General features: G+C 32.7%; 43 protein-coding genes and 1 pseudogene (2 of these 44 cut by a window edge). 14 read left to right on the top strand and 30 right to left on the bottom strand.

Features of this window, described 5'->3' with window-relative positions:
• The 6 genes and pseudogenes from SLH33_RS01700 to SLH33_RS01675 form a co-directional block, all read right to left on the bottom strand.
• A pseudogene (locus SLH33_RS01700) lies at positions 1–260 on the bottom strand (DUF4251 domain-containing protein) (its annotated part extends 109 nt beyond the left edge of the window); the annotation flags it as partial.
• Between the two features lie 344 nt (positions 261–604).
• Complete coding sequence (locus SLH33_RS01695) at positions 605–1,051, bottom strand: cold shock domain-containing protein (RefSeq protein ID WP_320417328.1); 447 nt, start codon at positions 1,049–1,051, stop codon at positions 605–607.
• A 255-nt stretch (positions 1,052–1,306) separates the two neighbouring features.
• Positions 1,307–2,374: a CoA transferase gene (locus SLH33_RS01690; protein WP_320417327.1), complete on the bottom strand. Its 1,068-nt coding sequence runs from the start codon at positions 2,372–2,374 to the stop codon at positions 1,307–1,309.
• A gap of 50 nt (positions 2,375–2,424) precedes the next feature.
• Positions 2,425–3,630, bottom strand: a complete 1,206-nt coding sequence (locus tag SLH33_RS01685; protein WP_320417326.1) for an acyl-CoA dehydrogenase family protein — start codon at positions 3,628–3,630, stop codon at positions 2,425–2,427.
• A 25-nt stretch (positions 3,631–3,655) separates the two neighbouring features.
• Positions 3,656–5,797 carry a 3-hydroxyacyl-CoA dehydrogenase NAD-binding domain-containing protein gene (locus tag SLH33_RS01680; protein WP_320417325.1) on the bottom strand — a complete coding sequence of 714 codons (2,142 nt, stop codon included), beginning with the start codon at positions 5,795–5,797 and terminating at the stop codon, positions 3,656–3,658.
• A 24-nt stretch (positions 5,798–5,821) separates the two neighbouring features.
• Complete coding sequence (locus SLH33_RS01675; RefSeq protein ID WP_320417324.1) at positions 5,822–7,021, bottom strand: acetyl-CoA C-acetyltransferase; 1,200 nt, start codon at positions 7,019–7,021, stop codon at positions 5,822–5,824.
• A 147-nt stretch (positions 7,022–7,168) separates the two neighbouring features.
• Between SLH33_RS01675 and SLH33_RS01670 the strand changes: the two genes are divergently transcribed.
• The 4 genes from SLH33_RS01670 to SLH33_RS01655 all read left to right on the top strand — a co-directional run bounded on the left by SLH33_RS01670 (position 7,169) and on the right by SLH33_RS01655 (position 11,447).
• Positions 7,169–7,825, top strand: coding sequence for a transglutaminase-like domain-containing protein (locus SLH33_RS01670; protein WP_320417323.1), 657 nt, complete (start codon positions 7,169–7,171; stop codon positions 7,823–7,825).
• Positions 7,825–8,397: a TetR/AcrR family transcriptional regulator gene (locus tag SLH33_RS01665; protein ID WP_320417322.1), complete on the top strand. Its 573-nt coding sequence runs from the start codon at positions 7,825–7,827 to the stop codon at positions 8,395–8,397. Before SLH33_RS01670 ends, SLH33_RS01665 begins: the two co-directional genes overlap by 1 nt.
• Positions 8,398–8,518: 121 nt before the next feature.
• Positions 8,519–9,130, top strand: a complete 612-nt coding sequence (locus SLH33_RS01660) for a hypothetical protein (RefSeq protein ID WP_320417321.1) — start codon at positions 8,519–8,521, stop codon at positions 9,128–9,130.
• Positions 9,131–9,158: 28 nt separating this feature from the next.
• Positions 9,159–11,447 (top strand): CAP domain-containing protein, encoded by a 2,289-nt coding sequence (locus tag SLH33_RS01655; RefSeq protein WP_320417320.1) that lies wholly within the window; start codon positions 9,159–9,161, stop codon positions 11,445–11,447.
• 107 nt (positions 11,448–11,554) lie between these two features.
• On the opposite strand, the gene SLH33_RS01650 is transcribed toward SLH33_RS01655, so the two are convergent.
• The 11 genes from SLH33_RS01650 to SLH33_RS01600 form a co-directional block, all read right to left on the bottom strand.
• Positions 11,555–11,893 carry a carboxymuconolactone decarboxylase family protein gene (locus SLH33_RS01650; RefSeq protein WP_320417319.1) on the bottom strand — a complete coding sequence of 113 codons (339 nt, stop codon included), beginning with the start codon at positions 11,891–11,893 and terminating at the stop codon, positions 11,555–11,557.
• A 10-nt stretch (positions 11,894–11,903) separates the two neighbouring features.
• Entirely contained in the window at positions 11,904–12,392 is a 489-nt protein-coding gene (locus SLH33_RS01645) for a hypothetical protein (protein WP_320417318.1), read from the bottom strand.
• A gap of 1,227 nt (positions 12,393–13,619) precedes the next feature.
• Entirely contained in the window at positions 13,620–15,041 is a 1,422-nt protein-coding gene (locus tag SLH33_RS01640; protein ID WP_320417317.1) for an alpha-amylase family glycosyl hydrolase, read from the bottom strand.
• Positions 15,042–15,051: 10 nt separating this feature from the next.
• On the bottom strand, positions 15,052–17,172 hold the full coding sequence (locus tag SLH33_RS01635; RefSeq protein WP_320417316.1) for a glycoside hydrolase family 97 protein: 2,121 nt from the start codon (positions 17,170–17,172) through the stop codon (positions 15,052–15,054).
• Positions 17,173–17,175: 3 nt separating this feature from the next.
• The gene (locus SLH33_RS01630; protein ID WP_320417315.1) at positions 17,176–18,831 is read right to left on the bottom strand and encodes an alpha-amylase family glycosyl hydrolase; all 1,656 of its coding nucleotides are present in this window, start codon (positions 18,829–18,831) and stop codon (positions 17,176–17,178) included.
• A 3-nt stretch (positions 18,832–18,834) separates the two neighbouring features.
• Positions 18,835–22,308, bottom strand: a complete 3,474-nt coding sequence (locus SLH33_RS01625; RefSeq protein WP_320417314.1) for a TIM-barrel domain-containing protein — start codon at positions 22,306–22,308, stop codon at positions 18,835–18,837.
• A 1-nt stretch (position 22,309) separates the two neighbouring features.
• Positions 22,310–24,241 carry a glycoside hydrolase family 13 protein gene (locus tag SLH33_RS01620; RefSeq protein WP_320417313.1) on the bottom strand — a complete coding sequence of 644 codons (1,932 nt, stop codon included), beginning with the start codon at positions 24,239–24,241 and terminating at the stop codon, positions 22,310–22,312.
• 4 nt (positions 24,242–24,245) lie between these two features.
• A complete protein-coding gene (locus SLH33_RS01615; protein WP_320417312.1) occupies positions 24,246–26,552 on the bottom strand; it encodes a glycoside hydrolase family 65 protein in 2,307 nt (768 codons plus the stop codon).
• 83 nt (positions 26,553–26,635) lie between these two features.
• Positions 26,636–27,292, bottom strand: a complete 657-nt coding sequence (gene pgmB, locus SLH33_RS01610) for a beta-phosphoglucomutase (protein WP_320417311.1) — start codon at positions 27,290–27,292, stop codon at positions 26,636–26,638.
• On the bottom strand, positions 27,292–28,668 hold the full coding sequence (locus tag SLH33_RS01605; RefSeq protein ID WP_320417310.1) for an MFS transporter: 1,377 nt from the start codon (positions 28,666–28,668) through the stop codon (positions 27,292–27,294). The genes pgmB and SLH33_RS01605 overlap by 1 nt, the downstream gene beginning before the upstream one ends.
• A 140-nt stretch (positions 28,669–28,808) precedes the next feature.
• Positions 28,809–29,831: a LacI family DNA-binding transcriptional regulator gene (locus SLH33_RS01600; RefSeq protein ID WP_320417309.1), complete on the bottom strand. Its 1,023-nt coding sequence runs from the start codon at positions 29,829–29,831 to the stop codon at positions 28,809–28,811.
• Between the two features lie 199 nt (positions 29,832–30,030).
• Between SLH33_RS01600 and SLH33_RS01595 the strand changes: the two genes are divergently transcribed.
• From SLH33_RS01595 to SLH33_RS01570, 6 genes are all read left to right on the top strand, one after another.
• Positions 30,031–33,117: a TonB-dependent receptor gene (locus tag SLH33_RS01595; RefSeq protein ID WP_320417308.1), complete on the top strand. Its 3,087-nt coding sequence runs from the start codon at positions 30,031–30,033 to the stop codon at positions 33,115–33,117.
• Between the two features lie 11 nt (positions 33,118–33,128).
• Positions 33,129–34,712, top strand: coding sequence for a RagB/SusD family nutrient uptake outer membrane protein (locus SLH33_RS01590; protein WP_320417307.1), 1,584 nt, complete (start codon positions 33,129–33,131; stop codon positions 34,710–34,712).
• A gap of 16 nt (positions 34,713–34,728) precedes the next feature.
• Positions 34,729–36,084, top strand: a complete 1,356-nt coding sequence (locus SLH33_RS01585; RefSeq protein ID WP_320417306.1) for a SusE domain-containing protein — start codon at positions 34,729–34,731, stop codon at positions 36,082–36,084.
• 63 nt (positions 36,085–36,147) lie between these two features.
• Positions 36,148–38,925: an alpha-amylase family glycosyl hydrolase gene (locus SLH33_RS01580; RefSeq protein ID WP_320417305.1), complete on the top strand. Its 2,778-nt coding sequence runs from the start codon at positions 36,148–36,150 to the stop codon at positions 38,923–38,925.
• Between the two features lie 47 nt (positions 38,926–38,972).
• Positions 38,973–40,172 (top strand): multidrug effflux MFS transporter, encoded by a 1,200-nt coding sequence (locus tag SLH33_RS01575; RefSeq protein ID WP_320417304.1) that lies wholly within the window; start codon positions 38,973–38,975, stop codon positions 40,170–40,172.
• Positions 40,173–40,240: 68 nt separating this feature from the next.
• Positions 40,241–40,936 carry a pseudouridine synthase gene (locus SLH33_RS01570; RefSeq protein ID WP_320417303.1) on the top strand — a complete coding sequence of 232 codons (696 nt, stop codon included), beginning with the start codon at positions 40,241–40,243 and terminating at the stop codon, positions 40,934–40,936.
• 56 nt (positions 40,937–40,992) lie between these two features.
• Here the strand turns inward: SLH33_RS01570 and SLH33_RS01565 are convergent, their stop codons facing one another.
• From SLH33_RS01565 to rpsA, 6 genes are all read right to left on the bottom strand, one after another.
• Positions 40,993–41,472 (bottom strand): Lrp/AsnC family transcriptional regulator, encoded by a 480-nt coding sequence (locus SLH33_RS01565; protein ID WP_320417302.1) that lies wholly within the window; start codon positions 41,470–41,472, stop codon positions 40,993–40,995.
• A 75-nt stretch (positions 41,473–41,547) separates the two neighbouring features.
• Positions 41,548–42,615, bottom strand: coding sequence for a M14 family zinc carboxypeptidase (locus tag SLH33_RS01560; RefSeq protein WP_320417301.1), 1,068 nt, complete (start codon positions 42,613–42,615; stop codon positions 41,548–41,550).
• A gap of 21 nt (positions 42,616–42,636) precedes the next feature.
• Positions 42,637–44,103 (bottom strand): aminotransferase class V-fold PLP-dependent enzyme, encoded by a 1,467-nt coding sequence (locus SLH33_RS01555; protein WP_320417300.1) that lies wholly within the window; start codon positions 44,101–44,103, stop codon positions 42,637–42,639.
• A gap of 139 nt (positions 44,104–44,242) precedes the next feature.
• A complete protein-coding gene (locus SLH33_RS01550) occupies positions 44,243–45,064 on the bottom strand; it encodes a hypothetical protein (protein WP_413818250.1) in 822 nt (273 codons plus the stop codon).
• Positions 45,065–45,085: 21 nt separating this feature from the next.
• Positions 45,086–46,477 carry a phosphoglucosamine mutase gene (gene glmM, locus SLH33_RS01545; RefSeq protein WP_320417299.1) on the bottom strand — a complete coding sequence of 464 codons (1,392 nt, stop codon included), beginning with the start codon at positions 46,475–46,477 and terminating at the stop codon, positions 45,086–45,088.
• A 105-nt stretch (positions 46,478–46,582) separates the two neighbouring features.
• On the bottom strand, positions 46,583–48,337 hold the full coding sequence (gene rpsA, locus SLH33_RS01540; RefSeq protein ID WP_320417298.1) for a 30S ribosomal protein S1: 1,755 nt from the start codon (positions 48,335–48,337) through the stop codon (positions 46,583–46,585).
• Between the two features lie 287 nt (positions 48,338–48,624).
• Here rpsA and cysM point away from each other — a divergent pair, with 287 nt between their 5' ends.
• Positions 48,625–49,503 carry a cysteine synthase CysM gene (cysM, locus tag SLH33_RS01535; protein WP_320417297.1) on the top strand — a complete coding sequence of 293 codons (879 nt, stop codon included), beginning with the start codon at positions 48,625–48,627 and terminating at the stop codon, positions 49,501–49,503.
• Position 49,504: 1 nt separating this feature from the next.
• Here cysM and SLH33_RS01530 read toward each other — a convergent pair whose 3' ends face one another.
• The 6 genes from SLH33_RS01530 to SLH33_RS01505 form a co-directional block, all read right to left on the bottom strand.
• Positions 49,505–49,879: a hypothetical protein gene (locus SLH33_RS01530; RefSeq protein ID WP_320417296.1), complete on the bottom strand. Its 375-nt coding sequence runs from the start codon at positions 49,877–49,879 to the stop codon at positions 49,505–49,507.
• Between the two features lie 66 nt (positions 49,880–49,945).
• Positions 49,946–50,854, bottom strand: coding sequence for an alpha/beta hydrolase family protein (locus SLH33_RS01525; protein WP_320417295.1), 909 nt, complete (start codon positions 50,852–50,854; stop codon positions 49,946–49,948).
• A gap of 67 nt (positions 50,855–50,921) precedes the next feature.
• The gene (locus SLH33_RS01520; protein ID WP_320417294.1) at positions 50,922–51,536 is read right to left on the bottom strand and encodes a YigZ family protein; all 615 of its coding nucleotides are present in this window, start codon (positions 51,534–51,536) and stop codon (positions 50,922–50,924) included.
• Positions 51,536–52,399, bottom strand: a complete 864-nt coding sequence (locus SLH33_RS01515; RefSeq protein WP_320417293.1) for an EamA family transporter — start codon at positions 52,397–52,399, stop codon at positions 51,536–51,538. The genes SLH33_RS01520 and SLH33_RS01515 overlap by 1 nt, the downstream gene beginning before the upstream one ends.
• Positions 52,399–53,475, bottom strand: a complete 1,077-nt coding sequence (ribD, locus tag SLH33_RS01510) for a bifunctional diaminohydroxyphosphoribosylaminopyrimidine deaminase/5-amino-6-(5-phosphoribosylamino)uracil reductase RibD (RefSeq protein ID WP_320417292.1) — start codon at positions 53,473–53,475, stop codon at positions 52,399–52,401. Before ribD ends, SLH33_RS01515 begins: the two co-directional genes overlap by 1 nt.
• Positions 53,476–53,482: 7 nt before the next feature.
• Positions 53,483–53,947, bottom strand: a complete 465-nt coding sequence (locus SLH33_RS01505) for an LEA type 2 family protein (RefSeq protein WP_320417291.1) — start codon at positions 53,945–53,947, stop codon at positions 53,483–53,485.
• A gap of 54 nt (positions 53,948–54,001) precedes the next feature.
• On the opposite strand from SLH33_RS01505, the gene prmC reads away from it, so the two are divergent.
• Together prmC and SLH33_RS01495 are read left to right on the top strand one after the other, a co-directional pair.
• Positions 54,002–54,862: a peptide chain release factor N(5)-glutamine methyltransferase gene (gene prmC, locus SLH33_RS01500; protein ID WP_320417290.1), complete on the top strand. Its 861-nt coding sequence runs from the start codon at positions 54,002–54,004 to the stop codon at positions 54,860–54,862.
• An 18-nt stretch (positions 54,863–54,880) separates the two neighbouring features.
• On the top strand, positions 54,881–55,846 hold the full coding sequence (locus tag SLH33_RS01495; protein WP_320417289.1) for a pentapeptide repeat-containing protein: 966 nt from the start codon (positions 54,881–54,883) through the stop codon (positions 55,844–55,846).
• 46 nt (positions 55,847–55,892) lie between these two features.
• On the opposite strand, the gene SLH33_RS01490 is transcribed toward SLH33_RS01495, so the two are convergent.
• The gene (locus SLH33_RS01490; protein WP_320417288.1) at positions 55,893–56,681 is read right to left on the bottom strand and encodes an outer membrane beta-barrel protein; all 789 of its coding nucleotides are present in this window, start codon (positions 56,679–56,681) and stop codon (positions 55,893–55,895) included.
• Between the two features lie 91 nt (positions 56,682–56,772).
• Between SLH33_RS01490 and SLH33_RS01485 the strand changes: the two genes are divergently transcribed.
• Positions 56,773–57,671, top strand: partial view of a class I SAM-dependent methyltransferase gene (locus tag SLH33_RS01485; protein ID WP_320417287.1) — the 5' portion only. It continues 277 nt past the right edge of the window; 899 of the gene's 1,176 nt are visible here — the first part of the coding sequence; the start codon lies at positions 56,773–56,775; the stop codon falls past the right edge of the window.

The raw sequence follows: 57,671 nt of genomic DNA, 5'->3' as shown, positions 1-57,671 counted from the left end.
TAATCTTTTGGTTGCCCATTAAACTCAATTCCTATTTTATTGCTATTGGAATACCCTCCCATTTGTCGTTCTCCAAAATATGGTAGGTAGCCTGAAACGGAATCGTTTTTAATAATTAAATAGTTGGTATTACCGGTTATATCTATCATACCCGCTGTACTTCCTAAAGGAAATAACCGTGCATTTTGTAAACTCATTAAAGCATTACTGGCTCTTGGGTATGCCCAACTTGATTCAATTTTATAAGATTTACTGTTCATTATATTATCAAAGGCTGCTTGTTGTTGCGGCGTTATTTCTTTTTTTGAAGCACAGCTTGTTACCACAACAATAAAAAATAGAAAGACTATATTTTTCATCTCTTAAATACTTATACATTAGGCTTAAATTTACATTTTTTTAAGCTAACCTAATGATTTTTAACACTTTTTAGTTATCACTATTTGCTCTATCTTTCTTTGTGTATATAATTATGAAACTTACTGAACTAATAGTACCAGATTAAAAATGTGTTGTAAGAATGAATATCAACACCCTAAAAATTTAAACAAAAAAAATGCTTGTTTAACACAAGCATTTTCTTATCGGAAATAATGACTATGAATTATATTTTTTGAACTTTAACCGCGTTCATTCCTTTTAGGCCTTTTTCTAATTCAAAAGATACTTTATCATTCTCAGCAATTTCATCTATAATGCCGCTAACATGGGTAAAGTATTTTTCTTGGTTTTCGGCATCTATAATAAACCCAAAACCTTTAGAGGCATCAAAGAAAGATACCTTCCCTTTTCGTACCGCATCCTCTTCCTCTACGTCTTCTTTTTTTGGAATACCAATTACAATGCTTTCTGCATCTACTTTAACTTTCATTGTTGGATCTGGCGGAGTATCAGTTAAATTTCCATTATGATCTACATAGGCAAACTGAATACCTTGCCCTGGAATTTTCTCTGCTTTTTGAGCTTCTTTTTTCTTTCTTTTTTCTTCACGTTTTTTTAAACGCTTTTTTTCTTTTTCACTTTTATTAAATGTTTGTTGTGATTTTGCCATTCATTTGTTTTAATAGAATTATACTTGGTGGTCTGTAAGAAGAATGTTGAAAGAAGTATTAAACGGTTGGTTATGAAAAGATAAATGAATATTTATCTGAAAATTTGCCAGAGCGATTATATAAGTCAATGCTCTTCTTTTTAAACGATTACAAATATACTGTTAATATTTTGATTTTAAACTATTAAATGATTTTCAATTATTAATAACCATACTAAATCACTATACTACAAACTTAATAAGAGTAAAACGTTGTTAATCCTCATCTGAATAAACTTTAAAAGGATTTGAGAATGTTTGTATTGTTTCATTACCCACAGAAATGCTCTTAAAAACCTCTCTATCAGTAACATGTTGGTATTGTAAAACTTCTCTTTGAGATAACACCGGAGATAAGCATATATCATAGTTTTGAGCCATTGCTACCCATTCATCTCTTGTTTTTTGACCAAAAAGTTGCTCTAAATCTTCTTTTTTACAAACGCCTTGTATCAATTCGACTTCATTAGTAGCCTTCCACTCAGGTTTCTGAACCATATCACAGAAATTATTCCAAAATTTAGGTTCTAAAGGCGCAAAAACAATCCATTGTGAATCTTTGCATTCATACACGTTGTAATTCATTAATCCGCCACTTAATATGGGTAATTCTTTATACGAAATACCTCCTTGCTCAATTCCGTGAGGGACTGTACCTAACGGAATAACAGCGTCTAACAACGATAGATCAATATACTGCGCTTTTTGTTCTCGTTGCTGCGCTAACAAGCCGCTTGTGCAAGCTGCTAACAACATATAAGATCCACCGGCAATGTCAGCGATTTGAAATCCTGGTATTACCGGTTTCCCTCTTTCGTCTTTATTCAAATCTAACAAGCCCGAAAGCGCTACATAATTTAAATCATGTCCTGCTTTGTCTTTGAGCGCTCCGGTTTGTCCATATCCTGTGATGGAAATGTATACGATCTTCGGATTAATCTTTTTAACATCCTCAAAAGAGAGACCAAAACTTGCCATTGCACCGGGTCTGAATTGTTCTATTAAAACATCGGTCTCTTTAATTTTTTGATGCATCAATTTTTTTCCTTCGGAAGATTCGTAATCGATGAGTAAAGATTCTTTAGTACTATTCATTACATGAAACAAAACCGAATTCTCACCCATTTTAGGTTGATAAAAACGCGTAGAATCTAATCGTTTCGGACTTTCAACCTTGGTTACTTCGGCGCCCATTTCGCTTAAAAAATGCGTTCCTAAGGGTCCTGGAAGTAATCGCGTAAAATCTAAAACCTTTACTTCTTTTAAAATTTTTATTTGTTTCATTTACAATATATTAAATACTATTACCTAATATTTAACTTTAATATGTGTTTTTATTGTTTTTTAGCTTTTCTCATGGCTTTCATTTGCTGAAATAATTCTTTAAACATTCCACGAGCAATTAACAATTTCATGATTTCATTTGATCCTGCATAAATTCTTGCTACACGGTTATCAGCATACATTTTTGCAATTGGATATTCCCACATATACCCATACCCACCAAATAATTGTAAGCACTCATCCACTACTTTTCCGCACATATCCGTTGCTGAAAATTTAGCCATAGAAGCACTTTCTGCTGTTAATTTATGTTCTGCTAATAACAATGAACAACGATCTACAAAGGTTTGATGAATTTGCAATTGAGTAGCGCATTCAGCTAATTTAAACTGTGTGTTTTGGAAACCGGCAATCGGTTGTTTAAATGCGGTTCTTGTAGAAGTATAAGCAATGGTTTCTTCAATAGCTCCTTCTGCTATAGCAATACCACTAATGGCCACAGACAAACGCTCTCTAGCTAATTCGGTCATCATAATTTTAAACCCTTCTCCTTCGTTGCCTAACGAGTTCTCTTTTGGCACTTTTACATTATCAAAGAATAACTCACAGGTATCTTGTGCTTTCATCCCTATTTTCTTAAAAGGAACTCCTTTTTCAAATCCATCTAAAGCACTTTCCATAATTAAAAGAGAAATCCCTTGTTTTTCTGTACCTGGATTGGTTTTAACGGCTACAATGGCCATGTCTGACATGTATCCGTTGGTAATAAACGTTTTTTGTCCGTTTACTAAGTAATGATCGCCTTTATCTACCGCTGTAGTTCGTAAGGCTTGTAAATCACTACCACAGTTAGGTTCTGTCATACCAATAGCGGTAATCATTTTACCTGAAGCCATTTGTGGTAAATACTTTTGTTTCTGGGCTTCTGTACCGTATTTTAAAAGATACGGAGCTACAATATCTGAGTGTAATGAAAACCCCGGACCGCTAATACCTTTTTTGGAAAACTCTTCAATTAATAAGGCATTAAAAGTAAAGTCTAAACCACTACCTCCATACTCAACCGGCATATCTAAACATAACAACCCTAACTCTCCTGCTCTTTCCCAAATTTCACGACTTACCATACCGTTTTTTTCCCATTTTTCAGTTTGTGGTAACACTTCATTGTTAATGAAATCTTGAATCATTTGTTGCATCATCTTATGCTCTTCTGATGCGTAAATTTCTCTTTCTAGTAAAACGTTTTGTAACATGTTTCTTTATTTTTTATTTGTTTGTTTAATTTTTGTAGAATACTCTATTGTTTTCTGCTTTTTCTATCAATTCTTTAAGGCTCTTTGGTAATTGGAAACGCTCGCCATATTGGCTCGCTAGTTTTTCACTGTACGCAGCAAATTCAGAAGCGCCTATATAATCGATATAAGACATGACCCCTCCTGTGTGAATTGGAAACCCTAAACCTAAAATAGAACCCACATCGGCATCTTTTGGTTCTCTTAAAACCCCTGAATCAATACACTTATAGGCATCTATAACCATAGCAAAAAGTAATCTTCTTCCTACTTCTTCTTCATCATAATCTTCTTTTACAGGGAATATGTTACTCCATTCTGACCACAGATATTTTTTAGCTCCATCAGGATATTCATAAAAACCTGCGCCTTCTTTCTTTCCTTTTCTTCCGTGAACTTCAACGATATTAGCGATGATTTTTTCTAACTGCTTTTCGTGCTCAGTAAGCGTAGGATCTTCACCCATAATGTCTAACATCAGCTTTAAATTCACCTCGTCTGAAATGGCTAAGGGACCTACAGGCATACCAATTTTCTTAGCCACATTTTCAATGACTGCCGGTGGAATTCCTTCGGAAAGCATTGAAATTCCTTCGTTTACGAATTTTCCGAAAACTCGAGAAGTGAAGAATCCGCGTCCGTCATTAACCACAATAGGCACTTTTTTAATTCTGATCACATAATCTATAGCCGCAGCTAAGGTTTCTTCAGAAGTTTCTTTTCCTACAATTACTTCTACTAATGGCATTTTATCTACCGGAGAGAAAAAGTGTAACCCAATGTATTTATCTGGCTTAGACGAAGCTTTTGCCAATGTGGTAATTGGAATACTTGATGTATTGGAAGCATAGATAACTTCGTCTTTAATTACCGCTTCCGTTTCTTTAGTTACGGTATTTTTAAGTTTTTCATTCTCAAAAACAGCTTCAATAATTAAATCGCAATCTTTTAAATCGTTAACATCATCTGACGGATGAATATTCTCTAAAAGAACATCTATCTTTTCTTGAGTAGTATACCCTTTTTCTAGTTTCTTGTTTTCAACGATTTGAGAATAGTTCTTCCCTTTTTCAGCGCCTTCCTTAGTTACATCTTTTAAAACAACCTCTAATCCGGCTTTTGCGCTTACATAAGCAATTCCTGCACCCATCATACCCGCACCTAAAACGCCAATTTTGTTATAAGTAGCTTTTTCAAATCCTTTAGGTTTTGCTTTTCCTTTAGCAGCATCTCCAATAAAAATAAATGAAGAACGGATGATGTTTTTACTCTCTTTAGTGAACAAAGTATCTGTAAAATATCTTGCCTCTATTTCTAACGCATTGTCAATTCCACAAGAAGCTCCGTAATAAATAGCGCTTAAAACGTTTTTTATATGAGGCATGTTCCCATGCGTATTTTTGAAAGCCATGGCGTTAGACACACTGAAGAATTCTGTTATACCAGATAATTGTCCGACACCCACAGGAGTTCCCGGTACTTGGAATCGTTTGTTATCCCAAGGTTGTTGTGTCTTTTCATTGGCCAAGATCCATTCTTTAGCCTTCGCATTGATATCTTCTTCTGGAGTACAAAGTTCACTTACAATTCCTTCTTTTAAAGCCTGTGCTGCATTAAATTTTTTAGATTGTGTAATGTACTGAATTGTTTTTTGCGGACCTAACATTCTTAAGTAACGTTGTGTTCCTCCCGCTCCCGGGAATAATCCCACAGAACATTCCACCAATCCTGTTTTATTTTTTGGATGCGTAGTCATAATCCTATGATTACACGCCAAGGCAAGCTCTAATCCGCCACCCAGCGCTAATCCGTTCATAGCAGCAACAATAGGTTTTTCACTCAACTCCATTCTACGCATAGCTCTATGCGTTTCTAAAAGCATATTATAGCAATCTTCTTTAGATTTATCGTAGTTTAAAAACCATTTCAAATCTCCTCCTGCGATAAAATCGTTTTTTGCTGAATTGATGACAACTCCTTTCACCGTAGCATCTTCCAACGCTTGATCCATCGTACTGAAAAAAGCTGGCATGGTTACCGCATTCATGATATTAACCGGAGAGTTTGCTACATCCCAAGTAATAAAAGCAATACCGTCTGCGTCTATCGTATAGTTTATATGTTCCATTTTAATACTTTCTTTTATAGTTGATTAAACGCGTTCTATTATAGTGGCAATACCCATTCCTCCACCTACACAAAGGGTAGCTAAGGCTGTACTTTTATCTTGACGCTCTAACTCGTCTAAAGCAGTTCCTAAAATCATACATCCTGTTGCTCCCAGAGGATGTCCCATAGCAATGGCTCCCCCATTCACATTTACTTTAGAATGATCTACCTTCATGTTTTCCATTAATCGTAAAGGAACCACTGCAAAAGCTTCGTTAACTTCCCATAGATCAATATCAGAAGCATTCATACCCGCCATGTGAAGTGCTTTTTGAGTAGCAGGAGTTGGTCCTTCCAACATAATTAAAGGCTCCGAACCAATAACAGTTCCCATTTTAATTACAGCTCTTGGTTTTAAACCTAACTTTTCTCCTACCTCTTTATTTCCAATCAACATCAATGCTGCGCCATCTACTAAACCAGAGGAATTTCCTGCATGATGTACGTGATTGATGCGTTCTACTTCAACATATTTATCTATTGCTGTTTGATCAAACAACTGCCCTCCCATACCAGCAAAAGAAGGTCTCAAACCTGCTAATGCTTCTATGGTCGTGTTTGATCTGATATATTCATCGTATGCTAAATGAGTGAATCCGTTGATATCTTTCACCGGAATAAGTGATTTATTAAAATATCCAGCGTCTCTAGCTTTGGTAGCTCGCTGTTGAGAAGCAACCGCAAATGCATCTACATCATTTCTACTATATCCGTATTTAGATGCGATTAAATCTGCTGAAATACCTTGTGGTACAAATTTTCCGAAAGCCGCTTCAGGCTCCATGATCCACGCAGAACCATCAATTCCCATTGGGATTCTGGACATCGACTCTACGCCTCCGGCAATGATTAAATTAGACCAACCCGATCGTACTCTAGCTGCAGCTTGGTTTACCGCTTCTAAACCTGAGGCACAATACCTGTTTAAAGATACTGCCGCAAGATGATCACCATATTCAGCACATTGTGCCGCTACTTTAGCCACGTTACCCCCTTGTTCACCTGCTTGCGTAACACATCCCATAACTAAATCTTCTACCAATGGTGTATCTAAATTGTTACGTTCTTTTAATGCCTTTAGAAGTGTAGTAGTAAGCTGTACAGGACTTACCTGAGCTAAACTCCCTGTTTTTTTACCTATTCCCCTAGGTGTTCTAACGGCATCATAAATGTATGCTTCCATAAAGTTGTTTGTTTAAAGTTACTAGTTGGTAACATATATCATAAAAAAATATTGTGACCGTATAGTTACAAATTTAATTAAATATTTATATTTACCAAACGAAAGTAAATATACAAAAATAAACCGCTAAAAATCAGTCGTCTAAAAATGGTTTTAAAAAACAAATACACTCACTATAATTTTGATTTTGACTCAGATGAAATAAAAAATCATTTAGAAAAAATTGATTTAAAGGGTTTATCTGAAAAAGAAATTGTCATTAAATTATACAAACATGTAAGAGATAATTGGCACTACTCCCCTTATAAATTCAGTTTAAAAAAATCGGATTGGAAGGCCTCAAAAATTGTAAACTATAAAAAAGGACATTGTTTAGATAAAGCGGTTTTGTTAATCACTTTTTTAAGAGCTCATAATATACCTGCAAAGTTAGGTTTGGCAAAAGTTAAAAATCATATTGCCGTGGATGATATTGTTGAAAAATTTGGTTCGGAAGAATTGGTGCCTCACGGTTATGTAGATGTATTTTTAAATGGTAAATGGGTAAAAGCTACTCCGGCTTTTAATAAGGAGCTATGTGAGATGTTAGGAGTTGCTGTATTGGAATTTGATGGAGAGAATGACTCTTTATTTCAAGAGTTTGATACAACCGGAACTAAAAATTTCATGGAATATTTAGACGATTATGGGACTTTTAACGAGGTTCCGTTAGAGTTTATGTTGGAATTATTGTTAAAACATTACCCGAATATTCAAAAAAAGAACGTAAAATTGGGCGACGTTTTAGATTTAGCCCAATTATAATGAAGAAAGACCGAGCAGCCACCGAAGAAAAAATATATAATGCTTTTTTATCTATTTTAAAAGAAAAAGGACCGCAGGGTGTGGGTATTAATGCCATTGCCAAAGAAGCCGGTGTTTCTAAAGAATTGATTTATCGTTATTTTGGTGGTTTGAAGGGCTTGCTTTTACAATATGCGCAAAAAGGAGATTTCTTTAAATCGTTACTGGTTTTAGACAATAAGGAACAAAGTAGTGTTAAGGATTTAAAAAAATTCGCTAAAGAAGGAACCAAAGAATTACGAGATAATAAACTTACTCAAGAAATTTTACGCTGGCAACTATTAGAAAATAATAGCGAAACCAAAGATCTATTTAAATACACCAACTCTCAAATTAGCAAAATTTTTGCTATTAGCGATAAAGACACTTCTCTTAATCATGCCTTTCAGTTAATGATTGGTGGTTATGTTTATTTTATACTCCTTTCTAAATTTCATAAAAAGTTTATTGATACAGACTTGACCAAAGAAGAAACTTGGGATAATTTTGATAAAGCTTTAGAAAAAACTATTGAGTTATTTAATAAAAAATAACTCATAAACATTAAAATACGTATTAAACTGAAACTAAAAACTACCTTTTAATACCGTATACAATTACGCAAAGTTTTCGCACAGAAATTTAATTTTCTATTTTTACCACAAAATTAAAAACATGAAACTTAAACAACGGTTTTTTAACCTTGTTTCTGCTTATACAAAAGACCAAGATCTAATAGATTCTTTATGGAAAGATATTAGCAAGCATTATTCTGAAAAGCATAGAGCATATCATAACATACAACATATAACAGAGCTGTTTAAGTATTATGATATTTATAAAGAACACATAAAAAAACCAGATTTATTAGCTTTTTCTATATTTTATCATGATATCATTTATAATATCTGGAAGAAAAATAATGAAGAAAAAAGTGCCGATTTTGCAGTTGAAAAGCTCTCTAAATTAATTTCTTCTAAGAATTTGAACATTATTAAAAATCACATTATAGCTACAAAAGCACACCATACTGAAGATAACGACACAAAATGGATGATAGATTTTGATCTGGCTATTTTAGGACAGTCTTCTCATACATATAAAAACTATACGCAACTTATAAAAGAAGAATATCAATTAGTGCCTTCTATCATTTATAAAAAAGGAAGAAAAAAAGTATTACAACATTTTTTAGATAAGCCTTTTATTTATGCTACTGAACTGTTTAGAGAACTGTACGAAATGAAAGCAAGAGAAAACTTAAAAAACGAATTAATAAATATTTAATACCCCAATTTTTGAACACACTTTTTCTATGAAAAAATTATTAATCCTCATTACTTTTTTTAACATACAACTATTATTTTCTCAAATGTCAGCTACTGAAGAAGCCTCTTTGGCTGAAATGATGGTTAAAAAAGTAAACCTCCTTAGAAAGAAAAAAGGAATTCATCCTTTAAAGAGAAATGCTCATTTAGCAGAAGCCGCAAAATTTCATGCAGATTTTATGTCTTCTAACACCACTGCAACACATCTTCAAGAAGAAGAATTGTATAAAACACCCTTAAAAAGAGTACAGTACTTTACTACAGATTTTGAAGAGGTAGAAGAAAATATAATAAGTACCAGAAGAATTAATCCGCCTTTTGTAAAGAAAAGACTTGATTTTATAGCCAACATGATCTTTAATTCATGGAAAAAATCTCCAGAGAATTATAAAAACATGATCTCTAGCTCGTTTGGTTATACCGATTTTGGTTTTACATACAACCCCTCATCAAAACAAGTGTATGCAACCCAGGTTTTAGGTAACAAAAAATACAAAGTCCCTAATCAATTATCAGAATATGCTTTTGGTATAAAATCAGACACTACTAACTGTAGCAATCATACACATTTAACAGCTAACTTAGCAAATTACCTTAGCATTGAAAACAATGAAATTGTATTTGCATATAATGATATTAATCACATATCAAAAATCATAACTGGTGCTAATGATGGTTTTGCTATTGATTTAGTTACAAGAGAACAATTACAATGTAACACTCCAAATAAATTAGATGCATCAGATATTTATGACGGAATTCTATTAAAACCTATTTACAAAAATGAGCTGTTTGCCAACAATAAAGCTGAAAATGATCAAAAACTTGTTGTTTCATTAGGCAAGGTTCCAGCATTTTTAAAAGATCAGGAACTAAGTGCGAACCTTATTGTTTTAAAAGAAAACACAAAATGTAGCTATAGTGTTCCTACAGCTACCATAGCAGGCAAACGTTTTCAATTACTGCATATTGAACCTAAATTAGAAGTTCCTTATATAGATTTAAGAAATCAAGGTATTTACATTGCTAAAGAAATATTTTTCGACTTTGAAACTTCAAAAACAACAACTGATAAATATACACAAGCAAATTTTGATTTAGATAAAGTACATTCTTTTGATATAAAAAGCTATACATCTATAGATGGAAGTGAAAAAGCTAATGAACTCATTCAAAACAAACGTGCTGCCTTTATTAAAAAACATATTGGTGATGTTTTAGGCTTTAGCTTAGACTTTACAAAGGTGAATATTGATGCTCGAGCTAATTGGCCTTTGTTTGATTATCAGCTAGAATTGTATGGTTATAAAGATAAATTAAACCTGTCTAAAGCTGCTAAAAGAGCGTTTGCTAATGGAACGCTTAAAAATACTTGGGAAAAACAATTTGCGCAACAAAGAAAATCAAAACTTATTGCTTTTCAACATGGCTATTGGAACAGAAATAATAAACAACACGGTTTTTATAACTTGTTAAACGGTTTAATTACAGATAATGTGCACCTGGTAAATAAATCTCTAACACTACTTTACAACAAAGAAGTAAATTATGATTTAGACAAAGATTTTATTTTAGATAAGTTGTTAAGAAATAAAGATTTAGTGCAAAATGTATCTGCTTTGTTTACCAAACACTTAGATGCTTATAATATTGATTATGTAGTATATTTTATCAATTATTGGTTAACAAGATCTGAATCTTTAAACGCAGAGGCTCAAAAAAACTTATTAAACCTATATACCCATACTACTTTTAAAGTATTACAAAACTGGAATGAAGACAGTAAAAATGCAGCTAGAATATTACATCCAGACAATGTAGAAACTTTATTTAAAGTGTACAAAGCCAAAAATACGGTAGATGCCCTTTATGTAAATTATCATATGACCAAAATTGAATATTTCAATAAGCTAGATCAAAAAGATAGAATTCAAGAATCTTTTGATTTTGTGACTGCGAATTATAAAAACAATGCAAAAACAATTGATGATAAAATAGCTTTGGCTTCTTTTTTTAAAGTTTGGCATGCTTCTGATGCTGCCAAAGAATTGTTATTAGAAGAATATGCTACTAACAGTTTAAATGAAGAGGGTACTTTTATGCTGATTAAAATTTTACTTGTAAATGCTACTAAAAATCAAGAAGTGTTAGCTAAACTTCAAGAAAAAGCTATACAGTTTAATAAAGAAAGATGGTGTAATTGGATGACGAAAGATTTTCAAAACCTACGATTAAAATCTATAAAAAAGTGGTACTGCTTAACGTGTAATAAGTAATGTAAATTATTAAAAAAGTAGCAAGCCTTTCCAAAAAGTAGTAAACTTTGAATTGGAAAGGCTTGTGTTTTTTTAAACCCCTTTCAGGTAAGGATTAAGTAACCTGCTTATGCATTAAACTGTTTCAATGCTTCCATGGCTTCACAACCATACACTACAGATGGTCCACCTCCCATTAATATAGCAACACCAATGGTTTCCATAATTTCTTCATTGGTTGCTCCAGCCTTTAGCGCATCATGCACATGAAAAGCAATACACCCATCACAACGTACAGTAATAGCTATACCCAGCGCTATTAATTCTTTTACCTTAGAGCTTAAAACACCTTGGGTAATTGTTTTTTCATGCAACTCCCCAAAAGAAGTCATGGTGTTAGGTATCTTTCCTCCTAGTTCTTCCATAGCATTAGCTATGAATTCGTAATGCTTTACATAGTTTTTCATCAGTAATCCGTTAGTTTGTAAGTAAATGCTCTAGCTTTTCTAATTCTACCACATGTTCAGTTATTTTAAACGTTTCCATTCTGTTACTTCTAAAATTTTTAACAAAGTCAACAATATCATCTTCCAAAGTCTCATGTTCCTTTCTAAATAAATCAGAATCATAGGTAAAAGGATCTTTACTTAAAGCTGATAAATGTGTTAGGTGTTTGTCTACCCTTTTTAGCAATTCTTTTACTTCTTCTTTAAGTTTATACAGCTTATGAGCTATTGTTTTAACTTCTTCGGTGTTTTGTTTGTTAATAATCCAAATAAAATATTTCTCAATAAGATGATGGAGAAATGTTAAATCTCCCTTGTAAAATTCTAGATCAGATTTCCAATGTTCTGCCAGTAAATACAACTGACTCCATTCTGCTTTCCAAAGGTAATTGCCTTTTGGTCTTTGTCTTATACTTTCCATGGCTATGGTTTTTAAATTAACAGCCTTAAAATTAACCATTCAAAACACTGTTTAAAATGATAATTATCAGATAATTATAAAAAACCTTATTTAATTTAATTTAATTTTTATATGGCTAATTAAAGGAAAGGATATTTCATTACGCTGTAGTAATGGTATGACAAGGAAAAATAGGCAGGAACCATGTGTTTGTCTGTCAATTAGAATGTAAGCGTCATTACGAGAGAGGCACGAACGAAGTAATCTCACTATTTATAACTCTAAATTCAAAGATTGCTTCGTTCCTCGCAATGACGTAATACAACGTTATTACGAAGGAGGAACGAGTGAAGTAATCTATTTATCATTGTCATTTCGACCACTGACGAGAAATCACATGGGGCATATCTTAATGATACACTTCCATTACTTTGAGATTCCTGCCTTCGCAGGAATGACATGCATTAATAAAAGTTGATGAGACCCTTCGGACTAATGTCAGTTAGAATGTAGGCGTCATTACGAGTGAGGCACGAACGAAGTAATCTCTTAATTCATAACTCTAAACTTAAAGATTGCTTCGTTCCTCGCAATGACGTAATACAACGTTATTACGAAGGAGGAACGAGTGAAGTAATCTATTTATCATTGTCATTTCGACCACTGACGAGAAATCACATGGGGCATATCTTAATGATACACTTCCATTACTTTGAGATTCCTGCCTTCGCAGGAATGACATGCATTAATAAAAGTTGATGAGACCCTTCGGACTAATGTCAATTAGAATGTAGGCGTCATTACGAGAGAGGCACGAACGAAGTAATCTATTTATCACTGTCATTTCGAGCACAGACGAGAAATCACATGAGGCATATCTTAATGATACACTTCCATTACTTTGAGATTCCTGTCTCCGCAGGAATAACAAATATTTTAAAAAAGAGAATGTTACACACCAAAACTTAGTATGACTCTTTTTGTGGTGCAGGTAGATTTATTAACATAAGGGCACAAAAAAAGCTCAGAAACTAGTTAGCAAGGTGTTTTGAGCTTTTACATGACTTAGGCTTAAAAGTTCCCGCTTTTAAATCTAATCTGTAGCTAAAGTACTAATAAATTGATGAATATGTATGTTAAATTTTTCTTTTTCTAATAGTTATTCGATTTTTATGAGGGTTTGCTGTCTACATTTCTCTTGTTAATACAACATTTATAACGGGCGGTATTCATAAAAAATGGGACAGCCTTAGCTATCCCATTACTCAACTCAAATAATTTAAAAAATTACTTTGTTAAAATCTTAAACTCCCAAGGCTGTAATGTCAATTGCTCCTCATTGAAATCTACCAAAGAGTGGTTGATATAATCTGTATAAGTACCCTTAACTGTATTTTCAATGGTTTGTGGTTCTTTAGACAAGTTTGCAATATAGGTTACTCTATTATCTCCCTTAGCTCTTTCAAAAGCTAAAACATTCTCGTTTTTAGTATCTATTTTTGTATAGGAAGCAGCATTTTTACCTCCGTGTAATGCTTCATTTTCATTCTTTAACTTCCCCAATTTTTGAAGAAGTGCCCACTCCTCTCCTTTCGTTTTCGGAATAGAATCTTTTTCAAAGAACTTCAAACGATGTTTTAATCCGTATTCTTGACCCGAATAAATTAATGGCATTCCCGGAGCTACATAACTTAACGCTGTAAAAGCTTTCCATGAATCTCCCATACGCTCTTCAATAGTTCCACTCCATGAATTTTCATCATGGTTGGTAACAAAGGTCATTAAAATATCATCACCTTCATAACGAGCAGTATCTTTACTATACGTCTCATCCCAATGTGCTACTTTGTGTTCTCCTTTAGCTATATGATTCATTGCATGGTGGCGATCCCATCCGTAAGCCATATCAAACAAGTTGTCTTTTAACAATTCCGGTTCCCAAGCCTCAGCTAACATAAAAATATCTTTTTGAGCGCGTAATTGCGGAATTGCTTCCTGCCAGAAATCTGTAGGAACAGAACCCGCAACATCGCAACGGAAACCATCTACACCTTCTTTAGTAATCCAATAGCTCATGTCTTTTACCATTTGAGTTCTTAACCCTTTGCTATCGTAATTTAAATCAGCAACATCTGCCCAACCTACAGGCGTACCGTCTTCATTCAACGGATCTGTAATTTCTCCTTTGGCATTTTTAGTGTAGAATTCAGGATTGGTTTTTAACCATGTGTGATCCCATCCTGTGTGGTTTGGAACCCAGTCTAAAATCACATACATATCATTATCGTGTGCAGTTTTCACCAATTCACGGAAATCTTCGATCGTACCAAATTCCGAATTGATCTTCGTAAAATCAGACACCGCATAATAGCTTCCTAACATACGATTGCGTATTTCCGGATCTTCAATTTCACTAGCAAATTCACCTCCAGTAGCTTTACGTTTGGTTTGTGAAATAGGAAAAACCGGCATTAACCAAATGATTTTCACTCCCAATTCTTTTAACTGCGGAATGTCTTTCGTAAAAGCATCAAAAGTTCCTTCTTTTGAATATTGACGGATGTTTGCCTCGTAAATAACTGCATTTTCCATCATTGCAGCAGAAACAGGAACAATGGTTTTAACTTCTTCTGTTTTTGTTTCTTTTTGTTCAGTTTTACAAGCAAAAACTAATGCAGATAATGCTATCAGGGATAAAATTCTTCTCATAATAGTTGTTTTATTGTTTTTGTAGACTTATTGCTACTCCACCACCTTCAGCAAGTCTTAAAGTAAGCTTAGAGTCTTTAGTTATCGTTTGTGTTTCTATAGCTAACGCTGTTGGATTATCATTCCAATGTGCGTCTTTCGCATCTTTATAAATTGTAGCTGTGTAGGTAGCCTTATCATCAAGGAAATCAAAATCAATCGTAATTTCTCTTGCGTTTTCATCGGTAATACTTCCTACAAACCAATTTTCAGTATTTCTTTCTTTACGAGCTATGGTTACATAATCACCAATTTCGCCATTTAATACCTTGGTTTTCTCCCAATCTACCCCTACATCTTTGATAAATTGAAGCGGTTTTGGGTTGGCTTCATAATGCTCTACCAAGTCAGCTGCCATTTGCACAGGACTGTAAATAACCACATACAACGCCAATTGTTGTGCTAACGTAGTGTTTACCTGATTGTCCTTTTTGTATTTGTCGAATTTGATATCAAAAATACCTGGGGTAAAATCGATCGGACCCGCTAACATACGTGTAAAAGCAACAATGGGTAAATGTTCTGGTGGATTACCTCCATCTGGAGACCACGCATTGAATTCTTGTCCGCGTAACCCTTCTCTTGAAATGATATTCGGATACGTACGTCTTAATCCTGTAGCTTTAATAGGCTCATGTGCATTTACAGCAACCTGATATTTTGCTGCTTTAATAGCGGCATTATTATATTGATTGACCATGTATTGCCCATGATGATATTCTCCTTTCGGAATAATTTTACCCACATACCCCGATTTTACAGCGTGCATTCTGTATTTCTGCATCAAAGCATAGGCAGTGTCTTGTTGCTTTTCATAGGTTTGTGTTGCTGCAGATGTTTCATGATGCATAATAATTTCTACCCCTTTTTCTTTAGCATAACGCGTAACTTCGTCTAGATTGTAATCAGGATATGGCGTTACAAAATCGAACACTCCTTCCCTATCTTCAAAACCAATCCAACGTTCCCAACCGGTATTCCAACCTTCTACTAAAACACCTTTGATGTTATTTTTTGCTGAAAAATCAATGAAACGTTTTACATTTTCGGTAGTTGCACCATGACGTCCGTGAGCTTTTCCGGTATCTTTCCATTGTCCATCTACCTGCTCCATTCCGTAATCCCAAGACGATTTTCCTAAGTGCATTTCCCACCAAACACCAGTGTATTTCATCGGTGTAAACCAAGAAACATCTCCTAATTTGTTAGGTTCATTCAAATTAACAATTAGGTTAGATTCGATCAAATCAGGTGCATTATCAGTAATCTGGATCGTTCTCCAAGGCGTGTTGAACGGTACTGTTTGTTTTACTTTGTAATCTTGATTGTCAGAACCTACTAAAATACTTTTTAAAGACAATTTTTCAGTATCCACTCCCAAGGTCATTCCTGAATAATCTACCAAAGCAGCCTCATGAAAGCTTAAGTGTAACCCATCTTTACCCACCATAGTTACCGGTGTGTTTACTGCTTTGTTTGGAATAGATGTTTGTGCCAACGCACTATTTACCTTGTAGTTTTCAGTATCGATTTCTGAAAGTTTTGTAGTACTGTACAAGTGCTCGTAAATATCCCAATCACCCGGAATCCAAAACGTTTTATAATCTTCTGTCAAATTGAATTCTGTGTTTTCTTCGGTAATGAAAACCTCTTTTAAACCCGGTTGTTCAGGAAACTCATATCGGAAACCAATTCCGTCATCATACACCCTAAAAACTACATTTAGTTTTCTTTTTTCTTCGGATGTTTCTTCTAACTCAACTTTTAATTCATTGTAATGGTTTACCACATCCAACTGTTCTCCCCAAGGCATTTGCCAAGTTTCATTGAATGTATTTGTAATGGTTTTTACAATTTTAAAATTATCGTTTAACGCTTCAACGTTTTTAAAATCAAATCCTAAAAAAGAAGGAGCAATCACGGTTTTATTATTGAATGTTACTTGATACAACGGCTTACCTTTTTCGTTGATATCAACATCAACTTTTATGGCAGAATTTGGCGAAGCTACAGATGTTGTTAAAGATTCGGTTTTACACGATACCAAACCCATCAAAAGAAAAACGGCTGCTATTTTTGCTATAAATTTCATCACTTATTTCTTTTCTAGTAATACAATATCGAATGCTGAATTTACAGCAACCTTTCCTTCTTTTACTTCAACATCTTGATTAGAATACGCATCATGAAGCGTTGTACCCTCTTCAAATACTTTTGAAACATCTACCGTCTTCTCTCCTTCTGCTAAATCCAACCCGATCACAACTTCATCTGTAAAATCTCCTTTAGCATACACTCTTGAAAACACATATGGTTTTTCAGAAAGCATTTGGTGCACTCCTGCTCCAACAGCTGGATGATTTTTTCTAAACTGACCTAATTTTTGCCAATACGCTAACACTTTTTGAGTTTCAACATTGCTAGTTATATCATTCCAGTTCATGTTTGAACGTAAGGTCGCATCCCCTACCGTTCCTTCAATAACTAAACTTCTTGCGGTTTCATCTCCGTAATATACTTGTGAAGTTCCTGGAGATAATAATAATTTTGTAGCAGTTTCAAATGGCTTCTCACGTTTTGGATCAAATGGTTGTCCGTCATCATGAGATGATAAATAATTCAAAATTCCGTAACCTTTTAAATTCGTATGCAGGCTATCAGAATAACGCTTAAACATTGTTTCTTTGTCTTGTTGAGCAGAATTCCACTTGATTTCAAAATTGATCAAACTATTAAAACTTTTATCAAAATAGTTCACCTTTTTATCACCAAAATCAAAAGCTTTTCCAGCACTAATTCCGTAGTTATAAACTTCTCCCACTAAATAGAAACCGTTGTCATCTAACACCTTATCAGCATTGTTTTCTTTCCATTTAGCAAAGGCGTAATCACATTCTTTTCTAAATTCTTGCCACACGCTCTCTTCAGTATGCTTTACCGTATCTACACGGTAACCGTCAATTCCGAATTCGGTGATATAATCGGTCAACCACTTCATAATGTAAAAACGTGGTGCTCTTGGATACCCAGTTCTTGTGAAAAATTCATCTAACTCAGCTATTTCTTGCTCATATCTACCCTCAGCCTTCCATTTTTCAACCAATTGAGGAGGTAAATCAACAGCTTCGTTGCTTTCTGTTAATATATCCGGTAGGTTTTTAACCAAAGTACAAGTTACCGTGGTTTCATAGTTTTGATAGGTACATTGAGGTTCTGTACGTACCCAATCACTTGGCCAAACAGGATCTTTCTCTGTAACCGGACCGGTATGATTAATTACTGCATCTAATAAAATACGGATTCCTTTTTTGTGAGCAGCAGCCACCAATTCGTGTAAATCTTCTTTGGTTCCATAATTTGGGTCGATAGCTGTCCAGTCTTTCGTCCAATATCCGTGAAAACCATAGGTTAATCCGGTACTTTCGTCCGTTCCATCATGGATTTGCTCAACAATTGGTGTCATCCAAATAGCGTTGATCCCTAAATCGGTAAAATACCCTTCATTGATCTTTTGAGTGATTCCTTTAATGTCTCCTCCTTCAAATCCACGAAGTTTACCAGTTTCTTTAGTTCTGTCGAAGTTTACGTCGTTCGATGCATCTCCGTTATTGAATCTATCAGTTAATAAGAAGTATAAATTCGCTCCTTCCCAAACAAAAGGAACTTCTTTTTTTACTACTGCTGGCTTTTCTTTTGTATCACAACTTACAATAAGTATTGTAACAATGATGAGTGTTAGTAATCGTTTCACGATCTAAAATTTTATGGTTAGTTGTTTCTTTTTATAGGTATTCCATTGAATTGGAATGAATAGTTTGTTATCCTTCTCACTCCAAGCAAAATCGAGTGTTTTTTTACCAAACTTTACTTTTTTAGGCTGTTTCTGAACATTATGAACAATAACATTGATGTTCTTCGTTTCAGTTTTATACTTCGCCCCTGTTTGTGCTGTAAAATCTATTTCAATACACTTTTTACTGGTTTCAGCTTCAAATTTTAATAATTCAAACTGTCCCTTTTCAAAAGCGTCGGCTGTAAGTCCGTCATCATTGTATAACTTTCCTGTACTTTTTGAAACGGAAGTATCATGGTAATAATGTACATCAAATGTTGAAGCTGAATACTCATCGGTAGTTTGTACTAATTTAGCTATCGGAATAAACGCTCCTGCTCTTACAAATGTTGGAATTGAGTTTTCCTTTACAGTTACTGACTTCGTTTGTCCGCCTGCAAATTTTTCATCAGAATAAAAATCAAACCAAGTACTGTTTTCCGGAAAAATCACCTCTTTTTTTGTGACACCAGCTTCTAAAATCGGAGCCACTAAAAAATCATTTCCCCATAAATAGCTTGATGATTTCTCAACTAATTTTTCATCTTCAAAGAATAACGGACGCATCAATGGTGCTCCAGTTTGATTATTTTCAAACGCTAAGGTGTAGTTATAAGGCAATAATTGATAACGTAATTCAATAGCTTCTTTGGCTAATTGTTTTGCTTTTTCAGCTCTAAACACAGGTTCACTAGGAACTTCTTCTTGTGCATGCGGACGGTAAATAGGTTGAAAAACACCGTATTGTAACCAACGTACATACAATTCATCATCTAAATTAGCTCCTGCAAATCCGCCTAAATCACTATGCATATAGGCTAAACCTTGCATTCCCATTTGTAAGGCAATTTCTGGTTGACTTTGCAATCCACCCCAAGTTCTGTTTACATCTCCAGACCACGGAATAAAACCAAAACGTTGTGATCCTGAATAACCTGCACGCATTAAAATGAATGGTCTGGTTTCTGGAAAGTCTTTTTTGTAACCTTCATACACCAATTTAGCCCATTCATGTCCATAGGTATTATGAACTTCATTAGCAGCCCCTGTATGATGTTGCACCCAAGACGGATGCACTTCTGGCTCTCCTAAATCACCCCAAATACCTGTAACACCTTTGTTGGCTAAATCTTTATAAATACCCCAAAACCATTCTTTAGCTTCAGGCTTGTAAATATCAATAATACCCGTGTTTCCAAAGAAGAAATCGTAGCGGGCTGGATTCCCAATAGAATCTTTTGCTAGCACATCCTTATCAACCGCTTCTTGCCATCTTTTGGAAGAACTTAACACAAAAGGTTCTGTAATGGTTACGGTTTTAACTCCTTTATCTTTTAAACGTTGAACCATTCCTTCAAAATCCGGGAAAGAATCTTTAAAAACTTCTAAATTTCCCATGGTTTTCTTAATGCCTTTTCCAAACCAATACAAGTCCAGAATAATAGCATCTACAGGAATGTTCTCTTCTTTAAATTTTTGAATTGTATGTTCGGTTTCCTCTTGAGAATGGTACCCAAATCGACTAGAAAAATTACCCAAAGCCCAACGTGGTGGCATAGGCTGTTTTCCTGTTAAATAGGTATAATTATCAATAAGATCTAACCAGGAGTCACCCACAATAACTTGGTACGTTTTACGACCAGAAATGGTTTCGTAGGTAAGTGTATTATCTTTTCTGCTGTCTAAATCTAAATACCCAATGGGTGCATTGTCAAAATGGATCATGTATTTCTTTGAAGAAGCTACTATTGGCAAGGTAAAGTTCATTAACTCAGAATGCGTTTCGTAACCATAATGTGCACGATTGTATAGTCGCAATCGATTACCACGCCTATTCATGTCTAACGCTCTGGCTCCTCCTCCATATAACACTTCATCCTCAGTTACACTAAATTGAATGGTTTCAAAATCATCATTTTTTTGATACCCATTTCTCTCTGAGGTAATTGGTTTTCCTTTGTAAGAATATGAAATTTGAAACGGTTCTTTTTGAATAGTAACCGTTAATCCTGAGGTTTTTAACGTTGCTTTATCAACTTTGTTTGTAAACGTTGAAGAAATAGCATTTGGCTCTAAAACAACAGCATGTGAGGTGTTTTTGAACGTTTCTCCGTTGGGAATAAAAGTCGTTTCTATAATTTTAGAAGCATATGGTGTAATTTTATAGACACCATCACTCACTTTTACTTCAACAAATTGATTGTCTATGAATTCAGCGCTGATAAACTCACGTTTTTTAACTTCTTCAGGAAACAACCAAAGTATGGCTTCTTCATAGTTGGTTCGCCATAATTCTTCATTGTGTTGACCTTCAGGAACTACTTTTGATTGTATATTTTTAGCAGGAAATTGCTGTGCTTTTAGAATAGTTATCATACTATTCATATCCTTAACAGTCTGACTAATTTCTTGTCGTGAAGTATTTGTACCTTCTTTTCCGCCTGCTAAAAAATACATTTTTGTGTCTTGAATATTTCCTTTTTCTTTTGAAAAAGCATTCACTTCCGGCGCAAACCAAAATGCTGGTGAAAACACACCAATTTTCCCAAAAACATTAGGGTATTTCAAAGCTGCATAATGCGAAATTAAGCCACCCATTGAGCTTCCAATAATCGCTGTACTATTTTTATCTGTTTGAGTTTTATACTTTGTATCGATATATGGTTTTAAGGTTTTAACGATAAATTCCATATACGCTTCACCTTCTCCTCCACCATATTTTGAATGCTTCCAAGGTGAATATTCATCTAACCGTTTATCACCTCCGTTGTCTATTCCAACAACAATAAAACTCATGTTTTTATCTCTAAAAAGCTTATTTAAAGTCTCATCAACTTCCCATTCTCCTGAAAAGGATGTGCTTTTGTCAAAAATATTTTGACCATCGTGCATGTAAATTACCGGAAACGATCTATTTGCAGTCTCATAATTTGGCGGTAGATACACCCAAACACGACGTTCTCTGTTTAATTGCGGAATTTTAAAGGTTTCTGAAATAACAGATACATTTTTAGCCGCTGATGATTTATTGGCAACATCTTCTCCTTGCCAACTTGCAATTTTTACAAAAACAGTGTCCTTCTCTTTTGTTTTCTTATAAACACGATTATCTATTTGAGCCCCGTTTTTATCACGTTCAACCGTTTGCCAATTTCCTAAAGTGAATTTGAATAAAGTAGTTTCTTCTTTAAACGGAACTGTAATTGTGTAAGTTTTATCAACTTTTTTAAGCTTGTAAGCATCAGTCCCACCTGTCCAACCTTCAAATTCTCCAGAGATGTAAATTGAGTCCTCAAAATTATGATTATCCGGTAGTTCATTAACAACAAACGTTACTTGACTGTTTATTGTAGTTGCTAGGAAAAAGCTAAAAAGTATAAAAAGTAAGTTTCTCATTTTAAAGTTTTGTTGTGAGTAATAAACAACCTTTTTTGTCTAACTTAATATCATCTCCCCAAATTATTGACTCACCTGTAACTATATTTTTAAGCTGTTTTCCTGATAAGTCCATTTCAGCATAGCGTTTTAGATCAATGGTTATAGGTTTATCATTTTTGTTTAGAATTAGCATCACTGTTTCATCATTAGTAACTCTGAACAAGAAATAGGTATTCATAAACGGAGCAAAATGAATTGTTTTCCCATCATGAATAGCTTTGCTATTTTTTCTGTGATTCAATACTTTTTTAAGGAAAGATTGCATTTCTTTTTGATCAGTATTCAATCCTTCACCGTTAAACGCATTGGTTATATCTCCTTCCCAACCACCAGGGAAATCGGTACGGATTAAACCATGATCGTGAGGTTTTGCGGTATTTTGAATCAACACTTCTGTTCCGTAATAAATTTGCGCAACTCTAGGAATTGTTAACATGTAACTCAACGCCATTTTGGTAAGTGTAAGATCTTCATTTAACTGCGTAAAAATGCGATCCATATCGTGATTATCAGGGAAAATCATCAGTTTTTCAGGATCAGCATACGCAAAATCGTTCGCTAAACCTTCGTAAACTTTTACCAAACCTTTATCCCAAGACTCTTTTTCTTTTAAAGCCTGTACAATATTACTTTGCATAGGAAAATCCATTGCAGAAGTTAAATGAGATTCGTATCCGTCTTTATTATCAGCTCCTTTTTGCCAATAACGAATTAATAACGGATTTAAGCTCCACTCCTCACCTACAATACTAAAGTTTGGATATTCTTCCATAATAGCACCAGACCAATCACTCATAAAGTTTTTATCTGGATACGGATACGTATCTTGACGAATTCCTCCTAATTGCAAGGTTTCTATCCACCAAATACTATTTTGGATAATGTATTTAGCCATAAACGGATTACGCTGATTCAAATCGGGCATTGCTGCGACAAACCATCCTTCTGAAAATCCTTTTTTATCATTTTCAGAAGCATATAAATCTTGATTTGTGGTTCTTCTATGATTAGAATTTATATTCTTCTCCCATGTCCAGTTATCAATATTGTCTTCGTAATTCTTTTGGTTATTCACCCAATCATTAAAAGGTAAATCTTTCATCCACCAATGTTCCAAACCACAGTGATTTGCAACCTGATCCATGATGAGCTTCATCCCTTTTTTCTTCATTTCAGAAGATAAATTCTTGTACTCTTCTAAAGTTCCGAAACGAGAATCTACTTGATAAAAATCGGTAATTGCATAACCATGGTAAGACGATTCCGGCATGTCGTTAATTAACACAGGAGTTGGCCAAATGGCTGTAAAGCCCATATCATTTATATAATCTAAATGATTGGTAATACCGGTGATATCACCTCCATGTCTGCTATAATCGTTTTTTCTATTAAGTTTTTTCTCTTTTAAAGATGCAAACTCGTCATTGGAAGTATCTCCATTCGCAAAACGATCTGGAGTAATTAAATATACAGCATCCGAACTATTGAAACCTACATACGCATCCGCAGATTTTTCACGAGCTTTTAACTCGTAAGTATGCTGTTTTTTAGTTCCGTTTTCAAAGGTAAAAACAATGTCAAACTTTCCTGCTTTGGTATGTTCAGCAATGTTTACATCAATAAAAAGGTAGTTTGGACTGGTTCCTTTTGATACTTTTTCAATAGAAACTCCGCTATAAGAAATTTCAGGTTTTGCCTCACTAATACCATCTTCTTTTACTAACAACTGTAATTTGGTGTTTTTAAAACCAATCCACCAATGTGGTGGCTCAACACGTTCTAACGTAGAGTTTGATACTTCTACAATAGCATTATCAGTATGTTTTTCCTCTTTTTTACAAGAGGTAAAAGCAATTAAAAAAAGACATAGTAGTGAGACGGAACCTTTCATTTGATTAAATTGTAACTAAACTATGAGGTTTTACAGTTACTTTATTGTTATTTACTAAAATTTCTAAATCATTATTACCTTCTAGCTCAAATTGTGTTTCTGAATGAGAAACCTTTACTTTTACAATTTGACCTCTGAAGTTTACTTTGAATGAATAGCCATCCCATTGTTCTGGAATTCTTGGTTCAAAACTTAAGGTGTCATTTTTAACACGCATTCCTCCAAAACCTTCCACAATACTCATCCATGTTCCTGCCATTGAAGTGATGTGTAAACCTTCCTCAACCTCTTTGTTATAATCATCCAGATCTAAACGAGAGGTACGTAAATAGAACGTGTATGCTTGTTCCATTCTACCTAACTTCGCCGCTTGAATACTGTGTACACAAGGGGACAATGAACTTTCATGTACTGTAAATGGCTCGTAGAAATCGAAATGACGCTCTAATTCTTCTTGCGAGAAGTGATCTTCAAAGAAGTAGAAACCTTGTAAGGTATCTGCTTGTTTGATGTATGGTGAACGTAAAATACGATCCCAAGACCATTTTTGATTGATCGGACGCTGAGATGGATCTAAATCAGCAACTGAAATCAATTCTTTATCTAAGAAACCATCTTGTTGTAAAAACACGTTGTGCTCTTCTGAATACGGAAAATACATATTATCAGCCACTTTTTTCATCGACTGCATTTCATCTTCAGAAAGAGATACTTTACTCATAATACGCTCATAATCTGAAGCGTATTCAGTTTTTACCTTTTCAATATTTTCTAAAGCATAATCAATACACCATTTTGCAATATAGTTGGTATACCAGTTGTTATTTATGTTGTTTTCGTACTCGTTAGGACCTGTAACTCCTAACATTACGTATTTATTCTTTGCGGTTGAAAAATTCACACGCTGATGCCAAAAACGTGCAATACCAATTAACACTTCCAATCCTTTTTCTGGAATGTAGCTGTAATCGTTTGTATAACGATGATAATTATAAATGGCAAACGCGATAGCTCCGTTACGGTGAATTTCTTCAAAAGTGATTTCCCACTCGTTGTGGCATTCTTCACCATTCATAGTTACCATTGGATATAAAGCTGCTCCGTTCGAAAAACCTAATTTCTCAGCATTTTCAATAGCTCTATCTAACTGATTGTAACGATACGTTAATAAATTTCTCGCAACTTGTTGATCTTTAGTAGCCATGTAAAAAGGAATACAATAGGCTTCGGTATCCCAATAGGTGCTTCCTCCGTACTTTTCTCCAGTAAATCCTTTTGGACCAATATTTAAGCGAGCATCTTTACCTAAATAGGTGTGATTTAATTGTAAGATATTAAAACGTATTCCTTGTTGTGCTTTTACATCACCATCAATAGTGATATCTGCCATTTCCCAAATCTTCGCCCAAGCTTGTTTTTGTTGTTCAAGTAAGGCGTTAAATCCATGAGAAATTCCTTCTTTCAAAACATTTTTAGCTGCAGTAACTAATTCATCAATCTCATGATTTCTATCTACTGTATATCCTCCAAACTTATGAATGGTAAACGTTTCATTTTCTTTTACATTTGCTGAGTACGAAAACGAAATTTTATTTTCTAATTGCTTAACTTCTGGTTGAATAGCTTGTTTTTCTGAGTTGATAAAAACTTCAGACTGCATGAAGGTACACGTATGGAAATACGTTTTCATGGTGTGTGCTTCAATAAACGCTTGTTCACCGTCTTGAGCAACTTTTAAAGTATTCCAGAATTGATCATCCCAGTTACTATCTTCGTTGTGAATGCCACTATCTAAATAGGGCTGAAAAGTGATTTTTGCACCAGAAGAAACAGGTGTAACACTGTATTGTATTGCTCCTAACGCATCTAAATCTAAACTTAAAAAACGTTTCGTTTCTACTTTAACTTCAATATTATTTGGTAAGGTAGCTTTAAAACTTCTTGACAACCATCCTTCTTGCATATTCAACTCACGACGGAAATCTTCTACTTTTTTACAGGTATTTAAGTCTAATGCTTCATCATTAACAAAAACATTAATCCCAATCCAATTGGGTGCGTTTAATACTTTTGCAAAATACTCCGGATAACCATTTTTCCACCAACCCACTCTGGTTTTATCTGGGTAATACACTCCGGCAATATAACTACCTTGAAAAGTGCTTCCGCTGTAGGTTTCTTCAAAATTAGCACGCTGCCCCATGGCACCGTTACCTATACTAAATAAACTTTCGGATGATTTTACTCTTGTAGCATCAAATCCTTCTTCAATAATCGACCACTCGTTTGGTATAATATAATCTTGATTCATTTTTAGTTGTTTGATTAAGCTTACGCTTACTAATTTTTAATTTTTTAGTTGATAAGAAAGAGGGGACTTCTATCTAGGTATAATTATTTTTCTATTAACTGCTGAATAAACTCTGTTGAAATTTCTGTAAAGTCTTTGAAAACATAGTCAGCTTCATGTAATACAGATGCTTCTCCAATACCAATAGAAATCATATTGGCGTTGTTGGCAGCTTGTACGCCCGCAACGCTATCTTCAAAAACAATACAATCCTCAGGATTCATTTTTAATTCTTTTGCTGCGTTTAAGAATACTTCAGGGTCTGGTTTTGCTTTTGACACATTTGTACCATCTACAATAGCATCAAACGTATCAAACAAGTTTACTTTTTTTAGAATAGCTCTTGCATTTTTACTTGCTGAACCTAATGAAATGGGTTGTTTACTTTCAACTAAGTAGTTTAGAATTTTAGGAACATCAGGTAAAATTTCTGAATCATCCATTTTATTAATATAACTAAGATATTCTTGATTTTTTCTAGCCATATTTTCCATGAATTCATCTTCAGAAAGCGTTTTATTGCCCCATTGTAATATTTTTTCTAGCGACTTAACACGACTTACTCCTTTGAGCTGCTCGTTTTCTTTTTCAGTGAAATCAATACCTAAACTATTGGCTAAATTTCTCCACGCCAAAAAATGATATTTAGCGGTATCTACGATAACTCCATCTAAATCAAATATAAATCCTTTCTTTATCATTATAATTCTTCTTTTTGGTAGGTTATAGCCTTGGGGTTGATAATTAAAAAATTTGCTAATCCTGCTAATACTAAACTGATTCCAGCCACAGTCATGGCATTGATGGCATCTGTACCAAATAAACTTGACACATAATTTACTCCTCCTAAAGCAGCAACAATTTGAGGAATTACAATGAACATGTTAAAAATACCCATGATTACTCCCATTTTCTTCGGATCAACAGAACTCGATAACATGGCATACGGCATAGATAAAATACTACCCCAAGCGAGTCCTATTAAAACAAATGATATGGTTAAATATTCATGAGAAGGAATGTGTTTCATTATTAAAAAACCTATACCTCCTAAAATTAAAGCCACCATGTGCACATATTTTCTATTGATTCTTCTTTTAGAAGTATAAAATGCTAATAACAACGCAAAAACCATTGATGATAATCCGTAAGTTCCCATATAAGAACCCACTAAATTTGAAGATTTTTGAAAGGCAGTATTGGCAGTGTTATAGGCATCTAACTGTTCTGGAATTTCCATATTGTAGTTTGCTTCAACAGGAACAGGTGTTTTAAAAACATGTTCAGTTAAAGCAGGGTTTGCCATACTCCACATAGTAAAGAAAGCAAACCAGCTAAAAAATTGAATAATACCTAGTTTTTTCATGGTAGTAGGCATACTACCTATGTTGTTTATAATGTCTGGTATAAATTGATTTTTCTTTGCTTTTTCACGTTCAAACTCTTCCATATCTTCAGGAGGATATTCAGTGGTAGTGAAAACCGTGTATAAAATACTTGCTAGAAATACAAATGCACCAATAGCAAAAGCTATTTTTACGGACATTGGCACTACTCCTAAAGCTGCAGAATCACTAACTCCAAGTTGAGATACCATCCAAGGTAAATTACTTGCAATCCATGTACCAATTCCAATAATTAAGGTTTGTACTACAAACCCGTAAGAACGTTGAGATTCTGGAAGTTTATCAGCTACTAGCGCTCTAAATGGTTCCATTGACACATTGATTGAGGCGTCTAAAACCCATAAAAAACCTGCTGCAATCCATAATGCTGGTGAATGTGGTACTAAAAATAGTGCAATAGAGCTTAGAATAGCTCCTACTAAAAAGTAAGGTCTTCTTCTTCCCCACTTTGAGCTCCATGTTCGATCACTCATATAACCTATAATAGGTTGTACTAACAATCCTGTTAAAGGTGCTGCGATCCATAAGAGCGGAATTTCATCTTTTGCTGCTCCTAAAGTTTGAAAGATTCTTGACATAAATCCACCTTGTAAGGCGAATCCAAATTGAATCCCTAGAAATCCAAAACTCATGTTCCAGATTTGCCAGAAATTTAGTTTACGCTTTTCCATTATCGTAATTTAATTGGTTACTAAATACGATAAGCGCTACGACTTATCTTAATTTTTAATTTGTGGAATATAAATTATTGATAAGTCTATATGGGTGGTAAAGATAGTTTTTTTTATAAAAGTTCCTTAAAAATTAACAATTAACTTTTACTAGACTGTCTTATTTTTAAATTACTTGAAATAACCTTAGTTTGAGGTAACTTATTATCTTTCTCATTTTCAATACGATCAATTAATAGTTCTGCCGCTTGCTCTCCCATGGTAAATCCGTGTTGCACAATAGTTGTGATTGACGGCGATGAATATTCAGATATTAATCCGTCTGTAAAACCTACCACAGATAGTTCATTAGGAATTTCTATTCCTTTATCTTTTGCCACTCTAATGGCTAAAGCCGCGTAGATTTCATTCACAGCAAAAACAGCATCTACTTTTTCAGCGAACATTTCTTTAATTTGACGGTAAATTTCTGTGTCATCATCATCATCAACATTCACAATCAACTTCTTATTTAATGAAATACCTGAATCTTTTAGAGCTTTTTCATATCCTTGATATCTATTAAACCCTACTGTTACATGCTCGGGTGTGGTAATAATTGCTATATTTTTGCAACCTATATCTATTAAATGTTTTGTAGCCTTATAGCCCGCTCCAATATCATCTACAATAACTTTATCGCAATTTAATGAGCTATGAACTCTATCAAATAAAACAATAGGTATTTCATCTTGTATTAATTTATGAAAATGGCCAAGTTCATTATTTCTAAGACTTTCTTTTGCTATAGATACAATCAGTCCATCCACACTTCCATTGGTAAGCACATTAATAGTTTCTACTTCTTTATCTTGCTGTTCATTAGAAAAGCAAACCATTATGTTATACCCTCTTTCATTAGCTACTCTTTCTACACCACTAATAACAGTTGAAAAGAAATGATGTACAATTTTAGGCAATACAATACCAATTACTTTAGTTTTTTGATTCCTAAGTTGTAATGCTAAATTATTAGGTCTGAAATTGTATAATTTTGCATAGGCTTTTATCTTATTTTTAGTCTCTTGACTAATTTCATGACTATCTCTCAAGGCTTTTGAAACTGTGGATGGTGAAACCCCTAATTCTTTAGCTATTATTTTAATAGTAATTTTTGACTTCATATTTTACAAAACTCCTAAAATTTTCACGTAATATTATGAATATGTTAAGTTAAAGTTAAAAAGTTATCAACACGAAAACGTTTTCGTAAGGTTATCAATGCTTTGCGAGGCATTTTAATACCTATATTCACGACGTGGAATGTAAAATTATTGATTAAACAAACAAATCAAATTTACAGTTATTTTAACAAATTTATACATGAAAAATTTAAAATTATTGTTTTGTGGATTTCTGATACTTAACTCTTTAAGCTTGTTTGCACAGCAAACAATTAAAGGAACTGTAACAGAAAAAGCTACAGGCGAACCCTTACCGGGTGTTAGCGTTATAATTAAGGGAACCACTTCTGGTACTGAAACTGATTTTGACGGTAACTATGAATTAAAGAATGTAAAATCAACAAATACATTAATATATTCATTTATTGGTTTACAAACTCAAGAAATTGTTGTAGGTTCTAAAACAACCATTTCGGTTGCATTAGAAGAAGGAGAGCAAGTATTAGATGAAGTTGTAGTTGTAGGTTATGGTAGTGTTAAAAAAGAAGATGCAACAGGTTCTGTTACCTCTATATCATCTAAAGATTTTAACACAACTCCTGCTGTTGGTGCTGAACAGTTATTACAAGGTAAAGTACCAGGTCTTAAAATAACAACTGCAGGTGGGCAACCAGATGCTGCGCCTAATATTAGAATACGCGGTGGTTCATCATTAAATGCAAATAACAACCCGTTAATTGTAATAGATGGAGTTCCTGTTGATAATACAAATCCTGCAGGAGTTAGTAACCCTTTATCACTTGTTAATCCTAACGACATTGAAAACTTTTCTATTTTAAAAGATGCATCTGCTACCGCAATTTATGGTTCTCGTGCTTCTAATGGTGTAATTATTATTACCACTAAAAAAGGAACATCTGGAACACCTAAATTTAATTTTTCTTCAAGTGTAGCTATAGGTAAAGTTTCTCAGAAGTTAGATATAATGAATGGTCCGGAATTTACAAGGTTTATTACTGAATACCACCCTTCTTTTGCTGGAAATTTAGGTATTGATGATCCTAACAGTACTCTTGAAGATGATCCTACTACGCCAGAAATTGAAGGTAGAATTTTATATAATACTGATTGGCAAGACGCAATCTTTAGAACATCAGTATCTACAAACAACAATTTTAGTATGCGTGCCTCTTTATTTGATGAAGTTCCTTTTAGGTTTTCTGTTGGTCATACTAAAAGTGAAGGCTTGGTTAAAACCAATGATTATGAAAGACTTTCTTATTCATTAAAACTTACCCCAAAATTCATTAATGACAGATTAAAGGTAGATATTAATGCAAAAGGAATTTATGCCGAAAAAAATGCAGTAGATGAAGGAGGAGTTTTAGGCGGAGTAATAAATATGGATCCAACCAAGCCAATTTATGATTTAACCAATCCAAAATTTGGTGGATACTATCAAACAGAAAGTATAGATCCTAATACTCCTGCTAAATTAGATGGTCAATATAATCCTTTAGCATTATTAGAGCAAAGAACAAGACCTGAAGAAGTTTACAAGTTTTTAGGTAATGTTGAGTTTGATTACACTACTTCGTTTCTCCCTGAACTTAGTGCTGTACTTAATTTAGGTGTTGAGTATTCAGATGCTAAAATTGAAGAAGTTTTTACGGAAAATGCATTGGCAACTTATCAAGTTATTAATAATGGAACTGTAGGAGTTTTTAACCCAGGTGTTAATTATGCTGAAAATCAGGAAATTATTAACACTACAATGGATGCTTATTTAAAATATACGAAAACGTTTGAGGGATTTTTAGCTAAAATAGATGCACAAACAGGCTATTCATACCAAAATTTTCAAAATGATGGAACCAAAGATTTATATAGATATAATGTTGGTGTAGATGGAGAAACTGGTTTAAGAGAAGCTTTTATTGAAAATGATTTAAATCCAACAAACCGTTATTTTAATGAGTTAAATTTACAATCATTTTTTGGTAGAGCTAATTTAGATTTTGCTAATAAATATTTATTAACTTTATCTTTAAGGGTAGATGGTTCTTCTTTATTTCGTCCAGAAAAAAGATGGGGGTACTTCCCTGCTGCAGCCTTAGCTTGGAAAGTTACTGATGAAAAGTTTATGGAAAATATTAATTTCATAAACAACTTAAAACTTCGTTTAGGATGGGGTAAAACAGGACAACAAGATATAACAGGAGCAGTTGGTTTCTATCCTTCACTGCCATTACTAATTTCAGGAACCAATACCAGCCAATATCTATCAGGTGTTAATGTGTATTCTGCTGTTGCTTATAATGAAGACCTTACTTGGGAAAAGGCAACAACCTATAACATAGGATTAGATTATACAATATTTAACAATATAATTTCTGGTTCTTTTGACGTATTTAAAAGAGAAACAAAAGATTTATTAGCCAGAACGCCTATACCTCCTGGTCAAGGTTTAGGAAGTTCATTTGTAAAAAATGTAGGTGAAACTTCTAGCGAAGGGTTTGAATTAAATGTAAACATTAATCCAATAAAAAATGAGAATTTCTCATTTGATATTAATACCAATTTAGCCTATAATAAAACAACAATAGACAATTTAAAAGATGTTACTGTAATTCCATCTTCTGATGGTGGTTTACCTGTAGGAACAGGAGTTAATTTAGCTTATAATGCAGTAGGTTATCAACCACATTCTGCTTGGGTTTTTAAACAACTATATGATGTAGATGGAAATCCTATTTGGGGAGCGCATGCAGATTTAAATGAAGATAATGTAATAGACAATGATGACCGAGTTTACAAAGCTTTACGTCCTAACTGGACCTATGGTTTTGGTTTAAATTTTAACTATAAGAATTGGGACCTAAGTTCTAATTTTAGAGGTCAAATTGGAGGTTTAGTTTACAATTCAAGAAAGTTAACTTCAGGTTGGAGAGATAGATCTATTCCTATTAACTCTTCAAGTTTAGGAAATGTTTTAGATTTTTATAACGGAGCAGCAGATATAAACTTTATAAACACTAATGGTAATGTAAGGTTTTCTGATTATTATTTAGAAGATGCTACATTTTTACGTTGTGAAAACATTACGTTAGGATATCGTTTTGATGAACTAATTAAAAATTCAACACTACGTTTTTACACATCTGTATCTAACTTATTCTTAATAACTGATTATACAGGGCAAGATCCTGAAAATTTCAACGGAATTGATACAAATTTTTACCCAAGACCTAGAACATATACTTTAGGTATTAATTTTGACTTTTAATTAAATTAATCATGAAAAAAATATTTTATATATCATTTTTAACAATCATATTATTTTCTTTTAGTAGTTGTTTAAATGATTTAAACACAAAACCAGAAGTTGAACTCTCTCTTGAAGAGCTATTACAACAAGATCCTAATGCTATATCTGGTATTGTATCTAGGCTGTATGCTTCATTTGCATTGTCAAGTGTTACAGGACCTGATAATTCTGATATTGATGATAATGCAGGAGAATCTCCATTTTTAAGAGGAATTGTAAACTTACAAGATTTCACTGCAGATGGAATGAAAAACCGTTGGGGAGATGATGGATTAGACCAATTAACCACAACCTCCAACTGGGATGAAAACAATAAGTTTTTTAGATATTTGTACAATAGAATTTATTACACCATTCCACAAGCTAATAACCTTTTAGCAATTCTAAAAATTGTTTCTGTAGAAGATCAAGATAATATTACTAGTGAGGTACGTTTTTTACGTGCATTAGCTTATTATTATTTGATTGATGCTTTTGGTAAAGGAGTATTAGCAACTGAAGATAATCTTGGTTCTTCTGAGCCTCTTCCAGAAGCTACAAGAATAGAGCTATTTAACTTTGTAGAAACTGAATTATTAGCTATTGAAAATAAAATAGCCGATACAAATGGATATGGAAGAGCTAATAAAGCTGTAGTAAGAATGCTATTAGCCAAATTATATCTGAACGCTAAAGTATATACAGGTATAGAAAGATTTGAAGAAGCTGGCGCATACACTAAAAAAGTTATAGATGAAGGTGGTTATACTTTAGCTACTAATTATGTAAGCATTTTCTCTGGAGATAATGAAACATCAACCGAAATTATTTTCCCTTTAATAGCAGATGCTATCACCAGTCAAAGTTATGGTAATACCACGTATATTATTAACGGAAGTTTATCTGTTGACACCATGACTCCTGAAGATTTTCATTCTAAACAAGGTTGGACGGGTCATAGAGCAACAAAAGCTTGGTATGGCCTTTATGAAGGAGGTATTTCAAGTGGCGATGAATTAAGAAATGCTGTTGACGAAAGAGCACAATTATTTTGGATTGGAAAAGACGAAGATGATAATGACATTCATAATTTTGAAATGACAGATTATAAAGAATGGACAGATGGTTATCCTTCTATAAAATTTAGAAATACAAACTTTAACGGTACTTCTGTTGCAACCGATTTTTCAAGTACAGATTTTCCTTTGTTCAGATTAGCCGATGCCTACCTAATGTATGCCGAATGTGCCTTAAGAGGCTCATCAGCAACAGACCTAGCAACAGCTTTAGGCTATGTAAACTCTATAAGAACCCGATCTAATGCTACAACCATTTCACAAAATGAGTTAACGTTAGATTTTATCTTAGATGAAAGAGCTAGAGAATTAAATCTTGAAGGACATAGAAGAAGTGATTTAATTAGATTTGAAAAGTTTACAGGAGCTAGTTACTTATGGCCTTGGAAAGGAAATACTGTAAATGGAACTGCAATCCCTGAAACTTATAAACTTTTTCCAATACCACTTACAGCTTTAGGAGCAAACCCTAATTTAAAACAAAATCCAGGATATTAATTTTAAGACTAATACCATGAAAAAAACATTAATTTTAACAACATTAGTCATAATTTTGGGATTAATAGGATGTCAAAATAATGAAAATTTAGATTATATTGTAGATGCTGATCCTAACGGAATTGAACTAACAAATACACTAGCTACCGAATATACTTTATCTAAAAGTGATGGTGAACTTGTAATAGAAAGTTTTAGCTGGAATGCTGTTAACTTTTTAGGAACCCCTACGGTAGTTGGATATGAAATTCAATATGCAACTACAGAAGATTTTGCATCTCCATTTTCTTTAGTAAAAACTACAGAAACCACTATTGATGTAACAGTAAATGATTTTATTACCGCAGCTGAATATATTGGTTTAGATGCTGATCCAAATACTGAGGAAAAACCCAATACAGGGAACCTATATTTTAGAGTTAGAGCATATGTAGGTAATGGCGGTAACGATTCACCTGAAAACGTTTCAAGCTCACAACAAGTTACATTTATATTGCCAGAAGTGGTAGGTTCAGGAATAGAAATTTCTACTTGGGGAATTGTAGGTTCTGGTTATAACAATTGGGGAGCTACTCCAGATGCTCCATTTTATACCACCGATCAAGAAGGTATAATAGTATCTTACGTTACCCTAATTGATGGTGAAATTAAATTTAGAGAAAATAACGATTGGGCTAATAATTATGGTGATACAGGTGCCGATGGAACTTTAGAAGTAGGTGGCGACAACCTAGTTGTTACTGCAGGTTCATACAAAATTACATTAAACCTAAATGACCTTACTTATACAATGGAACCTTTCTCTATTGGAATAGTAGGTTCGGCTTATAACGACTGGGGTGCAACTCCAGACTTTATGTTAGAATATGATTATTATTCAGATGTATTTAGAGGTATAGTAACTTTATTAGACGGAGAAATGAAGTTTAGAATGAATAATGCTTGGGATATAAATTATGGTGATACAGGTGCCGATGGAACCTTAGAAATTGGTGGCGATAACATTATCACTACAAATGGTATTTATATTGTAACCGTCGATTTAAATAACAATTTATATACTCTTGAAGAAATTGATAATGTTTGGGGGTTAGTAGGTAGTGCTTATAATGATTGGGGAGCAACTCCAGATGCTCAATTTACCAGAGATTGGTCTCAACCTAATGATGAAATTTGGATTTTAAAAGATGTTACTTTGCTAGATGGTGAGTATAAATTTAGAGCTAATAATGCTTGGGATGTAAATTATGGTGATACCGGTGCCGATGGAACCTTAGAAGTTGGTGGCGATAACCTTATATCAACCGCAGGAACATACACAATAACATTAAACTTTTCTGATCCTGATAACCCTACTTATACAATAGAATAATCTATTAATAAGATCTTAAATTTTAAGGCTGTTCATAATGAGCAGCCTTTTTAAATCACAATTATGAAAAAAAACTTCCTTTTACTCTTATTCCTTTTTTGTAGCTTATCCTTTTACGCTCAACAACAAAATGTAACATTTTCAGTATCTCCTGCTAGTTTTAATGAAAATGATGAGATAACTATAACTGTTACCAATATAAATACAACAACATGGAGTGTTTCAGATATTTATTTATGGTCTTGGTCTTATGACCTGAATGATGAAAACTCAATGGACTCACCAAATAATGGAACCTGGACAAACTCTAACGAGGCTCAAAAACTAACAAACAACGGTGATGGAAGCTATTCTATAACCTTTACCCCTACTACCTTTTATAACAGAACCAATATAGGTAGTATTGGAATGTTGGTCAAAGCAAAAGATGGTACAGGCGACAAAAAAACTCAAGATCAAATTTATGAAGTTGATGGATTTCAACTTAACGTAACATCACCAACTAACAATGTAACTATCATTAATTCTGGTGAAAACATTTCTATAACAGCAACTACAAGTATAACTGCAGATTTCAATCTAATAGCTAATGAAACTTCTATAAATACTACATCAGCTTCTACCTCGTATAATTTTACAGTTGCTCCCACAGAAACAACCGATTATATATTAGAGGCAACAGACGGAACTACTACTCTTTCTCAAAGCTTTCAAGTAGTAGTAACGCCAACAGTTATAGAAGAAACTTTACCTACCGGATTGCAAGATGGAATAAACTTTAATCCTAATGACCCTACAAAAGCTACCTTAGTTTTATATGCACCCAATAAAGAGTTTGCACACGTTATAGGAGATTTTAATAACTGGACTGTAGATGATGCTTATTTAATGAAAAAAGATATATCTAATAATCGTTTTTGGATTGAATTAACAGAATTAACACCTCAAGCAAACCACACCTATCAATATTTAGTAAACGGTACCTTAAGAATAGCGGACCCCTACTCTACACTTATTTTATCAGAAAGTAACGATCAATTCATAAACAGTACAACCTATCCAAATTTACCAGCATATCCAACAGGACAAACAAATCATGCGGTAACGGTTTTAAAAACTGGAGAAACTGAATTTACTTGGGAAGCGACAAATTATAGTAGACCAGCAAAAACTGACTTAGTTATTTATGAATTATTAATCCGTGATTTTGACGAACTGCACAGTTTTGATGCTGTTAAAGCACGTTTAGATTATTTGGAAGGATTAGGCATCAATGCAATAGAATTAATGCCTGTTAGTGAGTTTGACGGAAACGAATCTTGGGGTTACAACCCATCTTTCCATATGGCTTTAGATAAATATTATGGAACAAAAGATGCTTTTAAACGCTTTATTGATGAATGCCATAAACGTGGTATCGCAATAATTTTAGACGTGGTATACAACCATGCTTCTGGTCAAAACCCATATTATAGAATGTGGAATACAGATAATGGTGGTTATGGCGGACAAGCATCTGCTGATAGTCCATTTTTTAATCCAGTAGCAACACATACGTATAGCGTTTTTAACGATCTAAATCATAGTCAACAAGCTACTAAAGATTATGTAAAAAGAACCGTACAATATTGGATTGAAGAATATAAAATTGATGGTTTCCGTTGGGATTTAACCAAAGGATTTACACAAAACTGTACCGCTTCTGATGAAAGTTGTACGGGGGCATATCAAGCAGACAGAGTAGCTGTTTTAAAAGAATATGCAGATTATCAATGGGAAATTGATCCCAACTTTTACATAATTTTTGAGCATTTAGGTGGGAATACCGAGGAAACAGAATGGGCAAATTATCGTCTTTCCGAAGGAAAAGGCATAATGCTATGGAGTAACTTAAATGGTGCTTATAATGAAGCAACCATGGGATATCATGAAAGTGGGAAATCTGATTTCTCATGGATTGATTATAAAAATAGAGGTTGGTCTGTACCCGCAAACGTTTCTTATATGGAAAGTCATGATGAAGAAAGATTGATGTATAAAAATATTGAATTTGGTAATTCTAGTGGTACTTATGATGTTACTGAGCTTCCTACCTCTTTAGAAAGGAGTAAAACTGTAGGGGCATTTTATTTTACTGTTCCCGGACCAAAAATGATTTGGCAGTTTGGTGAATTGGGTTATGACATCAGTATTAATTTCAATGGAAGAACGGGTAAAAAACCTATTCTATGGAATTATTATGAAGAACCTAACAGAAAGGATATTTATGATACTTGGTCACAATTAATTGCTTTAAAAAAGCAAGAAAATATTTTCAAAACTTCTAATTTTACTTTAGATGTAAGTAGCTCAACAGGATTAAAGAAAATTCATTTAACTAATAACAATACTTCAGATGACTTACAATATGTGACCATTATCGGTAATTTTGGAGTAACTGCTCAAAGCATTGATCCTGCTTTTCAACAAACAGGTACTTGGTTTGATTTATTAAATGATAATACTACTAGAAATGTTAGCGATGTTAATGCAACCTTAACTTTACAGGCCGGTGAATTTAAAATTTACGGAAGTTCGTCTGTAACCTTATCTAATGATGATGTTATTTTATCTTCTGAAAGTTTGATTATTTACCCTAATCCAACAGAGAACTACTTTAGTATAAATAAAGATGTTAAAAATGTAAAAATATATGACTTAACAGGTAAAGAAGTAGTTAATTTTAAGGGTAAATTTTTGAAAAATAAAAGATTTAACATCCATGAATTACCTCAAGGTTTTTATATTGTAAAAGGTCAAAATAATACAGCACATTTCAGTAAAAAACTTATAGTAAAATAATAAACTTCAAAACTCTAATTGTGAATATATAGTGTTATTTTTGCGTAATGCAATTAAAACAGCAATCACAATTAGAGTTTATCGCTTTAATGGCCTCTTTAATGTCATTAGTAGCTTTATCTATAGATGCATTACTTCCCGCACTTGAACAAATAGGTATTTCTATAGGAATAGTCAATACAACTGATAATCAATTACTCATAACCATGATCTTTTTAGGTCTTGGTTTTGGTCAATTAATTTTTGGTCCTCTTTCTGACAGTTTTGGTAGAAAACCTATGATATATACTGGATTTATAATTTTTATTATAGCTAGTTTAATATGTGTTTCGTCTACATCTTTAGAAATAATGATTTTAGGGCGTATCTTACAAGGAATTGGTTTGTCTGCTCCTAGAACTATTAGTATAGCTATGGTTAGAGATAGTTTTAGTGGTGATTACATGGCCAAAATAATGTCATTTATTGTCGTTATTTTCATTCTTGTACCGGTAGTAGCTCCTGCTATTGGAAAATTAATGTTAGATGCTTACGGGTGGAAATTTATTTTTAATAGCCAATTAATTTACGGAGTTATTGTTATTTTATGGTTATGGTTAAGACAACCAGAAACCCTAGATGAAGATAGCAGAATAAAATTTTCTTTTCGTTTGTTTATCAATGGAATCAAAGAATTTATTAAATATAAAGAGGCTATTATTTTTACGTTAATTTCTGGTTTTATAACAGGTTCTTTTATGGTATATTTAAGTTCTTCTGAACATATTTTTAGAGAGCAATATAACCTATCTGAAGAATTTCCTTTCATATTTGCTGGATTAGCCATATCTGTTGGTTTTGCTACTTTTTTAAATGGAACTTTTGTTGTAAGATTTGGTATGAAAAACATGGTTAAAACATTTACTGCTTTATTTGCACTAGTATCTTTATTTTACATTCTTCTTTTCTTTCAAAAACAAAATCCTAGTATTATAGTTTTAATCATATTTTTTGGTTTGCAATTTTTTTGTATTGGGTTTTTATTTGGAAATTTAAGAGCTCTTGCTATGCAGCCTATTGGTCATATAGCAGGTGTTGGTGCAGCTATTAACGGATTTGTATCTACCATTATGGCAGTGCCTATAGCAACTTACATTGGCAAATTTGTTACTGTAACTTCATTACCCGTTTTTATTGGTTTCTTTGTTTGTGGTACCTTATCATTATTATTGTTAGCATCATTAAATATTAAATGGTTAAAAAGCTAGGATATTTATTTGCTAAGGCAATTAAATATATTTTTAAATAAATTTTTCATAGCAAATATTTTTTAATAGTGAATTTAACTCTTATTTATCAAGACGAATATATTGTATGTGTATCAAAACCAAACGATGTTGTTGTACACCATGCACACCACTCTCGTAATGTTGCCGAGGAAGAATCTTTATTACAATTACTTTATAAAGATTACAATCAAAAATTCTATCCGATTCATAGACTTGACAGAAGAACTTCTGGTATTATATTACTAGCAAAAGAAACTCGTTACGTAGCTGAATTTCAAAAGTTATTTACCAATGACTTAATTCAAAAAACCTATTTAGGTGTGGTTCGGGGTCATGCTCCAGAATCAAAAATCATTGATTCTCCTGTAAAAGGTAGAGATAGTAAAGTGTATAAAGAAGCAGAAACACATTTAAAGACTCTTGAAAAAATCACTTTAAATATACCTGTAAATCCTTATGATTCTTCACGTTATAGTTTGGTTGAATTACAACCCAAAACAGGACGCTTACATCAATTAAGAATTCATATGAACAAAATAAGTCATCCATTAATTGGAGATGGAAAATATGGAGACAAAAATCATAATATAATGTTTGAACAAAACTTTGAATGCTGTAACCTGTTTTTACATGCTTATTCATTAAATTTTATTCATCCTTTTACACAGCAAGCCCTAAATTTAAAAGCTAATTTGCCTCAAAATTGGGAACACCTTTTTAAGAGATTTGATTGGAATATATAAACGATAAAATCCTCACAATTGTGAGGATTTTATCGTTTAAAATAATATTTTTATTATTATAGATCTTGAAAAATAGCGTGCATCATACGCTTTTTATCATTAATGCTTTCCTCTAGAGAAATCATTGTTTCTGTACGACTCACTCCATGAATTTCATCAATCTTATAAATAACTTCTTTCGCGTCATTAGTATCTTTAGCACGTACTTTGCAGAATATATTGTATTTACCTGCTGTTACATAAGCTACCGTTACATTAGGTATTAAGCGTAAATTTTCTATTACATGCTGTGTCATAGATGTTTTCTCTAAAAACACACCTACGTGAGCAATAAAAGAATATCCCATTTTTTCATAGTCTAAAGTTAAGGTAGATCCTTGTATAATTCCTTCATCTTCCATTTTCTTAACACGAACGTGGATTGTACCTGCAGATACTAATAATTTTTTTGCAATATCTGTAAAAGGGGTACGAGCATTTTCTATTAAAATGTCTAAGATTTGATGATCAATTTCATCTAATACGAATTTCTTCATTTTTATATTTTATTCACAATATGACACAAAAATATAAATAAAATTAATTCGAAATGTTGTTTTTGTGTTAAATATTTAAGATTTCTTAATATTTTTCTTTACGAAAACGTTTTCGATATGACCAATATAATCGCTCAAATCTCCTACCTTTTTTTGTACTAAAGTGGAAGTGAATTGATTGTCTATTATTTTATCTTCATATTGGTATGCTTCCTCTTTTTCTTTGTCAATTCTATTAATTACATCAAAAAATATTTTGGCATTGTTAGGTATTAAAAAATAATCTTTATACTCTGTATAATCAACTGTTAAAGCGATGTGATAAAGACCTTGTAACAATGCATAAAAATTAAATTTTCTTACTTCTTCTCTTTCATAATCATTTGGGTAATGACCTGCTTCAATTAAAATAGTATTGTGCCCTAATTTTTGAAAATTATCTCCAGTAGCTGTTGGATAAAACTCATCTGTATAACGCCCTACATGATTTGGAATAGCTTGTTGCAATAGCAAATTCATAGCTACAATTACATTCATTGTTTGCTTTCTTCCTTTGGTAAGCTTACGTGTTTCTTCCTCTGATGGGGCTAAAAATGAAATAGTTGCTGGGTTTTGAGTTCCTTCTACTCCAAAAATAGTACGTTGATCATGTAAATTGAAACAAAACTGCGGATTAAAGGTATCTAAAGCACTACGAAGCAATTTACTCTCTTTTGCCTTTTTATCAACTGCATCACGATTCAAGTCAATATCATGAGCATTTACACGTGTATATGCTATAGCTCCATCTGGATTTAACATCGGAATGATTTGAATGGTACATTCTTTTAGTATTGATTGTACAATATCATCATCTTCATGCTTTTTAACAAAGTTTAAAAAATCAAATACTGCTTTTGTACCTGTACTTTCATTACCATGCATTTGACTCCAAATAAGTATTTTCTTGGCTCCTGTACCTAATTTTAATTTGTAAATAGATCGGTTTTCTTCGGAAGTTCCTAGTATTTCATATGAAACAACCTCAGATAAATTTTTAAATAAAGGTTGAATATCAGGAAAAGTAATCCATCTTCCAAAAAGTGATTTCTCTTTAATATTTGGATATATTTCTTTTAAAAATGAAAGGTTTAATATGTTCATAAACTGTTTAAATAGTTATGTTTATACAGCAAACCAATTGGCTACTAATTTCTTTTCAACTGGTTCTGCAGATTTATGAACATAATCATTTTTAATCATATCATATGTATAATCCTTACTCCAATCTTTAATATTAGCATGTAATTCTTTTAATGATTTACAGATAAAATCAATTTCATCATTGGTAATTGTTGGATGTACTGACAAACGAACCCAACCTGGTTTTTCTGTATTACAACCCACTAAAATTTGACTTTCTATAGCTTCTGAAGTTTCTTTATCTACATTTAATAAAAAATGGCCATATGTACCTGCACAAGAGCATCCTCCTCTCGTTTGTATTCCAAATCGGTCGTTTAAAAGTTTAACCACTAAATTAAAGTGATAATTTTCAAAATAAAATGAGAAAATACTTAACCTGTCTTTATGGTTTGGAGCTAGAATATGTACTCCATCCAACCTTTCTAAACAATCAAATAAAACCGTGTTAATTTCATCTTCTCTTTTCTTCATGTTTTCTGTTCCCATTTGATCTTTTAACTGAATAGCCAACGCAATTCGTATAGTTTGTAAAAACCCCGGTGTTCCTCCATCTTCTCTTGTTTCTACATCATCAATATAATCATGCTTACCCCAAGGATTGGTATACATTACGGTTCCTCCTCCTGGGTTATCTGGTATCGTATTTTTGTAAAGCTTCTTATTGAAGATTAAAACACCAGAACTTCCTGGTCCTCCTAAAAATTTATGTGGAGAAAAGAAGATAGCATCTAAATATTCATCTTCTTTCTCTGGATGCATATCAATGTTTACATACGGGGCAGAACAAGCAAAATCAACAAAGCATAATCCGTTATATTTATGAATTAAAGAAGCTACCTTATGGTACTCTGTCTTAATACCTGTTACATTAGAGCCTGCAATGATAGAAGCTATTTTAATGGGTCTGTCTTGATATTGCTTGATAACATTTTCAAACATATCTAAACAAATCAAACCTTTATTATTACATGGAACTACTACTACATCTGCAATCGTTTCATACCAAGATGTTTGATTTGAATGATGTTCCATATGCGAAACAAAAACAATAGGCTTTTTCTCTTGAGGAACAACTGTATGATCTTTTAAGTTTTCAGAAACCTTTAATCCTAAAATACGTTGAAACTTATTAACAACACCTGTCATACCAGATCCTTCTGTAATTAAAACATCATCTTTTGATGCATTTACATGTCGCTTTATAATATTACGTGCTTCATGATATGCCAATGTCATAGCAGCTCCTGAAGTTGAAGTTTCTGTATGTGTATTGGCTACAAAAGGTCCAAACTCATTCATTAGTTTTTCTTCAATAGGTCTATATAATCTACCACTTGCTGTCCAATCGGTATAGATTAGTTTTTTAGTTCCGTAGGGTGTTTCAAAAGTTTGATCTATTCCTATGATGTTTTTTCGAAACTGCTGAAAATAGTGTTCTAAATTCATTAAAATTATTAGTTGTTTGGGATACGAATTTCAGTAAAATAATTGAGAAAAAACTAATTTGTTAAAAATTTAACTATCCTATTAGTTTTTGTTATGGTAAATAAAAAATCCCACTTTGCAGTGGGATCGTAAGCTTTAGTTATATTCTGAATTTTCCTCCTATTAAAATAGTGTTTTCAAAAAAGTAAAAACTTTGAGAAGCACTATCTGAAATACTTTTAGTCGTTCTAATATCTGTCATATTAATATATCCTCCTTTTAAATCTGCCTGAATAAAAAAGTGCTTTAAAAATGCTATGTTTAAACCAGCTGCAATTGACATACCATAACCTGATAAATGGAAATCGTCATGGCGTTCCATACCTAATAATGTTGTATTGGTTCTTGGATATAAAATACCCACTCCAACTCCTTCTGTTAAATTGATTTGTAGGTTTTCAAGGTTTAAACCAAACCATTGACTCACATCATCAAATCGTTTTACTTCAGCATTTACGTAGTTAAGACCATCGGTATGTTCAAATAGTAAAAAATCTTCTGATAAATTAATTGTATCGTCATTGTAAATTCCATCATACAAAGAACCTGTATTAATGTTACCATTAATTTTTACATCTTGATTGTTAATCATTACATATTTCATGTGATCAACACCTATAGAAACTGTATAGTTTTCTTTAAAAAAATATCCTATTCTATAATTTGTTTGAGGAATAGTAACAAATGCAGGATTAAAATATTTTTTAAATGAAAATGGTGTTTGACGATCTTGTGCTTTAACATTCGACAAAGTGAAATTATAATTATCTCCTTTAAAACGAATGTCAGAATCAGAATAGCTGGCCCAGTTCCAACCCCAATACACAAAAAACTTTCCTTTATTGGTTACTTTCTTTTCTTGTTGTGCTATTGTTAATGAAACACTTAAAATCATCAACAAACTTAAAAATCTTAATTTCAACGGGTTTTTATTTAGGGATTATTACTTAATTATTTCTTCTATTTCTTTAATAAAACGTTCAGCTAGAGCATTTGCTTTTTCTTGTGAAGTTGCCTCTGTATAAATTCTGATAATAGGCTCGGTATTTGATTTTCGTAAATGTACCCATTCATCAGCAAAATCAATTTTTACACCGTCAATTGTATTTACTTCTTCGTTTTTATATTTCTTAGCCATGGTAGCTAAAATTTTATCAACATCAATTTTTAGAGTTAACTGAATTTTATTTTTACTCATAAAATAGCTTGGATAAGAATCTCTTAATTCTTTACAAGACATTTTTTTATGTGCTAAATGCGATAAAAATAACGCTACTCCTACCAGAGAATCGCGTCCGTAATGTGAAGCAGGATAAATAATTCCTCCGTTACCTTCACCACCAATAACAGTATTGGTATCTTTCATCATTTGAACTACATTCACCTCTCCTACTGCACTTGCTGTGTATTTACCACCGTGTTTTTCAGTAACATCTCGTAAGGCTCTCGATGATGATAAGTTAGAAACTGTGTTTCCGCCTCCCATTTTACCTAAAACATAATCAGCACAAGCTACTAATGTGTATTCTTCACCAAACATAGAACCATCTTCAGAAATCAATGCTAAACGATCTACATCCGGATCAACCACTATTCCTAAATCAGCCTTTTTCTTTACAACTAATTCAGAAATATCAGTTAAATGCTCCTTTAAAGGTTCTGGATTATGAGGAAAATGTCCGTTTGGTTCACAATACAACTCAATACATTTTACATCTAATTCTTTTAATAAAGCGGGAATTGCAATTCCTCCTGTAGAATTCACACCATCAATAACCACTGTAAACTTTGCTTTTTTAATGGCTTTCTTATCAACTAAATCAAGCTTTAAAACTTCTTTGATGTGTTTTTTGATGTAGTTTTTCTTCTTTTTATAGGTTCCTAAGTTATCAACATCAGCAAAATCAAAATCTTCACTTTCTGCAATTTTTAAGATTTGCTCACCATCTGCTCCATTTAAAAATTCCCCTTTTTCATTTAATAACTTTAAAGCATTCCATTGCTTCGGATTATGAGAAGCGGTTAAAATAATACCTCCTTCTGCTTTTTCTAACGGAACTGCTACTTCTACGGTTGGTGTTGTTGATAAACCTAAATCTACCACATCAATACCTAAACCTATTAATGTATCAGCAACCAGACCACTAATCATTTTACCAGAAATACGCGCATCTCTACCAATTATTACTTTAATTTTTTCTTTTCTTGCGTTGTTTTTTTTGATAAACGTACCGTAAGCAGCTGCAAATTTTACAGTATCAATTGGTGTAAGGTTTTCTCCTGTATTTCCTCCGATTGTACCTCTAATTCCAGATATTGATTTTATTAATGTCATATGATTTTTCTCGAATTTTAGCAAAGATAATCATCTCACTGAAATGCATAAAAAAAACCGTTGCAAAAGCAACGGTTTTCAAAATTATTTATTAGAATTTAGAAATTACTTTCCTCCTTCCATTTTTTTCTTTAATTCAGCTAAACCACCGATGTCTCCTAAAGTAGTTTTTTCTACTTCTTGAGCTTTTTTAGCAGCTGCTTCTACATTTCTCTTTTCTTCTTCTCTAAAGATAGAAGTATGAGATGCAACAATTCTACGGTATTCTTTACTAAATTCAGTAACTACGAACTCAGCTGTATCTCCTTTTGCTAATTTACCACCGTCTTCTTTATCTAAGAAACGTACTGGTACAAAAGCTTCAACACCGTCTGTAAATGTTACCGTAGCTCCTTTGTCATTTTTAGATGTAAGAGTTCCTTCATGCTTAGAGCCAATTGCATAGGTAGCTTCATGAGCATCCCAAGGGTTATCTTGAGTTTGCTTATGACCTAAGTTTAACTTACGGTTTTCAACATCTAATTCTAATACTTGAACTTCTAATTGATCTCCAACAGTTACAAAATCTGATGGATGCTTAATTTTCTTAGTCCAAGATAAATCAGAGATGTATACTAATCCGTCAATTCCTTCTTCTAACTCAACAAAAACACCAAAGTTAGTGTAGTTACGTACAGTTCCTGTGTGTTTAGAACCTACTGGATATTTAGAAGTAATATCTGTCCATGGATCTGGGTGTAATTGCTTCATACCTAAAGACATTTTACGCTCTTCACGGTCTAATGTTAAGATTTGAGCTTCTACTTCATCACCAATTTGAACGAAATCTTGCGCTGAACGTAAGTGTGTAGACCAAGACATTTCAGATACGTGGATTAATCCTTCAACACCTTCTTCAACTTCTACAAACGCACCGTAGTCTGCTAATACTACTACTTTACCTTTTACCGTATCACCAACTTTTAAATCTGCATTTAATGCTTCCCATGGGTGAGCTGATAATTGTTTTAATCCTAATTGAATTCTTGATTTGTTATCATCAAAATCTAAGATTACAACGTTTAATTTTTGATCTAATTCAACAACTTCATTTGGGTGGTTGATACGAGACCAAGATAAGTCTGTAATATGAATTAATCCGTCAACACCTCCTAAATCAACAAATACACCGTAAGAAGTTACGTTTTTAACAACACCTTCTAATACTTGTCCTTTTTCTAATTGACCGATGATTTCACGTTTTTGATCTTCTAAATCAGCTTCAATTAAGGCTTTGTGAGACACTACTACGTTTTTAAATTCTTGGTTGATCTTAACAACTTTAAATTCCATAGTTTTTTCTACATACTGATCGTAGTCACGGATAGGCTTCACATCAATTTGTGAACCTGGTAAGAATGCTTCAATACCAAATACATCTACAATCATACCTCCTCTAGTTCTACACTTAACAAAACCGTTAACGATTTCACCAGTTTCGTGTGCATTATTAACACGATCCCAAGCTTTAATTACACGAGCTTTTTTATGAGATAATACTAATTGACCAGAAGAATCTTCTCTTTTATCAACCAATACTTCTACTTTATCACCCACAGCTAAATTTGGGTTATAACGGAACTCGTTTAATGAAATAACTCCTTCAGATTTAGAGTTAATATCAATAATAGCATCACGATCAGTAATACGTACTACTTCACCTTCAATAACATCACGCTCGTTTACGAAACCAACAGTTCCTTCTAACGCTTTTTCAAATTCTTTTAATTTAGCCTCATCAACAGCTTCAATACCTTGCTCGTACTTGTGCCAGTTAAAATCTGCTAAAAATTCTTGTGGGTTTACTTTTGTTTCAGACATCCTGAAATAAATTATTTGTATCTTTTTGTTAATCAGGTTTTTAACGATATTAACTCCAAGAGAAATTAAACTTTAATTAAAAATATAATTACACCTTTTACAAACCTGCTCTCGTAAAAAGGCGTGCAAATTTACAAAAAATTATTGAAATAATCTAAAAGTTTTGATTTTTAGCATTTTAATGTAAAAAATCGGAGTATAGAGAAAAGATTAAATTCTTGCTTATTTTTGCAGTACAAAAACTATTTAAAAGTTTTTAAAATTTTAAATAAATCTGATCAGCTTTTATGAATTATACTCTACTTAATCAAATTGGAAATACTCCTATTGTAAAATCTTTGTTTCTTAACACGAATCCTAATGTAGATTTATATTTTAAACTTGAAGGAAACAACCCAGGCGGTAGTGTAAAAGATAGAGCTGCATACAATATGATTAAGACAGCATTAGAAACAAATGAAATAGATAAAAATACTAAACTTATTGAAGCTACAAGTGGAAATACCGGAATTGCTCTTGCTATGATTGCTAGTATATTTAAACTTGACATAGAACTTGTTATGCCTGCAACCGCCACTAAAGAACGTGTACAAACTATGAAAGCTTATGGAGCCAAGGTTACTTTACATCCTGATGGAATTGAAGGTGCACGAGATTATACTATTAATAAAGTAGAAAAGGAAGGGTATTTTAGTTTTAATCAATTTGCCAACGATAATAACTGGAAGGCGCACTATAAAACTACCGGCCCTGAAATTTGGCGAGATACTAACGGTAAAATAACACATTTTGTATCTGCTATGGGAACTACTGGAACTATAATGGGAACTTCTACTTTTTTAAAAGAACAAAACAATGAAATACAAATTATTGGTGTTCAACCTACCGATAATTCTAAAATACCAGGTATAAGAAAATGGCCTAAAGAATATTTACCCAAGTTTTTCAATCCAGCTAAAATAGATACCACCATTGAAGTAAGTAGTGATGAAGCTATAGATATGGCAAGGAAACTAGCAAAAGAAGAAGGAATTTTTGCAGGTATGAGCAGCGGAGGAGCTACTGCTGCCGCTTTAAAATTAGCAAGTAAAATGGATAGCGGTGTAATTGTATGTATTATTTGCGACAGAGGAGATCGTTACCTCTCCTCTGACCTATTTTTATAACTTACTCATCATCTTCATCGTATTCCTCATCCTCTAAATCATCCATATCAGGTTTTAATAAAAATTGAGAAACTACACTTTTATCTAACTTCATAAAATCATTGTAAAGAATTTCAATTACTTCATCACTTGATTTATTTGTTTTTAATAAATTATATGCTTTTTCAGGCGCATCTTTTATAACATCTTTTACTAACTCTTTTCCCATTTCAAGAATTTCTGATTTTGGAAAACCTCGATCTACAAAAGGTTTAATATTTCCTACTATACTTACTGCTGCTCCTCTACAAATATTCTCTTTAGTAAGTTTCATTTCCGCTTGAGAAAAAAGTTGAACTGAAATAAATAGAAAAGCAGTAATTAATAAATTTTTCATTTTCATTTTTAAGGATTTTTAGTTGTGAACTAAAATAATGATTTTAAATTTATTTTCTATAACCATTTATAAGTTAGCTCTAAACCAATTTGATAATAACTTTTGCAGTTCTTTTTGTTTATTTGAAAAACTATGATTTGTATCAAATTTTTTCAATTCAAAATTGTAATTGATCGTTGCTAACTTTTCTGCAATCCAGTCTGCTTGATTTGTATTTACTCTTTTGTCTTTTGTTCCCGATAAAATTAATAAGCTACTATTTTTATGAAGCTGATCGTACCAGTACATTACTGATCGCTTTTTTAATTCTTCATCCTTATTTTCTTGATAATTAGGAATTAATTTTGCACAAACCATGGTTTCCATTTTAGGTCTTTCTTTTATCAGCTCAAATAGATTAGTTGGTCCGTTTCCTACTACTGCTGTTTTTATTTTATTTGATTCTTTTAAACTTAAATACGTCATCATTCCTCCTCTAGACCAACCAAACATTCCTATTCTGTCTGAATCTGCTTTATTAATTTCTTTAGCGGTTTCTGTTAAACTCAAAACATCATTAACATCCTTTCCTCCAAACTCATCATCTTCTCGGTAGCAACTTGCTATCACAACATAACCTTCATCAACCAATTTTGAAGTAGCCATTAAAGCTATAAATAATGTTTTAACTTTTGCTTTTCTTCCTATTTCTTTATTCCCTCCTCTATTAAAAATTATCAGAGGAAATTTACCTTCTCTATTTGGCTCAGCAACAATTCCGTTCACAAGTTTGTCATCACTTTTGTAAGTGATTTCATAAAAATTGACATTATTTAGATGTTCAAAATCTTTTTTTAAGGTATTATTTTCAGAGATTTTGTTCCAAATAGCAGGTATTTTTGAAACTTGAATAGCTTTTTTAGAAACTAATTTTCCGTTTTGAGCAAAAAGAGTAACAGATGTTAAAATGATAATGAGTAAAAGTCTGATTTTCATAATATCGTAATTATAAGTTTAGTATATAATTGAGACGATATTGTAAAAATTTTGTTACAAACTGTTGTTATTCCAGTTCTTTAATCTCTACTTTAAAAAGATTATCAAACACTTCAAAAATTTCTTGCGCATCACTTTTTCTTACAGAAATTACATATTCACAATTCAACTCTAATTTTTGTGATACAATTTCTAAATTTCGTTCTTTAACAATGCGCTGAACTTTGTTCATCATATCGTACTCAAACGTAAGTTTAAACTGCTTATCGATGGTTTTTTCTATAATTTCTGAAGCTTCTAAAGCTAATTGAGCTGAAGACCGATAAGCATTTATCAAACCACCTACACCTAATTTAGTTCCACCAAAATAACGAACAGAAACCACCAAAACATTGGTTAAATCAAACGCTTGAATTTGACCGTAAATTGGCATTCCTGCCGAATTACTAGGCTCTCCATCATCATTGGCTCGAAAACGTATATTTTCCGTTCCTAATTGCCACGCATAACAATGATGACGTGCTGTGTGATGTAACTTCCGTAACTCTTCTAATCGTTCTTTTATATCTTCTTCTGTTTTCACCGGAAAAGCATATCCGAAGAATTTACTATTTCTGTCTTTAAAAAGCGTTTCTTCTGAAGATTTTACAAGAGTTTTATACGTGTCTTTTACATCACTCATTAGGCTATGGCTACTAAAATTATACTTACTACTGCTGTTGCAATTCCGATCCAGTTCTTTGGCAATAACTTCTCTTTAAACAACAGCAAACCAAAAATAGTTGTTAATAACACTATACTAACATTGTTAATAGTAAAGAGTGCAGAACTCTCTAAACCTTCTGTTTTTAAAGCTTTCAGCAAAAATTCAATTGAAAAATAATTTGGTATTCCTAAAAGAATTCCACCAATAATACTTTTCTTTTCAAAATTAATATTGCTGGTTATTGCTTTATAACAAATGAGTACAATCCCAAATAAAAAAGCAATAAGAAAAATTGTTGCAGAAAATATTGTAACACCTCCTTTTGGAACATATACTGTTTCAAAATACTTAATGGAAGTATCAATAACACCCGAGCCTAAAAAAAGTAATAAAGGATAAAGTAAAAACGGGCGCTGATTGGAAATATTCTTTTCTTTCATTGCAGTCAAATACACCGCTACTAACGCTAATAAAATTCCAACTACTTTAACAACACCCAAACTTTCTTTGTATACCAACACTCCAAAAATTACAGGTATAACTACCGACATTTTCCCTGCTACAGAAGCTACGGAAAGTCCGTTCTTTTGAGAGGCCAATGCCATTACATTAAAAACACTTATAAACAGCGCTCCTAAAAAAACAGCTCCAAAAAACCATGGTTGCTGTGGAATATCATTTAAACCGATACTTGCATCAGACAATGAATATCCAATAGTAAAAGCTACCAAATAATTAACTACAATAGCTTGTAGTGTGTTGATTTTATAGACTTCAAAAAGCTTAAAAATAACAAATAAGCAACTTGAAATTAGAATACTTAAAGCTAGGTATAGCATTAGTTAGTTTGATTTTTGTAAATATATAATTTATCATTGTTGATATTCATTTCTTCGGATGGAACTTTGTTAAAAACCGGAGCTTTAATTCCTTTTTCAAATATTGAATTCCCTATAAAAACTCTTGCTTCATCCCATAAATTAGTATCAATAAATGTTTGTAACGTTTGCGCTCCCCCTTCAATAATTATAGACTGAATTTGATGTTGATACAGCGCATCACAAATTTGTTCCGCTAGGTTTTGAGAGAAATCAATTACTTCATAATATATTGCTTCAATTTGTTCGCAATGACTATTCTCTTTTCTCTTTTCTCTTTTCTCTTTTCTCTCAGTAAAAACAATTGTTTTTACACTTCCATCGAACACATTAGCCTCTACAGAGGCTCGTAAATTCTTATCTAAAACCACTCTAACCGGATTATTACCACTCCAGCTTCTTACATTTAACTTCGGATTATCAGTAATAACAGTATTAGTTCCCACTAAAATAGCATGCTCTTCCGCTCTCCATTTGTGAACCAATTGTTGCGAGAATTCGTTTGAAATCCACACAGGTTTTTGCTCATCTTTAACCTTTGGAGCTATGAATCCGTCTTGAGTTTCTGCCCATTTTAAAATAATATACGGACGCTTTTTATTTTGAACCGTAAAAAAGCGTTTATGATGCTCAAAACACTCTTTTCCCAACACTCCCACTTCAACATTACATCCTGATTTCTGTAAACGTTCAATTCCTTTACCAGCTACTAAACTATTGGTATCTACACAACCAATTACCACATTCGGAATTTGATGTTTCACGATTAAATCGGCACAAGGAGGCGTTTTTCCGTGATGAGAACAAGGTTCTAACGTAACATAAATAGTAGATTCTTTTAAAAGCGTTTTGTCTTTTACAGAATTGATAGCATTCACTTCTGCATGCGGACCACCATACGGACTCGTAAAACCTTCTCCAATAATCTTATTTTTATATACAATTACTGCTCCAACTGACGGATTTGGACGCGCAGTTCCTATTCCGTTTTTAGCAAGCTGAATACATCGCTGCATGTATGTTGTATGATCGTTCAAAAGGCTTTTAAAATTTTATTTTGATTTCTTCAGTTTTATCAACAGGATACACGCTTTTATAACCTAAAACCTTGTACTTAATATCTCCTTTAAACTGAACTTTTATGCTATTGTTTAATACTGAATTGATAAGTCCGCCTAAAATTCCTCCTTCATTATTTTCAAACACCTTTTTAGCAGGAACAACCACTTTTAAAGGCACAAAAAACTCTTTATTTGCCGGAACTTTAAATTCATCTGAAGAAACTTGAGCTACTTCTGCTCCGTTTACAATTACTTTAATTTTATCCGTAGAAATCTTTCCTCCAATATCATTTTCATTTTTAAAATAAGCATTGGCTTGCAAACGAATAGTATCAGATCTGTATGAAAGCACTTTTACATCATCAACTTTAATGAAAAGTGGTCGCTTTTTAACCGAGCATGCTGTTAGAAAGAAAATGAACATCAAAAAATAAACTATATTCTTCATTTGTTTTCTATAAATTTGAAAAATCAAAAGTAGCATTTTTACACGTAAACCTATATGAAACTTCAAGAATTCAGAGCTTTTTTTAACAAAGAATTATCGGAATTATATCCAAAAACTGAAATTGATGCATTTTTCTTTAGAGTTATTGAAGATAAGCTAGATTTATTAGTCATGGATGTTTTTGTAAAACAGGATTTAGAAGTTTCAGATGATAAAATTGAAGAGTTAAAAGAAATCATCAATCGGTTAAAAAATGAAGAACCTGTACAATATATTTTAGGTAAAACTGATTTTTACGGACTCCCTTTTATTGTAAATGAAGATGTTTTAATTCCACGTCCGGAAACCGAAGAATTGGTAAGTTGGGTTTTGAAAGATATTAACCAAAAAAAAGAAAAAACTTCTGATAAATTATCGATTTTAGATATTGGTACTGGCTCTGGATGCATTCCAATCTCAATCAAAAAAAATACCGAGAATACTGATGTTTTTGGGTTAGATGTTTCAGTAAAAGCAATTGCTATTGCCCAACAAAATGCTGAAGCTAATAAAGTAGAAATCAACTTTATAGAACAAGATATCCTACTTACAAATAGTCTTCAACAAAAATTTGATATAATCACCTCTAACCCACCTTATGTGAGAGAGTTAGAAAAAAAAGAAATCAATAATAATGTATTGAAAAACGAACCTCATTTGGCTTTATTTGTTGATGATGATAATCCGTTAATTTTCTATAAAAAAATTGCTGAGTTGGCTAAAAATCATCTAACAGAAAATGGAAGTTTGTTTTTTGAAATAAATCAATACCTTGGCAACGAAACACAACAAATGTTACAAGAAAAAGGATTTAAAAACGTTACACTAAAAAAAGACTTATTTGGTAACCACAGAATGATAAAAGCTACATTATAAACCTAATCCCTATAACAAATGGAAGATAACCTTCAAAACGAATTAGAAAAACTTCGTTTAGAAAACGAAAAACTTCGTAACAAAGTAAACAAAACTGTAGAAAAACAAAGTCGTAAAAAAGAAAGAACCAAAAACACGCTTACATGGACATGGAAAATGTTTACAGGAGCTTCTTTAAACAAAAGTTTTAACAATTGGTTTACCGAGTTTCATAGCGGACAAAAAGTATCTCCAGACACTTCTGCAAACCTATTAACAGCCTTGGTAAGACGTTTTGTTAGAGTAAGACTGTTAAGTTTGGTTTTATTGTTATTTTCACTAATTCCGTCATTAGTATCCTTATACGTTTTAGTAAAGCAAAACGATTTAATTCGCACGCAAAATGCTTTAGTAGAAGGCTCAAGAAAGAGTTCTTATGGCTTCCAATTGTCAAGTATTTTTGATGCAGTAGATAGAATTTATAAAAGTGATGACCAAGGTAGAAAAGTTTTAGATAATGATGTTATTGCTCGAATTATTGGAATTACCAGCAGCTTAAAACCGTATAAAATTTTAGAAGAAGATGGGCTATCTACAGAACTTTATAGCCCTGAAAGAACACAATTATTAATGTTTTTATTAAATGCTAACCTAAGCTACAGATCGTTACGAAGCATATATGGATCAGCAGATTTTTCGTATTGCGATTTTAGAAACACCAACTTATCTCAGAAATATTTAGTCGGAGTGAATTTAGAGAACTCTAATCTTGAGAATTGCGAGTTGAATAGTAGCGACATTAGCAATGCGAATTTTAAAAAAGCAAACTTAAAAGGAGTTCAATTTTCTAACGGAAAAGCAACCGGTACAGATTTTACAGAAGCTAATTTAAGTAATGCCAGAATCACAAAAAACAATTTAACCGGTGCCGATTTTACAGATGCCAAAACAACAAATACCAATTTCAATCTCTCTGAGTTGAAAGAAACCAAAGGTTTAAACTAAAAAAGCGGCTCATGAGCCGCTTTTCTTATACTTAAAACTTCTTCTTTTACCAATCAAAAGAATACGTTACACCAATATTTAAACCAAAAGAAGAATATGGTGCTGTTATTGATTTGCTTTCTGGTTGTCCTGGAGTTGGGTTATCTACATAAGTTACCTTATCTGTAATTAAACCTCCAATTTGCATTTGAGCTTCTACAGGTAATGTAGCTAATACTTGTGCTAATTCAGCAGGCTGTAAAACTTCTCCTCCTAAATAAGCTGAATACGTATCTAAAACAGACTCATCTGCATCTACATCAATACCTTGATATTCCATCTCTGCAAAAACACCCCATTTGTCATTTAACTTGAACTTAACACCGAAAGCGGCATTAAACCCTAAAGGAAATTTACCATGGTTATCTCTTTCAAAATCAATTTTTAAAGGTCCTTGCTCTAATGTTCCTACAATATCAGTTCTACCTCCTAATTTTGTTAATAATCCTGCTCTTACATATACATTTTCAGAAAGATTAACTAAACCTGATAAAGAAAGTCCAAATGCTCTTGCACGACCAACGATATCTAATCCATTTGAATTTGCAATTTGTTGATCACTTCCGTATAAATAACCAACACCTAAGTCAACTCCAAAAGTTTTATCAAATAAATAGCCTAAACGTAATTGACCTTGGTATCCTTCACCATAACTACCTTTTAAATCTCCACCAGTTCTTAAAGTTTTTTGAGAAGTTACACCTGTAACACCCCCACTTAAAGCTACGTAGAAATCTTGAGCATTAATTCCTAGAGCTACAAAAAACATAGCTAATGCTAATACTGTTTTTTTCATAATTTTAATTTGTTTATTATTTTTAATCTATGCGAAAATCGCAAATTTTATCAGTATTTTTGGTGTGTTTTCACCAAAAAAATAACGTTTTTTGAATTCAAATATTTTACATATTGATGTTCAACAATTTATAGAGAAGAATTTAACAACTAAGATAACTAATTTAGTGTTAAAAGGTAGTCCTTTCCCTAAAATTTCTAGCCAAGAACTCGCTAATCAAGTAGCTTCAAAACAAAAAAGTGAACAAAAATTACCAACTTGGTTTCAAACCAAGAATATTTATTATCCACCTAAATTATCTATAGAACAAACTTCCTCAGAGATTACTGCGGAATACAAGTCGAAAATTGTTAGCGGAAAATCTATTATTGATATAACAGGTGGCTTTGGTGTAGATACTTACTATTTTTCAAAAACTTTTGAAAATGTTATTCATTGTGAGATCAATAAAGAACTGTCAAAAATTGTTTCTCACAATTTTCAACAACTTCAACTAAACAACGTAAAAACAGTTGCTGAGGATGGTTTGCTTTTTTTACATAATTCTTCAAAAAAATATGATTGTATTTATATAGACCCTTCAAGAAGAGACAACTCAAAAGGAAAAGTATTTTTATTAAAAGATTGTTTACCTAATGTACCTGAAAATATTGATTTTTTATTTAGTAAATCCACATCTATTTTAATAAAAAACTCTCCTCTACTTGATATTACATCAACCATACATGAACTAAAATTTGTAAAAGAGATACATGTAGTAGCAGTACAAAATGAAGTAAAAGAATTATTATTTCTTTTGGAAAAAGACTATACTGAATCAATAACTATAAAAACCATTAATTTACTTAAAAACAAAGAACCAGAATTTTTTGAGTTTACTTATAAATCAGAAGTAAATTCAACCTATGAATTACCAGAAAAATATTTATATGAGCCTAACGCTGCAATACTAAAATCCGGTGGATTCCAACAAATTGCTTTTCAATTTAA

Origin of the sequence: Tenacibaculum sp. IB213877, assembly GCF_034043975.1 — a bacterium.
Lineage (GTDB): Bacteria > Bacteroidota > Bacteroidia > Flavobacteriales > Flavobacteriaceae > Polaribacter.
Note: the sequence above shows the minus strand (reverse complement) of the source record. Positions and strands in the feature narration are given on the sequence as shown.

Excerpts from the sequence above, each read along its gene's own strand:
- SLH33_RS01520 (WP_320417294.1), bottom strand. The coding sequence starts at position 51,536 with ATGAGTGATGTAAAAGACACGTATAAAACTCTTGTAAAATCTTCAGAA.
- SLH33_RS01650 (WP_320417319.1), bottom strand. The coding sequence starts at position 11,893 with ATGAAAAACTATGTAAAGCATTACGAATTCATAGCTAATGCTATGGAA.
- SLH33_RS01525 (WP_320417295.1), bottom strand. The coding sequence starts at position 50,854 with ATGAAAATCAGACTTTTACTCATTATCATTTTAACATCTGTTACTCTT.
- SLH33_RS01600 (WP_320417309.1), bottom strand. The coding sequence starts at position 29,831 with ATGAAGTCAAAAATTACTATTAAAATAATAGCTAAAGAATTAGGGGTT.
- SLH33_RS01490 (WP_320417288.1), bottom strand. The coding sequence starts at position 56,681 with ATGAAAAAAACAGTATTAGCATTAGCTATGTTTTTTGTAGCTCTAGGA.
- SLH33_RS01595 (WP_320417308.1), top strand. The coding sequence starts at position 30,031 with ATGAAAAATTTAAAATTATTGTTTTGTGGATTTCTGATACTTAACTCT.
- SLH33_RS01645 (WP_320417318.1), bottom strand. The coding sequence starts at position 12,392 with ATGGTTAATTTTAAGGCTGTTAATTTAAAAACCATAGCCATGGAAAGT.
- SLH33_RS01625 (WP_320417314.1), bottom strand. The coding sequence starts at position 22,308 with ATGAGAAACTTACTTTTTATACTTTTTAGCTTTTTCCTAGCAACTACA.
- SLH33_RS01575 (WP_320417304.1), top strand. The coding sequence starts at position 38,973 with ATGCAATTAAAACAGCAATCACAATTAGAGTTTATCGCTTTAATGGCC.
- glmM (WP_320417299.1), bottom strand. The coding sequence starts at position 46,477 with ATGACATTAATAAAATCAATATCTGGAATTAGAGGTACAATCGGAGGA.
- SLH33_RS01695 (WP_320417328.1), bottom strand. The coding sequence starts at position 1,051 with ATGGCAAAATCACAACAAACATTTAATAAAAGTGAAAAAGAAAAAAAG.
- cysM (WP_320417297.1), top strand. The coding sequence starts at position 48,625 with ATGAATTATACTCTACTTAATCAAATTGGAAATACTCCTATTGTAAAA.
- SLH33_RS01565 (WP_320417302.1), bottom strand. The coding sequence starts at position 41,472 with ATGAAGAAATTCGTATTAGATGAAATTGATCATCAAATCTTAGACATT.
- SLH33_RS01555 (WP_320417300.1), bottom strand. The coding sequence starts at position 44,103 with ATGAATTTAGAACACTATTTTCAGCAGTTTCGAAAAAACATCATAGGA.
- SLH33_RS01670 (WP_320417323.1), top strand. The coding sequence starts at position 7,169 with ATGGTTTTAAAAAACAAATACACTCACTATAATTTTGATTTTGACTCA.
- SLH33_RS01660 (WP_320417321.1), top strand. The coding sequence starts at position 8,519 with ATGAAACTTAAACAACGGTTTTTTAACCTTGTTTCTGCTTATACAAAA.
- SLH33_RS01585 (WP_320417306.1), top strand. The coding sequence starts at position 34,729 with ATGAAAAAAACATTAATTTTAACAACATTAGTCATAATTTTGGGATTA.
- SLH33_RS01620 (WP_320417313.1), bottom strand. The coding sequence starts at position 24,241 with ATGAAAGGTTCCGTCTCACTACTATGTCTTTTTTTAATTGCTTTTACC.
- SLH33_RS01515 (WP_320417293.1), bottom strand. The coding sequence starts at position 52,399 with ATGCTATACCTAGCTTTAAGTATTCTAATTTCAAGTTGCTTATTTGTT.
- rpsA (WP_320417298.1), bottom strand. The coding sequence starts at position 48,337 with ATGTCTGAAACAAAAGTAAACCCACAAGAATTTTTAGCAGATTTTAAC.
- SLH33_RS01615 (WP_320417312.1), bottom strand. The coding sequence starts at position 26,552 with ATGAATCAAGATTATATTATACCAAACGAGTGGTCGATTATTGAAGAA.
- SLH33_RS01560 (WP_320417301.1), bottom strand. The coding sequence starts at position 42,615 with ATGAACATATTAAACCTTTCATTTTTAAAAGAAATATATCCAAATATT.
- SLH33_RS01530 (WP_320417296.1), bottom strand. The coding sequence starts at position 49,879 with ATGAAAAATTTATTAATTACTGCTTTTCTATTTATTTCAGTTCAACTT.
- SLH33_RS01680 (WP_320417325.1), bottom strand. The coding sequence starts at position 5,797 with ATGGAACATATAAACTATACGATAGACGCAGACGGTATTGCTTTTATT.
- SLH33_RS01655 (WP_320417320.1), top strand. The coding sequence starts at position 9,159 with ATGAAAAAATTATTAATCCTCATTACTTTTTTTAACATACAACTATTA.
- SLH33_RS01495 (WP_320417289.1), top strand. The coding sequence starts at position 54,881 with ATGGAAGATAACCTTCAAAACGAATTAGAAAAACTTCGTTTAGAAAAC.
- SLH33_RS01690 (WP_320417327.1), bottom strand. The coding sequence starts at position 2,374 with ATGAAACAAATAAAAATTTTAAAAGAAGTAAAGGTTTTAGATTTTACG.
- pgmB (WP_320417311.1), bottom strand. The coding sequence starts at position 27,292 with ATGATAAAGAAAGGATTTATATTTGATTTAGATGGAGTTATCGTAGAT.
- prmC (WP_320417290.1), top strand. The coding sequence starts at position 54,002 with ATGAAACTTCAAGAATTCAGAGCTTTTTTTAACAAAGAATTATCGGAA.
- SLH33_RS01590 (WP_320417307.1), top strand. The coding sequence starts at position 33,129 with ATGAAAAAAATATTTTATATATCATTTTTAACAATCATATTATTTTCT.
- SLH33_RS01665 (WP_320417322.1), top strand. The coding sequence starts at position 7,825 with ATGAAGAAAGACCGAGCAGCCACCGAAGAAAAAATATATAATGCTTTT.
- SLH33_RS01505 (WP_320417291.1), bottom strand. The coding sequence starts at position 53,947 with ATGAAGAATATAGTTTATTTTTTGATGTTCATTTTCTTTCTAACAGCA.
- SLH33_RS01635 (WP_320417316.1), bottom strand. The coding sequence starts at position 17,172 with ATGAAATTTATAGCAAAAATAGCAGCCGTTTTTCTTTTGATGGGTTTG.
- SLH33_RS01605 (WP_320417310.1), bottom strand. The coding sequence starts at position 28,668 with ATGGAAAAGCGTAAACTAAATTTCTGGCAAATCTGGAACATGAGTTTT.
- SLH33_RS01640 (WP_320417317.1), bottom strand. The coding sequence starts at position 15,041 with ATGAGAAGAATTTTATCCCTGATAGCATTATCTGCATTAGTTTTTGCT.
- SLH33_RS01675 (WP_320417324.1), bottom strand. The coding sequence starts at position 7,021 with ATGGAAGCATACATTTATGATGCCGTTAGAACACCTAGGGGAATAGGT.
- SLH33_RS01580 (WP_320417305.1), top strand. The coding sequence starts at position 36,148 with ATGAAAAAAAACTTCCTTTTACTCTTATTCCTTTTTTGTAGCTTATCC.
- SLH33_RS01685 (WP_320417326.1), bottom strand. The coding sequence starts at position 3,630 with ATGTTACAAAACGTTTTACTAGAAAGAGAAATTTACGCATCAGAAGAG.